Annotated in this window: 64 protein-coding genes, 1 tRNA gene and 2 pseudogenes; 51 read left to right on the forward strand and 16 right to left on the reverse strand. The window is 44.5% G+C overall.

Going from position 1 to position 56,537, the window contains the following annotated elements:
* Nucleotides 1-138 precede the first annotated feature (138 nt).
* Nucleotides 139-507 carry a hypothetical protein gene (locus A4U59_RS14575; protein WP_169823971.1) on the reverse strand — a complete coding sequence of 123 codons (369 nt, stop codon included), beginning with the start codon at nt 505-507 and terminating at the stop codon, nt 139-141.
* Nucleotides 508-864: 357 nt separating this feature from the next.
* On the opposite strand from A4U59_RS14575, the gene A4U59_RS21810 reads away from it, so the two are divergent.
* From A4U59_RS21810 to A4U59_RS14640, 14 genes are all read left to right on the forward strand, one after another.
* Nucleotides 865-1,008 (forward strand): hypothetical protein, encoded by a 144-nt coding sequence (locus A4U59_RS21810; protein ID WP_169823972.1) that lies wholly within the window; start codon nt 865-867, stop codon nt 1,006-1,008.
* 47 nt (nt 1,009-1,055) lie between these two features.
* Nucleotides 1,056-1,499 (forward strand): hypothetical protein, encoded by a 444-nt coding sequence (locus A4U59_RS14580; RefSeq protein ID WP_070121210.1) that lies wholly within the window; start codon nt 1,056-1,058, stop codon nt 1,497-1,499.
* 365 nt (nt 1,500-1,864) lie between these two features.
* Nucleotides 1,865-2,359, forward strand: coding sequence for a GNAT family N-acetyltransferase (locus tag A4U59_RS14590; RefSeq protein WP_070121212.1), 495 nt, complete (start codon nt 1,865-1,867; stop codon nt 2,357-2,359).
* Nucleotides 2,360-2,446: 87 nt separating this feature from the next.
* The gene (locus A4U59_RS14595) at nt 2,447-2,689 is read left to right on the forward strand and encodes a hypothetical protein (protein ID WP_070121213.1); all 243 of its coding nucleotides are present in this window, start codon (nt 2,447-2,449) and stop codon (nt 2,687-2,689) included.
* Nucleotides 2,690-2,848: 159 nt separating this feature from the next.
* A complete protein-coding gene (locus A4U59_RS14600) occupies nt 2,849-3,154 on the forward strand; it encodes a hypothetical protein (RefSeq protein WP_070121214.1) in 306 nt (101 codons plus the stop codon).
* 52 nt (nt 3,155-3,206) lie between these two features.
* Nucleotides 3,207-3,356, forward strand: coding sequence for a hypothetical protein (locus A4U59_RS21815; RefSeq protein WP_169823973.1), 150 nt, complete (start codon nt 3,207-3,209; stop codon nt 3,354-3,356).
* 25 nt (nt 3,357-3,381) lie between these two features.
* Nucleotides 3,382-3,642, forward strand: coding sequence for a hypothetical protein (locus A4U59_RS14605; protein ID WP_070121215.1), 261 nt, complete (start codon nt 3,382-3,384; stop codon nt 3,640-3,642).
* A gap of 514 nt (nt 3,643-4,156) precedes the next feature.
* The gene (locus A4U59_RS14610) at nt 4,157-4,642 is read left to right on the forward strand and encodes a hypothetical protein (RefSeq protein ID WP_157888198.1); all 486 of its coding nucleotides are present in this window, start codon (nt 4,157-4,159) and stop codon (nt 4,640-4,642) included.
* An 86-nt stretch (nt 4,643-4,728) separates the two neighbouring features.
* A complete protein-coding gene (locus A4U59_RS14615) occupies nt 4,729-5,760 on the forward strand; it encodes a serine hydrolase domain-containing protein (protein ID WP_070121217.1) in 1,032 nt (343 codons plus the stop codon).
* Between the two features lie 44 nt (nt 5,761-5,804).
* Nucleotides 5,805-6,080, forward strand: a complete 276-nt coding sequence (locus A4U59_RS14620; RefSeq protein WP_070121218.1) for a hypothetical protein — start codon at nt 5,805-5,807, stop codon at nt 6,078-6,080.
* 122 nt (nt 6,081-6,202) lie between these two features.
* The gene (locus A4U59_RS14625; protein WP_169823974.1) at nt 6,203-6,499 is read left to right on the forward strand and encodes a hypothetical protein; all 297 of its coding nucleotides are present in this window, start codon (nt 6,203-6,205) and stop codon (nt 6,497-6,499) included.
* A gap of 225 nt (nt 6,500-6,724) precedes the next feature.
* Nucleotides 6,725-7,201: a DUF2975 domain-containing protein gene (locus A4U59_RS14630; protein ID WP_070121220.1), complete on the forward strand. Its 477-nt coding sequence runs from the start codon at nt 6,725-6,727 to the stop codon at nt 7,199-7,201.
* Nucleotides 7,202-7,211: 10 nt separating this feature from the next.
* Nucleotides 7,212-7,433 carry a helix-turn-helix domain-containing protein gene (locus A4U59_RS14635; protein ID WP_070121221.1) on the forward strand — a complete coding sequence of 74 codons (222 nt, stop codon included), beginning with the start codon at nt 7,212-7,214 and terminating at the stop codon, nt 7,431-7,433.
* A 15-nt stretch (nt 7,434-7,448) separates the two neighbouring features.
* Nucleotides 7,449-8,228, forward strand: a complete 780-nt coding sequence (locus tag A4U59_RS14640) for a DUF817 domain-containing protein (protein WP_070121222.1) — start codon at nt 7,449-7,451, stop codon at nt 8,226-8,228.
* Between the two features lie 120 nt (nt 8,229-8,348).
* Here A4U59_RS14640 and A4U59_RS14645 read toward each other — a convergent pair whose 3' ends face one another.
* From A4U59_RS14645 to A4U59_RS14655, 3 genes are all read right to left on the reverse strand, one after another.
* Complete coding sequence (locus tag A4U59_RS14645) at nt 8,349-8,756, reverse strand: SMI1/KNR4 family protein (RefSeq protein WP_083270865.1); 408 nt, start codon at nt 8,754-8,756, stop codon at nt 8,349-8,351.
* Nucleotides 8,757-9,332: 576 nt separating this feature from the next.
* Nucleotides 9,333-10,997: an amidase gene (locus A4U59_RS14650; RefSeq protein WP_245680564.1), complete on the reverse strand. Its 1,665-nt coding sequence runs from the start codon at nt 10,995-10,997 to the stop codon at nt 9,333-9,335.
* A 542-nt stretch (nt 10,998-11,539) separates the two neighbouring features.
* Nucleotides 11,540-12,382 carry an alpha/beta fold hydrolase gene (locus A4U59_RS14655; protein ID WP_245680565.1) on the reverse strand — a complete coding sequence of 281 codons (843 nt, stop codon included), beginning with the start codon at nt 12,380-12,382 and terminating at the stop codon, nt 11,540-11,542.
* A 262-nt stretch (nt 12,383-12,644) separates the two neighbouring features.
* Here A4U59_RS14655 and A4U59_RS14660 point away from each other — a divergent pair, with 262 nt between their 5' ends.
* From A4U59_RS14660 to A4U59_RS14695, 7 genes are all read left to right on the forward strand, one after another.
* Nucleotides 12,645-13,721 (forward strand): DmpA family aminopeptidase, encoded by a 1,077-nt coding sequence (locus tag A4U59_RS14660; RefSeq protein WP_070121224.1) that lies wholly within the window; start codon nt 12,645-12,647, stop codon nt 13,719-13,721.
* A gap of 15 nt (nt 13,722-13,736) precedes the next feature.
* Nucleotides 13,737-14,576 carry a D-amino acid aminotransferase gene (locus tag A4U59_RS14665; protein ID WP_070121225.1) on the forward strand — a complete coding sequence of 280 codons (840 nt, stop codon included), beginning with the start codon at nt 13,737-13,739 and terminating at the stop codon, nt 14,574-14,576.
* 494 nt (nt 14,577-15,070) lie between these two features.
* A complete protein-coding gene (locus A4U59_RS14670) occupies nt 15,071-15,793 on the forward strand; it encodes a DUF421 domain-containing protein (protein ID WP_211274945.1) in 723 nt (240 codons plus the stop codon).
* 6 nt (nt 15,794-15,799) lie between these two features.
* Entirely contained in the window at nt 15,800-16,153 is a 354-nt protein-coding gene (locus A4U59_RS14675) for a DUF4363 family protein (RefSeq protein ID WP_070121226.1), read from the forward strand.
* An 887-nt stretch (nt 16,154-17,040) separates the two neighbouring features.
* Nucleotides 17,041-17,535: an Lrp/AsnC family transcriptional regulator gene (locus tag A4U59_RS14685; protein ID WP_106406348.1), complete on the forward strand. Its 495-nt coding sequence runs from the start codon at nt 17,041-17,043 to the stop codon at nt 17,533-17,535.
* Entirely contained in the window at nt 17,532-18,725 is a 1,194-nt protein-coding gene (locus A4U59_RS14690) for an aminotransferase (protein WP_070121229.1), read from the forward strand. The genes A4U59_RS14685 and A4U59_RS14690 overlap by 4 nt, the downstream gene beginning before the upstream one ends.
* Before the next feature lie 409 nt (nt 18,726-19,134).
* Nucleotides 19,135-19,539: a VOC family protein gene (locus A4U59_RS14695; RefSeq protein ID WP_070121230.1), complete on the forward strand. Its 405-nt coding sequence runs from the start codon at nt 19,135-19,137 to the stop codon at nt 19,537-19,539.
* Between the two features lie 730 nt (nt 19,540-20,269).
* Here A4U59_RS14695 and A4U59_RS14705 read toward each other — a convergent pair.
* The 4 genes and pseudogenes from A4U59_RS14705 to A4U59_RS14715 form a co-directional block, all read right to left on the reverse strand.
* Nucleotides 20,270-21,226 carry a methyl-accepting chemotaxis protein gene (locus tag A4U59_RS14705; protein WP_425388910.1) on the reverse strand — a complete coding sequence of 319 codons (957 nt, stop codon included), beginning with the start codon at nt 21,224-21,226 and terminating at the stop codon, nt 20,270-20,272.
* A pseudogene (locus tag A4U59_RS22600) lies at nt 21,227-21,547 on the reverse strand (hypothetical protein); the annotation flags it as partial.
* A gap of 158 nt (nt 21,548-21,705) precedes the next feature.
* Nucleotides 21,706-22,071 (reverse strand): helix-turn-helix domain-containing protein, encoded by a 366-nt coding sequence (locus A4U59_RS14710; RefSeq protein WP_070121233.1) that lies wholly within the window; start codon nt 22,069-22,071, stop codon nt 21,706-21,708.
* A 429-nt stretch (nt 22,072-22,500) separates the two neighbouring features.
* Nucleotides 22,501-23,847 carry a sodium-dependent transporter gene (locus A4U59_RS14715; RefSeq protein WP_070121234.1) on the reverse strand — a complete coding sequence of 449 codons (1,347 nt, stop codon included), beginning with the start codon at nt 23,845-23,847 and terminating at the stop codon, nt 22,501-22,503.
* A 230-nt stretch (nt 23,848-24,077) separates the two neighbouring features.
* Between A4U59_RS14715 and A4U59_RS14720 the strand changes: the two genes are divergently transcribed.
* From A4U59_RS14720 to yugI, 3 genes are all read left to right on the forward strand, one after another.
* Nucleotides 24,078-24,635: an RNA polymerase sigma factor gene (locus A4U59_RS14720; RefSeq protein WP_070121235.1), complete on the forward strand. Its 558-nt coding sequence runs from the start codon at nt 24,078-24,080 to the stop codon at nt 24,633-24,635.
* Nucleotides 24,628-26,388, forward strand: a complete 1,761-nt coding sequence (locus tag A4U59_RS14725) for a hypothetical protein (RefSeq protein ID WP_070121236.1) — start codon at nt 24,628-24,630, stop codon at nt 26,386-26,388. Before A4U59_RS14720 ends, A4U59_RS14725 begins: the two co-directional genes overlap by 8 nt.
* A 116-nt stretch (nt 26,389-26,504) precedes the next feature.
* Nucleotides 26,505-26,876: a S1 domain-containing post-transcriptional regulator GSP13 gene (yugI, locus tag A4U59_RS14730; RefSeq protein WP_070121237.1), complete on the forward strand. Its 372-nt coding sequence runs from the start codon at nt 26,505-26,507 to the stop codon at nt 26,874-26,876.
* A gap of 190 nt (nt 26,877-27,066) precedes the next feature.
* Here yugI and A4U59_RS14735 read toward each other — a convergent pair whose 3' ends face one another.
* Nucleotides 27,067-27,297: a DUF378 domain-containing protein gene (locus A4U59_RS14735; RefSeq protein WP_070121238.1), complete on the reverse strand. Its 231-nt coding sequence runs from the start codon at nt 27,295-27,297 to the stop codon at nt 27,067-27,069.
* A 211-nt stretch (nt 27,298-27,508) separates the two neighbouring features.
* Here A4U59_RS14735 and A4U59_RS14745 point away from each other — a divergent pair, with 211 nt between their 5' ends.
* The 14 genes from A4U59_RS14745 (at nt 27,509) to A4U59_RS14815 (ending at nt 41,637) form a co-directional block, all read left to right on the forward strand.
* Nucleotides 27,509-28,672: an iron-containing alcohol dehydrogenase gene (locus A4U59_RS14745; protein WP_070121240.1), complete on the forward strand. Its 1,164-nt coding sequence runs from the start codon at nt 27,509-27,511 to the stop codon at nt 28,670-28,672.
* Between the two features lie 471 nt (nt 28,673-29,143).
* On the forward strand, nt 29,144-29,482 hold the full coding sequence (locus tag A4U59_RS14755; protein WP_070121242.1) for a hypothetical protein: 339 nt from the start codon (nt 29,144-29,146) through the stop codon (nt 29,480-29,482).
* A 62-nt stretch (nt 29,483-29,544) separates the two neighbouring features.
* Nucleotides 29,545-29,769, forward strand: a complete 225-nt coding sequence (locus tag A4U59_RS14760; protein ID WP_070121243.1) for a hypothetical protein — start codon at nt 29,545-29,547, stop codon at nt 29,767-29,769.
* Nucleotides 29,717-30,091 (forward strand): GNAT family N-acetyltransferase, encoded by a 375-nt coding sequence (locus tag A4U59_RS14765; protein ID WP_281183755.1) that lies wholly within the window; start codon nt 29,717-29,719, stop codon nt 30,089-30,091. The genes A4U59_RS14760 and A4U59_RS14765 overlap by 53 nt, the downstream gene beginning before the upstream one ends.
* A gap of 174 nt (nt 30,092-30,265) precedes the next feature.
* Complete coding sequence (locus tag A4U59_RS14770) at nt 30,266-31,534, forward strand: GntP family permease (RefSeq protein WP_070121245.1); 1,269 nt, start codon at nt 30,266-30,268, stop codon at nt 31,532-31,534.
* A gap of 260 nt (nt 31,535-31,794) precedes the next feature.
* Nucleotides 31,795-32,943 carry a sugar diacid recognition domain-containing protein gene (locus A4U59_RS14775; protein ID WP_070121246.1) on the forward strand — a complete coding sequence of 383 codons (1,149 nt, stop codon included), beginning with the start codon at nt 31,795-31,797 and terminating at the stop codon, nt 32,941-32,943.
* A gap of 123 nt (nt 32,944-33,066) precedes the next feature.
* Nucleotides 33,067-34,335: a GntP family permease gene (locus A4U59_RS14780; RefSeq protein WP_070121247.1), complete on the forward strand. Its 1,269-nt coding sequence runs from the start codon at nt 33,067-33,069 to the stop codon at nt 34,333-34,335.
* 67 nt (nt 34,336-34,402) lie between these two features.
* Nucleotides 34,403-35,530 carry a glycerate kinase gene (locus A4U59_RS14785; RefSeq protein WP_070121248.1) on the forward strand — a complete coding sequence of 376 codons (1,128 nt, stop codon included), beginning with the start codon at nt 34,403-34,405 and terminating at the stop codon, nt 35,528-35,530.
* 140 nt (nt 35,531-35,670) lie between these two features.
* Nucleotides 35,671-36,138, forward strand: coding sequence for a hypothetical protein (locus tag A4U59_RS14790; protein ID WP_070121249.1), 468 nt, complete (start codon nt 35,671-35,673; stop codon nt 36,136-36,138).
* 186 nt (nt 36,139-36,324) lie between these two features.
* Nucleotides 36,325-37,674, forward strand: coding sequence for a glucose-6-phosphate isomerase (locus A4U59_RS14795; protein WP_070121250.1), 1,350 nt, complete (start codon nt 36,325-36,327; stop codon nt 37,672-37,674).
* A 375-nt stretch (nt 37,675-38,049) separates the two neighbouring features.
* Nucleotides 38,050-38,214 carry a hypothetical protein gene (locus A4U59_RS21425; protein ID WP_157888199.1) on the forward strand — a complete coding sequence of 55 codons (165 nt, stop codon included), beginning with the start codon at nt 38,050-38,052 and terminating at the stop codon, nt 38,212-38,214.
* A gap of 200 nt (nt 38,215-38,414) precedes the next feature.
* Complete coding sequence (locus A4U59_RS14800; RefSeq protein ID WP_070121251.1) at nt 38,415-39,563, forward strand: thiolase family protein; 1,149 nt, start codon at nt 38,415-38,417, stop codon at nt 39,561-39,563.
* 33 nt (nt 39,564-39,596) lie between these two features.
* Entirely contained in the window at nt 39,597-40,364 is a 768-nt protein-coding gene (locus A4U59_RS14805; RefSeq protein ID WP_070121252.1) for a 3-hydroxyacyl-CoA dehydrogenase, read from the forward strand.
* An 862-nt stretch (nt 40,365-41,226) separates the two neighbouring features.
* A complete protein-coding gene (locus tag A4U59_RS14815) occupies nt 41,227-41,637 on the forward strand; it encodes a YugN-like family protein (RefSeq protein ID WP_070121296.1) in 411 nt (136 codons plus the stop codon).
* On the opposite strand, the gene A4U59_RS14820 is transcribed toward A4U59_RS14815, so the two are convergent.
* Nucleotides 41,634-42,629: a potassium channel family protein gene (locus tag A4U59_RS14820; RefSeq protein WP_245680566.1), complete on the reverse strand. Its 996-nt coding sequence runs from the start codon at nt 42,627-42,629 to the stop codon at nt 41,634-41,636. The genes A4U59_RS14815 and A4U59_RS14820 overlap by 4 nt on opposite strands.
* Nucleotides 42,630-42,811: 182 nt before the next feature.
* Between A4U59_RS14820 and A4U59_RS14825 the strand changes: the two genes are divergently transcribed.
* The 5 genes from A4U59_RS14825 to A4U59_RS20965 all read left to right on the forward strand — a co-directional run bounded on the left by A4U59_RS14825 (nt 42,812) and on the right by A4U59_RS20965 (nt 44,468).
* Nucleotides 42,812-43,108 carry a YggT family protein gene (locus A4U59_RS14825; RefSeq protein WP_070121255.1) on the forward strand — a complete coding sequence of 99 codons (297 nt, stop codon included), beginning with the start codon at nt 42,812-42,814 and terminating at the stop codon, nt 43,106-43,108.
* A gap of 140 nt (nt 43,109-43,248) precedes the next feature.
* Entirely contained in the window at nt 43,249-43,713 is a 465-nt protein-coding gene (tsaA, locus tag A4U59_RS14830) for a tRNA (N6-threonylcarbamoyladenosine(37)-N6)-methyltransferase TrmO (RefSeq protein WP_070121256.1), read from the forward strand.
* 87 nt (nt 43,714-43,800) lie between these two features.
* Nucleotides 43,801-43,873, forward strand: a tRNA-Ala gene (locus A4U59_RS14835).
* Nucleotides 43,874-44,017: 144 nt separating this feature from the next.
* Nucleotides 44,018-44,197, forward strand: a complete 180-nt coding sequence (locus tag A4U59_RS14840; protein ID WP_070121257.1) for a DUF6954 family protein — start codon at nt 44,018-44,020, stop codon at nt 44,195-44,197.
* A 10-nt stretch (nt 44,198-44,207) separates the two neighbouring features.
* Entirely contained in the window at nt 44,208-44,468 is a 261-nt protein-coding gene (locus A4U59_RS20965; RefSeq protein ID WP_083270866.1) for a hypothetical protein, read from the forward strand.
* A gap of 185 nt (nt 44,469-44,653) precedes the next feature.
* Here A4U59_RS20965 and A4U59_RS14845 read toward each other — a convergent pair whose 3' ends face one another.
* On the reverse strand, nt 44,654-45,280 hold the full coding sequence (locus A4U59_RS14845) for a class I SAM-dependent DNA methyltransferase (RefSeq protein WP_245680567.1): 627 nt from the start codon (nt 45,278-45,280) through the stop codon (nt 44,654-44,656).
* A gap of 303 nt (nt 45,281-45,583) precedes the next feature.
* On the opposite strand from A4U59_RS14845, the gene A4U59_RS14850 reads away from it, so the two are divergent.
* Nucleotides 45,584-46,213, forward strand: a complete 630-nt coding sequence (locus A4U59_RS14850) for a flavodoxin family protein (RefSeq protein ID WP_070121259.1) — start codon at nt 45,584-45,586, stop codon at nt 46,211-46,213.
* 57 nt (nt 46,214-46,270) lie between these two features.
* Here A4U59_RS14850 and A4U59_RS14855 read toward each other — a convergent pair whose 3' ends face one another.
* From A4U59_RS14855 to A4U59_RS14870, 4 genes are read right to left on the reverse strand one after another with little or no spacing between them, the layout of a single operon-like run.
* Entirely contained in the window at nt 46,271-46,636 is a 366-nt protein-coding gene (locus A4U59_RS14855; RefSeq protein ID WP_070121260.1) for an MmcQ/YjbR family DNA-binding protein, read from the reverse strand.
* Between the two features lie 24 nt (nt 46,637-46,660).
* Complete coding sequence (locus tag A4U59_RS14860) at nt 46,661-47,092, reverse strand: VOC family protein (protein WP_070121261.1); 432 nt, start codon at nt 47,090-47,092, stop codon at nt 46,661-46,663.
* A gap of 49 nt (nt 47,093-47,141) precedes the next feature.
* A complete protein-coding gene (locus A4U59_RS14865; protein ID WP_070121262.1) occupies nt 47,142-47,972 on the reverse strand; it encodes a helix-turn-helix domain-containing protein in 831 nt (276 codons plus the stop codon).
* Between the two features lie 42 nt (nt 47,973-48,014).
* The gene (locus tag A4U59_RS14870; RefSeq protein ID WP_070121263.1) at nt 48,015-48,257 is read right to left on the reverse strand and encodes a hypothetical protein; all 243 of its coding nucleotides are present in this window, start codon (nt 48,255-48,257) and stop codon (nt 48,015-48,017) included.
* A gap of 181 nt (nt 48,258-48,438) precedes the next feature.
* Here A4U59_RS14870 and A4U59_RS14875 point away from each other — a divergent pair, with 181 nt between their 5' ends.
* The 3 genes from A4U59_RS14875 (at nt 48,439) to A4U59_RS14885 (ending at nt 51,551) form a co-directional block, all read left to right on the forward strand.
* Nucleotides 48,439-49,827, forward strand: a complete 1,389-nt coding sequence (locus A4U59_RS14875; protein WP_070121264.1) for a bifunctional metallophosphatase/5'-nucleotidase — start codon at nt 48,439-48,441, stop codon at nt 49,825-49,827.
* Nucleotides 49,828-50,224: 397 nt separating this feature from the next.
* Complete coding sequence (locus A4U59_RS14880; RefSeq protein ID WP_070121265.1) at nt 50,225-50,776, forward strand: sigma-70 family RNA polymerase sigma factor; 552 nt, start codon at nt 50,225-50,227, stop codon at nt 50,774-50,776.
* Entirely contained in the window at nt 50,766-51,551 is a 786-nt protein-coding gene (locus A4U59_RS14885; RefSeq protein ID WP_070121266.1) for a helix-turn-helix domain-containing protein, read from the forward strand. The genes A4U59_RS14880 and A4U59_RS14885 overlap by 11 nt, the downstream gene beginning before the upstream one ends.
* 381 nt (nt 51,552-51,932) lie before the next feature.
* Here the strand turns inward: A4U59_RS14885 and A4U59_RS14890 are convergent, their stop codons facing one another.
* On the reverse strand, nt 51,933-52,688 hold the full coding sequence (locus tag A4U59_RS14890; RefSeq protein ID WP_070121267.1) for a DUF6612 family protein: 756 nt from the start codon (nt 52,686-52,688) through the stop codon (nt 51,933-51,935).
* 142 nt (nt 52,689-52,830) lie between these two features.
* Here A4U59_RS14890 and A4U59_RS14895 point away from each other — a divergent pair, with 142 nt between their 5' ends.
* The 4 genes and pseudogenes from A4U59_RS14895 (at nt 52,831) to A4U59_RS21830 (ending at nt 55,900) form a co-directional block, all read left to right on the forward strand.
* On the forward strand, nt 52,831-54,201 hold the full coding sequence (locus A4U59_RS14895; protein ID WP_483771153.1) for a peptidoglycan-binding protein: 1,371 nt from the start codon (nt 52,831-52,833) through the stop codon (nt 54,199-54,201).
* A 20-nt stretch (nt 54,202-54,221) separates the two neighbouring features.
* Complete coding sequence (locus tag A4U59_RS14900; protein ID WP_070121269.1) at nt 54,222-54,620, forward strand: hypothetical protein; 399 nt, start codon at nt 54,222-54,224, stop codon at nt 54,618-54,620.
* A gap of 339 nt (nt 54,621-54,959) precedes the next feature.
* A pseudogene (locus tag A4U59_RS22605) lies at nt 54,960-55,055 on the forward strand (peptidoglycan-binding domain-containing protein); the annotation flags it as partial.
* A 440-nt stretch (nt 55,056-55,495) separates the two neighbouring features.
* Complete coding sequence (locus tag A4U59_RS21830) at nt 55,496-55,900, forward strand: hypothetical protein (protein ID WP_169823976.1); 405 nt, start codon at nt 55,496-55,498, stop codon at nt 55,898-55,900.
* The last annotated feature ends 637 nt before the right edge of the window (nt 55,901-56,537 follow it).

Raw genomic sequence — 56,537 nt, forward strand, 5'->3', positions numbered from 1 at the left:
GACCGCTTATCATGGATATCCAACCTTTTTTCACTGTGGGCCTCCTTGCTAATTTTTTAGCCTTTAGGATTTTTTACTAGCATACGCAAATTGAGAAGGTAAACCGTTCATAGGAAAATCCCTTTGTAGTAAAATCACTTACTTAATTACAATATCTTCGTTACTCAAGTTATGTATTCTTGCCTTTAAGATTTCTCCGTTTCTTATATCTACATATACTTCTGCATAAGAATTACTAGTTATATCAATGATGACAGCATACTGTTGGTCAAACATATTTTTCGGATTAACAAGTTCAACCTTAATTTGATCTTGATATAAGTGATTTTTTGTATAAGGGGCGACTGTTTTCTTGGCTTCAGCTATTGCTTCTTCTTGAGATACAAAAGGTATTGTTGTATGCTGATATCCCCCAAAAATAACAGATAAAGTAACGACAACATAGATTAACTTTTTGTTAAAGATTTGCTTTCTTAATATAAAAAGGAACAGTAAACCGATACTCATGAAAATAAAAAATAACACTAGTGGCACTTTTACACCTCATTTAGAGCAGTCTTCTTCAGGATGGATGGAAAATTATACAATTAAAGGATATCATATCTGTTAGACGATAAACATAATCAAAAAAACCTCCTCATATAAACGAGGGGGTAACCCCTTCATAAAAAGTTAAAATAAGATTCAATCCCTTGGCTTTTTAACCTTTATATTTGCTAATGAAGCACTTCTATGCCCTTTTATCAAAGTTATAAAAACATTATGGTAAAATATAGGTGAAAAAACCCCCATGATATATAGGAGGTGTATAAAACCCAATTTCATCTTTTACTAACAGAAAATAAAAAGGAAAGAAGGTAAAAAATGGACTTATTATTTGTGATTTTAATTTATGCTGGAATCTTTGCTGTCTATGACGCGTTAAGAAAGATTAACAATAACATCATGTATCAAACAGAAGAAATTACAAAGTTGCGTGAAAAACTGACTGAAAATAATAAAAAGTAGTTTTACTTCACAAACAGAAGTTTTAGATAAGTGCAGGTGTAGATAAAATGAGATTAAAAAAGTTCATCACCATGAATGGAAAGCCTTTGATTATCCATATACTGTTGGCGGTTTTTGGGACAGGTATTGTTGGGTTCAGTTGGAACAGTTCTGTTTTAAATGAGATGGTTGCTGCAGTTTTTATATTAACTATACTGCTCCATTATTTTGCCGGTGTTTTACTAATTAACTATGGTTCTCCACTCAAAAACTTATCAGCAGTATCTCTGGTATTTCTATTTGATTTCATGATTTTTTTATTGAGATTTGTAAGTGTTGATCACGATTCACTCATGAATTCAATTTCATTTGTTTTTAGCTTTCCATTCTTATATTTACTAGGGTGGAAGGGTGTTGATTATTCCCTGCTCACTGTTTTGATTCCATCGTTTCTCTTTTGGGCTGGATTGGAAAGTAAGGTAGCGATAGCCAGGTTAAGTGGGGGAAATTAAACATAGAACATTCCTTTGCAAGTATATAAGAGTGAAATCAGCTCAATTTCCATTGGAGAGTAATGGGGTATCTAAGTTGCTTGTATAACTAAGAAGATTAGCAGAATACGTCAAAAAAATTCAGCTTATAAGGAGAACAAAGGATGGTTAAAAATTTGCCTTTATTAATATCAATGCTGATAATTGGCAGCGGTACGATAACAATCACTTTGAATTCATCGTTGCCTCAGTTTCTGGAAATATCACTTTTACTGGCGGGAACAGTTTTGAATGTCTGGAGTATGGTCGCTTTGATTTTACATATAGGAATTGCAAATCGAAGTTAATTTTATCGGAAAAAATAATGAAGAAACAGAGGGAGAAAAATGGATACCCAAATTACTGGTGATGTCACTCTTGATTTTTATAAAAATGAATATAATCACAAGTTGAGCAACTATCAATTATCTGAAGACCAGCTCAAGTATGCTTCGTTACCATTGAAAGCGGTTAAATTGTGTGAAGAAGATGATACAAGATATCCTGTTGTCATTTTGTATCGGGGTGAACCGGCTGGCTTTTTTGTCCTTCAGGGCTGGGAAGGTGTCAAGGCATATAGTGACAACAAAGCTGCCATCCTAATCAGAGGCTACTCCGTTAACAATGCATTTCAAGGAAAGGGAATTGCGAAGGAATCGTTACTTATATTGGACTCATTTGTGAGGAATCATTTTCCGGATAAAAACGAAGTGATCCTGGCAGTTAACTATAGGAATACCATCGCCCAGCATGTGTATAAAAAAGGTGGATTTAGAGATAAAGGGATTCGAATAATGGGAAGAAAAGGGGAACTGTTAATTTTTCATAAAGACCTTGGATAAACCGATATCAAGTGAAAAGCGAAGGGGCGGCTTTAAAGTGAAACATTCCTCTCAACTCAATCGTAAACTACTTAAGGAGGCATGTTCATGAAAAAGGTTGTATTCTTTTTAATCAGTTTTATTATTCTGTTTGTGGCCTTGCAACTGGTGTCAGGGTTAATCCTTACAGCAATATACATTCCTGATATGGAAAACGTTTGGGTAATTAATACCGGCCTGGCAAATGAAGTCGTGATTGTTAAAGGTTCTATTCTCCCTACGTTACTAGTTGCTATATTAGCAGCTGCTATTGCATATTTTGTACCGAAGGCGTTTAAGAAGTCAGCATAGATTATTAAGAAATACTGATAAACAAGAGACAGAAACAGGTCTCTTGTTTTTTAAAATCCACCTTTTAAAAAGAGTTTATGGAATTATATGTTAAAATATAAAATAGGATGAAGGTATGGTTGTTACTTTATATGTCTTAGGTAAAAAGAGGTGTTGTGAGTGAAAAAGCACCTAATTGGTTTCTTAATTATCACACTGGGTTTTCTTTTAATCGGCTGCACTAACACACCACAATCACAAGAGGAAAAACAAACTCAAAGCAGCACAGAAATAGGAAAAAGACAATTCGGACAGAAAGTCATTATTATGGATTCTGTTAATGACCCATTACCGCCTGAAGCTGAAAACATTTATACGATGCCTGGAAAAAATGACCCGCAACAGCTTCCGAATGTGGATCTAAGTGACCCCATTGTCATCACAAAGATGCCTTATTCTGAAAAAAACGCACCGCCAATGAGGTGATAGGGTGTCGAATACTAAATAAATACTGGATCCAAAGAGGTCTATGACTTTAATGCGGAGATACCCTTATTGGAAAAAAGGGACGCACAGAAAGCAAGTTGACCTTTCCGGCAAAGTCAACTTGACGGAAGATGGAAAGATTAAGAGAATGATATATTACAATGCCAATGAGCTGCTCAGGGAAATGCAAACAAGTGATTAAGCTGACGTGTGAAAGGTGCGCCAATATGATCATTAAAGTGTTTTTAGTCATCCTTTTTATCATCCAATTTATTTTCCTGTTCGTTAAAGTTAAAGCGGTTTCACAAAAGAAATATTTCATCCCCGCTTTCCTGGTTAGTGCCATAACTGCCTGGTTCATCTATCAGAGTGTTTTTGCTGCTGGTTTTGCAGCCGTTAACCTGGCGATCCTTTCTTTTATTGGAATGTTTGCTTTGTTTGTCTTCACAAAACATCCGCCGTTTTTAAGAGAAGAGGGGGAACAGTGACTAATTCCGGACCAAAACAAATTAAAAAACAAAAACAGTAAACGTAGATGGGTGTATGATACATGGGGATTCCCCATTGCTGTACTGGTGTTGATTATATATGCTCTTTATCATTGGGTATTCAGCTAAATACATGTGAGGTGAAGAATCATGGGTGTTTCTTTAAATAGAGTAGAGAACCGTTGTTCACCTGCAACCCTATGTATGGAACTAGTAAATAGGAGTTTTCGTAGAAAGGGGTGCTTAGAATGGGATGGGTAATTATTATTGTAGCTGCATATGTTCCGATTTTTTACAGAATACATAAGCGTTTGGATTATCTGGAAAACGAAGTGAAAAGATTAAAGGGGGAACATGATCGGATTTAATCCTTTTTCCATCGTTACTTTTTTAAGTGATATTCTGTCAGTACCGATACAACTGGAGTCATTGAAACGGAGGATGATTCAATTTGTCGAGGGGAAGAAAATCCACTTTAATCCTGGTGGCACTAATCATATCGGGATACGCTGCAATGGCAGTCATTGAAACAATCACTTTGAGTTTTGATACTGTTGATGAAGCCTTTAGTGATTTCCTGGGTAAGGAGCACGGGGTTGACGAGAAAAGGATTGAAGGGAAAGCCTACTACCAGGTTGATAATCAAATCTATATACCTTATATGGTTAATAGCAATACTTCAATGGCACGTTTTAACAGAAAAAGGTTTGGGTGGCAATACAAGGGCGTTTCTCACTACACGAATGAAGCTGGACAGTCTTTTAGTTCAAGCAGGAATGAGTTGAATGGAGAAATTGTTGTCCATGGGCTTATTCCAAAAAAGATGATAGATGATATTGAAACGGTGAAGGTCGGCAATTTAGAAGCAGAGGTTATTCAAATTAGCGAAAAAACAGCGGTATGGCTGCTGATTACAGATAGCCGTCTACTGGATTCCATCGAAGAGATAACAGTGAGTTTTTTGGATATAAAAGGAGACGTACTTGGATCAATAAAATGATGGGAGAGCTGAAGTTTTTCGGTTCTCCGTCTTTTATTGGAAAATGAAGTTATTGATTCAGCCTATAATTTAGGGTGGTGGTTGACATGAACACACTTGATATCAACATTCATAAACTGATGGAAGCTTATAATGTTCCAGGACTAAGTATGGCGGCGATACATAATGGAACGATCACAAGTAAAGAAAGCGTTGGTTTACTAGAGGCAGAAACAGCTAAAAGCGTGGAACGTTGTTCTATCTTCAGCGCTTGCTCAATCAGTAAATTCCTGACCTCGATTTTAGTGCTGAAAATGACGGAGCAAGGCGTTTTAGATCTAGATGAAGATGTCAATGAGAAACTCACTTCATGGAAGGTTCCTCATAATGAATTTAATAAAAAAGTGACGTTGAGAAATTTACTTAGCCACCAATCCGGCCTTGTTGACCCGGAAGGAAGTTTCTCTGAGTTCAAGGCCACTTCAGGCATCCCAGCAATGGCAGAGCTATTGGAAGGAAGAACACCCTATTGTGACGCTCCTCTTGAAGTGAACTATGAGCCCGGGAGTGACTTTCACTATTCAGATGCAGGCTTTTCCGTTATACAGCTTATGATCGAAGATGTTACAGGAAAACCTTTTCAGGATGTGGTGCATGAACAAATTTTTCAGCCGTTAGGTATGAAAAACAGCACATATAATCTCCCTGTCACAGAAGAAACTTTGAAAAGTTTTTCCTGCGGCCATGACAAATTCGGAGAAGTGCTAACTGACAAACATCCCGTTTACCCATATCCAGCTGCTGCCGGCCTATGGACAACTCCTTCAGATTTGGCCCTTTTAGTCATTGAATTAATGAATAGCTTAAAAGGTGAAAGCAAACTTAAGATATCCAAAGCGAAAGCAGCTGAAATGATAACCCAACAGGGCTGCAGGGCGTGGACGGGACTGGGGGTTTTTCTCGAAGACAACGAAAAGGGTCTTGAAATGTCATCACTTGGCTGGGGTGTCGGTTTTCAATGCATGATGGCCGCATATCCTTATTTAGGGACGGGGTTAATCATAATGACAAATACAGACCCGGGTGTCCATCAATTAAAAGGAATGATCGGCGAGATTTATAATGTTTATCCTTTTTAAAATCAACGACCAATTGATCAAATATGATAATAGGGGGGGAAGAAATGGTTTATTTTCTAATTTATTATTTTCCAGTAATTCTCCTTGTCGTATCGGTAATTGGATTACTATGGGCTGTCTTAAATAAAAGATGGAAATATATCATTCCTTTTTTAATGTGCCTGGGTGGTCTCTGGGTCCATTATTATGGTTTAAAGATTGTTGGGAGATGGGAAGGCATGTCCATTTCAATATTTGGCGGCGGCGGACTTGTTGTATTGGGAATCGGAGCTTTGATAACTGTGTACGGATTAGAGGTAGCTGAAAGGAAAAGAAAGTGAAAGAAACCGCGTACGTCAGGAAAGAAAATGTTTAATCAGAGCAGATTTTTCAGTGGGCTTCCCTTTGTCAGAAAACAAAAAGGGGTGAAGGCTTGAACAAATATTTAAAGATCATCTTTAGCGTGTTAGGCGTTGTGCTAGCTGGAATTGCCGTTCTTGTCATTTTGTTTTCGATAGAAATGACTCCTGATGAGGATGAAGAAGAAAAAGTCATTGCCCGGGCGGAAGAATACTTGGAAACCAATGATGAGCATGCAAATTACGAAATTTACGATGTTCTATATGATAATATGGGGAACTATGGGAAGTTTGAGTACGCTGCAAAAGTCCGTGATGTAAACAGTGGGGTAGAATTCTTAGTGTTCTATAATGACGACACTGGAAAAATGGAGGATTCACTTACGTCAGAGTTATACTAAAAGTGATAAAAGTACGCCTGGACAGTTACGCAGAGCTCTTTGAAAAGAGCTCTGCGTTTTTTTATGTTGAAATGGATTGGAAAGTAAAATCAATTCTTCGGGATACATTCATTGGAGAGACATAAGCATAACGATAATTCCATATTATAAATAGATAAATATTTATTGATATTCAATAAATATAGTTCTATAATTATAAATACAAAAGTTAAGCGGGGTGTTTTTATGAATCTAAGTTCCACAAACTTTTTAAGGGCAGCTGTTTTTGTTATTGGAGTTACGGTCCTTTTGTTGTGTATCTTTTTGCTGCCATTCATAGCTAAGGATGCATCTGACTCAGAGTATGCGCCTTTGCTGTATCCTGTCTTAATAGGCATGTATGCGGCAGCACTCCCTTTTTTTGTTGCTCTGTATCAGGCTTTAAAGCTTTTAAGCCTTATTGACAGGAACGACGCTTTCTCGGAATCATCTGTAGGAGCTTTAAGGGTTATAAAGTTCTGTGCAGTCACGATAAGTGCTATCTATATGGGAATGATGCCGTTCTTCTATTTCATAGGAGAGAAAGACGATGCACCAGGTGTCATCGTGATCGGACTGGTCATTATATTCGCTTCCCTTGTGATTGCCGTTTTTACCGCAGTTCTTCAAAAGCTGCTGAAAAATGCCATTGATATAAAGTCAGAAAATGAGTTAACGGTTTGAGGTGGACAACATGGCGATTATTATCAATATTGATGTGATGCTGGCTAAACGAAAAATGAGCGTGACGGAGCTTTCGGAGAAGGTCGGCATAACGATGGCCAATCTCTCCATTTTGAAAAACGGCAAGGCAAAAGCTGTTCGATTTTCAACCCTGGAGGCAATCTGCGAAGCATTGGAGTGCCAGCCTGGTGATATTTTAGAATATAAAAATGATAAAGAAAATCAAGTTTAATCGTGGTGAGGAAAAATGAGAGCGCTTAATCAACTGGTCCGTTTCGGCTGGGAGCAAGTTCTGTCCTGTTTGTTTCCTGTTGTCATTTTTGCGTCTCTTGCAATTACCAGGATCGTGCCCTTTCTCTTCTTGCCGCGGTATGATTGGCTGCTTATCATCTTTCTGCTGATGCAGTGGTGGATGGTGCGTTCCGGACTTGAAACGCGGGATGAATTAAAGGCTATCACCTTGTTTCATCTAATCGGGCTTGCGCTGGAACTTTTTAAGGTGCATATGGGTTCCTGGTCTTATCCCGAAGAAGGGTATACGAAATTTTTCGGGGTCCCTTTGTACAGCGGATTCATGTACGCAAGTGTAGCGAGTTATCTTATTCAGGCGTGGAGGAGGTTGAAGGTTCAATTAGTGAAGTGGCCGCCATTTTGGATTGTTGTATCCCTTGCAGCTGCGATTTATTTAAATTTCTTCACACACCATTATTGGATTGATGTCCGGTGGTGGTTATCCGGGCTTGTATTGGTCGTCTTTTGGCAATCATGGGTCACATATGAGGTTAACGGAAGCCGTTATCAAATGCCTCTCGGGCTTTCATTTGTGCTTATCGGATTTTTTATATGGGTGGCCGAAAATATCGCAACATTTTTTGGGGCCTGGGAATATCCGAATCAAACAGAGGCATGGAGACTCGTACACCTGGGGAAAGTAAGTTCATGGCTCTTACTGGTGATTGTCAGTTTTCTTTTAGTGGCGGCATTAAAGCAAGTCAAGGGCAGGGTGAGTACCGGTTCATTTTTCTAAGTAGTTCAGTTTTGAAGTAGAAAAGTTTAATTAGCAACTGAAATAATTATGCAATTTTATTATAAGTCGCATAAGAAACCGCAAGGGATCCCTTGCGGTTTTAGTTGTTTTTAAACATCTTTAATACTTGTAAAGATATTCTATAAACTCCCAAAAGTTATCGGTATTAAAAAATGGTGATTCTATATCCAATCCTATAAAGTCCACTTCGACTAACATAGGTTTTCCGTTTCTGAAATCAAAACCATATGCAGTTCCGCCACCGTTTGAACCAACAATTATCAAGCCAGGTGCGAATTCTTCTACAGAATAATCTTCGTTGCTTTCAATTAATTCTTCTATCTTCCATAACCTTAAATAACTATTTTCTCCGATACAGCCTTCTCCACCGTTTGTTTTTAACATAAAGTGAAAATAATCGTCTGGAAATTTAATCCCTAATCTTTCTTCAACTTTTTCTATATCATTCTTTTGAATAGGGGAGTTAAAATCAAATCCCTCAAACAAATAATCGTGCCTTTCAAACATTACTTCCCCTCCAAATTATTCTATTTTATTATGGAATCATTAACTATAAATCGTAATTTAGAAAAATCAAAAGTAAGTATTTTATATCTACATTACAAGAAATTCAGCAACTAAAATAGCATCGAATTTAGCATATGTTTTAACAACGTGACAACAACTATTGTCACGTTTCCAATTGTTATGTTAATTTCAATGCGAATTTGCTTACTGATTTGCCAAAAAGGTTGATATATAAAGGAAAATTAAAAGTCCAATTCTTATGTGGATTGGACTTTTAATTGTGGTGTTATTTTAATATTTCTGCCTTGAAACTGAACTGCTTATAATTTTTCAGATATGCTATATTTTTAGCCGGATATCTCCCTGACACTTTTTTTTGCCTAAATAAAAGAAACGGGGACAAAAGCATTTTAGTCAAAGTAAAATCCGAACTAATGCGAAATTCTAAATGGCATTAGTCAGGATTTTTTCAATTTATTTTTTTCTTAACATGAACTGAATTCACCTATTGAGTTGGGCAGTTTAAATATGTTCCAGCCTCTTGCGTAAACCTTTTGATCAGATTTAAATAACCATTTATGGTTTGGCTGAATTTAACAACGGCACTTCACGATGCCGGGTAGCCTGCTCATAGTCATAAGCCATTCCGAGCAATTCCGGTTCACTCCACATCTCCCCGAAGAATGCAAGGGAGAAGGGGGTCCCGCTTTGATAATAGCCCGCAGGAACAGTCACTAGCGGCATTCCGCTGATATTGACTTCCGGTGAAGCAGTCGGCTGGTGTATGCCTCCCTTCAGACGGGGGATTTCCGCTGCCATCTGCGGGTAAACGAAGGCATCCAGGTCGTGTTCTTCCATGACTTCATCGACGATTTCCTGGTATCTGAGCCGTGTATTGAAAAAGTAGTTTAAATCCGGAACCTTATAAGGGTCTTTTAAATCTTCTTCCAATCCCCTAAAGCGCTGAAGGGGTTCGCCCGCTGTCCACGGAACGGTTTCCGTTTGGTCGAATAGCTCGGGCAGAGAAGGGATGGTGCCTGCCGGGTCCATCCGGTCCAGATAGGATTGAATGTCGCTTATCAGCGCATCATAGCCCCGATTTCCGCTCGCTTTTACAAAATCAGCGAACCCTGTTCCGGCGAAAGGGTCCTGGACCACTTCCGCGCCCTGTTCCTGGAGCTCATTGACAGCACGGGCATACAATTCCTTTGTTTCTGCGGATAATGGTTCCGCTCCCCAGCCAGGACCATGCAGTCCGATCCGTTTTCCTTCCAGGGAGGTTTCGCTTAGCTGTTCTGTGTAGCCGTCTGCCGGCAAATGCTCTTCAGCTCTTTCTGTTTTCGGGTCTTCGGGGTCGTAGCCGGCAATGACATCCAGCATGATTGCGGCATCATGAACCGTCCGCGCAGTAGGTCCCAGCACATCCCGTGTACCGGCTGCAAAAGGGGCGGCTCCTGTATTCGCTACAAGCCCGAATGTCGGCTTTATCCCGACTAGTGCCTGGGCAGCGGCAGGATTTTGGATGGAACCGCCTGTTTCGGCGGCAATGCCTGCCACCGCCATATTACCGGAGACAGCGGTTGCTGTTCCGGAACTGCTTCCTCCGGGGGCAAAGGCAGGATTGACGGCGTTTAAGGTGTCGCCGGCCCAGCTGGTGTTTGCCCTGGTGGCGGATATGCTGAAGGCAGGCATGTTCGTTTTGCCGAGAATGATTGCGCCTTCTTCTTTCAGCCTTTTGACAATCGGCGCATCGACTTGCGGCATAATCTCCACTCCGCCTGTTTCCTTATGGAAACCTTCCCAGCCGAATGTGGAAGGGAAGCCGGTTACGTCTACCGTTTCCTTTATGACGATCGGAACACCGGCCAATTTTCCCGGAGATTCCTTCTTGTCAATCCGGTCCTGTATAGCACTTGCCTCTTGCAGCGCCTGTTTGTTGATGAATGTAAAAGCGTTGTAGGTATCCTCATATTGCTCGATTCGCTCAAGATGTGCTTCAACTGCCTCTGTCACGGTAAAAGATCCGTTTTTATAGCCTTCGACCAGTTCAGCTATGGTGAATTCCTGTCCGTTTTCAAGACGTTTTGCCAGGTTGATATCGATTTTGGGATGTTTTTTATATTGGACGCCATTTGTATGTGTGGATACATCTTTCGGAGGGACGAGTGATGGGTTGCCCTCAATCAGAACAGCCGCAAGGGCTAAAAAAAATATTATAATGAGAGCATGCATTTTTTTCATAGTCGTCTACCACTCCCTATCTAGTTACCAAACGTAGGATAACATAGATACGTATACTTATAAATAATCCTTTTGAACAGGGAGTGAAAGATTTTGAGATTTCACTTGTCGGTGGAGAATTTCGGAGATCGCGTTTACGAGAATTTTAATGAAAGACCGGATTTTTTTTCGAAATGATGAAGAAGCAGGATACATTAAATAATCTTTTAAAAGTAACACTCTGTTAAATGCGGCTGTTGATACCCGCTGAATCGTCCATGTAAATACAATCTGGCCTGATTAAAGGAGCGAAACCGAATACCTTGTCTTAAAAACACTGCGAAATGGGTAAAAATCAAAACGATTCTTCACCATAGCTAAAATGATACCATTTAAAGTGGATAATGCTGTTCCGAGTACAAAATATCAAACTATGCACGGATTAACAGTTTTCAAATAAATTTGACAACGGTATGGGTAGTGAGGAAGGCCCCTGCAATTCAGGCTGATCACCAAAAAAACGGCCAGAAGGCGGCCGCTTTCTTATGACTACTATGCGTTTATCATTCGTTTATGCCGTCAGAAATAAAAGAAGAGAAGTCCCGGTGTATATAATCAGGCCTTTCCTCCGGGACAAGGTGGCCGGTCTTATCGTAGCCGACCAGCTTCGCAGCCGGCAAATCTTCCGCAAGCCGCTTGCCGATCGAGTAGGGCATCACTTTGTCCTGCTTTCCCCAGAGAAGGAGGCTCGGGGCCTTCACCTGTCCTAATTCCTCTTTTGACAAATCTCCTTCCCGGTGGCGGATCATCCTTGTCAGCGCCCGGAAAATATCATGTTGTAAAAAAGGTTCCAGGTAACCGTCAATCATCTCCTGGTCAATCATAGCGCGGTCATGGATGACATTCAGCAAATTTTGTTCCACACCCCGTTTTTCGAACCACTTTTTCAGATAAAGGTGGAAAAACGGCAAGTAAGATGAATAGGCAATCAGCTTTTTCTCCGGAGCCAGGTACCCGGAACTTCCGAGCAGAACGGTTTTATCCACGGTTTCATGATCGAGGAGGCTTGCCCTGAGAGCGACCTGGCCGCCCATTGAATGCCCGATCAAAATGATTTTTTTTAATTGAAGGTAGTCCGCAAGATTAAGCACAACAGAAGCGAAATTCTGATAGGAATAGACGAAACGATTTGATTTTCCGCTCCTTCCGAACGGCGGCAGATCCAGTGCGACAACCGGGTATTCGGGTGCTAAAAACGGCACCAGCCGCCGGTAACTGAAAGTTGAAGACAGAAAGCCGTGTATTAAGAAAAGCGCGGGCTTTTCCGGGTATGCATCCATATTGTACAACTCATAATAGATGGGCACCCCCTGGATGGTTACGGTATTGGTTGTAAACTGATGCAAGCGGGTCATCCTGGGTCGACACCTCTTTTCAATTGATTCGTTTAGAATATGGCTTTCCTTATCTTGCCGCAAAAGTTAAGAAAAAGTGCCATTTAAGATTTAGAAATAAGAAGATTTTTTTATTCTTCAAAAACTTACGGGAAATAATACCCCGTAAACAAAATTATTGTAAAATTTAATTTTTTTCGGATGCTTTTTCATGTTCTCATCATTTTATACCCATTATACTTATGATAAAGCATGAAAGCGGAGGGGGGAAGAGATGACCGGCAAGAAGAGAATCAGAGATTACGGGATTGAAATCGGCACGCTTAAGCGGGGCAGCCTGAATTCGATAACGGATATCGAGGGAGTCACGGTTGGGCATGCGACCATCCATGACGGGGATATCCATACAGGCGTAACGGCAATCAAACCGCACGGCGGCAACACTTTCCGGGAAAAAGTGCCTGCGGCTGCAGTTGTGCTGAACGGTTTTGGAAAAACGATGGGAACCATTCAAATTGAAGAGCTTGGAACAATCGAGACGCCGATTTTGCTGACAAACACACTCAGTATCGGGTTGTGTGCAGATGCATTGATCGATTATATGCTCGAACAGACAGAAGAAATCGGCCGGACCGAGGACGGGCCCGCTGTTCGTGTCGGTACGGTGAATCCGGTTGTCGGTGAGTGCAACGACATGTTCCTGAACGATATCCGGGCAAAGGCTGTAACGAAAAAAGACGTGTTTTCAGCGCTTGGCAATACGGGTAAAAAACCCGAAGAGGGTGCAGTCGGTGCTGGCGCAGGAATGGCCTGTTTCGGCTTGAAGGGCGGTGTCGGCACCTCATCCAGGATTGCGGAAATCGGCGGATCAGCTTATACGGTCGGCATTCTCGTCGTTTCCAACTTCGGCCTTCCCCAGGATTTGCGGCTGAACGGAAAGGGTGTCGGAGACAAGCTTGTTCCGATGCTTGAAAAAGAATATGGAAACGGTGCAGCACCTGGAGCAGAAAAGGACGATGGCTCGATCATGATCATTATGGCGACAGACCTGCCGCTCTCTTCACGCCAGTTGAAACGGCTCGGCCGCAGGGCCGGTGTCGGGCTGAGCCGGATCGGTTCCTACATCGGGCACGGCAGCGGTGACATTGTCCTCGCTTTTTCAACTGCAAGGGATGTCCTGCACCAGCCTCAATCCGGCATAAATGATCAGGACCTTGATCCGGCATTCAGGGCGGCAGCGGAAGCGGTTGAGGAGGCGATCCTGAATAGCATGATAACTGCTGAGACGGTCACAGGCCGCAACGGGAACAAGCTGTACTCGCTCAATGAGTTCATACATAGGCTTTTATAAAAAGGGGGGATAACGGTGGAAATTGGTTTTTACAATGGTGAATTCATCCCGATCAACAAACGTGTAGTCCCGATTCAGGAGCGGGGGCATCAGTTTGGCGACGGCGTCTATGAAGTCATCCGGGTGTATAACGGTGTGCCGTTTTTGATGGAGGAACATCTTGACCGGCTGGAAAAAAGCGCTTCGGCAATTCAACTTGAACTTCCATACCGCCGCTCACGGATTGAAGACATCATCCTTGACGGCCTGAAAAAATCGCAGCTGAAGGAAGCGGAAATCTACTTGCAAATCACAAGGGGAATCGCACCGCGCAGCCATCCGTTCCCGGACGTAAAAGCGGTGATGGCGATGACCGTGCGCAAGGTGCGGACAATTGACCAGGAGCTATACAATAGTGGCGCGAGCGTTCTTCTCCATGAAGATGAAAGATGGAAAAACTGCTACATCAAATCGCTGAACCTGCTTCCGAATATCATGGCCAAACAGGCGGCAATGCGGGAAGGATACGATGAGGCGGTTTTCATCAAGGGCGGTTTTATAACCGAAGGGTCAAGCACAAATGTGTTCATCGTCTCCGGCGGAATGGTCTTGACCACGCCTGCAACCCATCGGATTTTACACGGCATTACCCGGGAGATGGTCCTTGATATTTGCCATGATCTTGATATCCCGGTTAAAGAGACAGATTTCACCCCGGAAGAGATGATGAATGCCGACGAAGTCTTCCTTACCAGCACCACACTTGAAGTGATGCCGGTAAGCAGAATCGGTGACCTGCCGCTTCAGCATCCGGAAGAGTATGGCATTACGCAGAAGATTCACAGAGCTTATAAAGATCTATATCAATCAGAATAACGACTAATGAGGCACCGGCTGTTGAGTCGGTGTTTTTTGTGGTTAAGGAAATTATAAAATGTTTGCGTTGTGGATAAAAAGCCAGAAGGGAATCATCCAGCTCCAGGCGCCAGCGGCTACCGTCATAAGCGGTGATCCCCTCTGGGAGGAAAGACCGTCTCCCTGCAGGTGTCCCCGCTTATGCGTACGCTGCTAAGCGGGCGCCTTACGCTTTTGTTCTGTGGCCTGGCCTTGAGGGCGTGGTATGAAGTGAAGTTGAAGAATTGGACAGTAAAATGCAGGAACTCGTCAGTCAAAAAATGGGACAGTAACATCCAACAGCTCACCGTGATCTAATCTTGAAGGATATCCGGCGGATCGGAATTCTTCGCGGGTATAATACTGAAATTGCCAGCAACTTCATCCATTTGGCGGAATGAAACCTTCTTAATGAATAAAACCGTACCCATCACTGCAAATTAAGGAAAGGTAAGCAAAAATTGGAGGGAAGCCCAATGATGGAGGAAACCCTCGTGGCTGCTGTGCGTGCCGCCATTACGTTTTTCACACTATTGATCTTCACAAGGATGCTCGGCAAACAGCAGGTCGGCAATCTATCTTTCTTTGATTACATAAATGGAATCACAATCGGGTCCATGGCTGCTTCGCTCGCTACTGACCTTGGCACAAGGGCATGGCTGCATTTTGTCGGGCTCAGCACATTTGTCTTCATCGCCTTTCTCATGCAAATCATTACCATTAAAAGCAGGAAGCTGTCCAAAATCATTGATTCGGAACCGACGATCGTCATCGAGAAAGGCAAAATATTAGAAGAGAATCTGGCAAAAATGCGGGTGAAAAAGGATGAGTTGATGGTTTTGCTCCGCCAGAAAGGCTTTTTTGATATTACCCATGCTGAGTATGCGTTACTTGAACCAAATGGGCATCTATCCGTCATGCCGCGGGAGGATTTCCGGCCCCTTACTCCGCGTGACTACCGTTTCTTCACGAGAAAAATGGAGCTTACGACAGAAGTGGTGTTTGATGGCCGGCTTCTTAAGGAGAACTTGAAGGAACGAAATAAGGATGAGCAATGGCTTAATGAGCAGCTTCACCAGCTCGGAGTCGATGATGTGAAAGAAGTATCCTATGCTGCCCTTTTGCCAGACGGCACACTGTATATTGACCGTTATGAGGATGAACTGGACGGGCAATCTGACTATGATGGACGGGAGTGAGCGGAGATGTACAAGGTGATACCGATCATCGTTCTGATTGGCAGCGCCCTGTTCCTAGCAAGCGGCGGCTGGCTGAAGGAACCATTCGGAGAACATGACCGGGTGGAAGAGGCGGTCCGGCAAACCGAACTGGCAATTGAAAAGAAGGACTGGGAAGAAGCGTCCAGGAATTTGAAGAAAGCTGAAAAAGCATGGGATAAGGTTGCAAACCGGGTTCAGTTCAGTGTGGAAAGGCAGTACATGTATGACATTGGGGTCACATTGGCGCGCCTGAAAGGTAATATTAAAGCGGAGGACCGGGCGGGAGCACTGGCTGAAACGGAAACATTTTATTTGTTGTGGGAAGAGCTTGGGAAATGAGATCAAAATCCGATCTAGGAAATCGCGACTTCAGGAGTTCTTATGTGTTGCCGAGCGCTTGAATAAAGCCACTAATTTTTAGGGTCGTGATAGCTGCTCATTGGTTGGCTGTACTTTGATTATTTCGTTGATAATAGGCACGCATCCCCGCTTCCCATGCCTATAAATGAGGGGTGGGCAACAATATAGGCACGCCCCCCACTTCCCGTGCTTATAAATGATGGAATCCACTGATTATAGGCACGAGAACGATTCACGCGTGCCTGTATTAAGTGAGTCTACTGATTATAGGCACGAGACCGAGTTTCGCGTGCCTGTATTTAAGTGAGTCTACTGATTATAGGCACGAGACCGAGTTTCGCGTGCCTGTATTTAAGTGAGTCCACTGATTATAGGCACGAGACCGAGTTTCGCGTGCCTGTATTTAAGTGAGTCCACTGATTATAGGCACGAGAACGATTCACGCGTGCCTGTATATAAGTTAATCTACTGATTATAGGCACGAGACCGAATCTCGCGTGCCTGCACTTAGTTAATCCGCTGATTATAGACGCGGCTTCCTGCCATATAATCCTGCCCCCATTGATTTTACCCAGTGCGAAACATCTTTCTCTACAGAGTGTTAAAAAAGCTTCCTTGAAATGCTGGGCCCAAGCCTGGCGGTTCCGCGATGTTGACCGTCTTCCAGTTTAAAAGCAAAGATATTCCCCTGCCACCTCTCTCACCCGCCTGAAAGATTTCCCATTTATTGATGCCGGAACAGTTTGCATAGATATAGAGAAGGGAAGGGATGATGGAGGCAAACTTCAAAAATCTATACTTTTTTACAGCCAACATGATTTTATTTTGTTATAATAATGGGAAAATTCACGAGACGGAGGGGCACCATGAACGAAAAAGAACTTGAAGTCCTGCGTTGTCTGGATGACGATGCACGGCTATCGACCGAGACCATCGCAAAAATGATCGGGATTTCGCAAGAAGAAACTGAAGAAATTATTCAAAAACTGGAAAATGACAACGTGATTGCAGGATACAATACGGTCATCAACTGGCGCAATACCGGAATCGAGGAAGGTGTTACCGCCATGATCGATGTCAAAGTGACCCCTAAGCGCGAAGTGGGATTTGATGATATCGCCAAGCGGATTTACCGGTATCCTGAAGTGCAGTCTGTGTATCTCATGTCGGGAGCTTACGATCTTTCTGTCGTCGTTGCAGGGAAGTCAGTTTCCGAAGTGGGGCTGTTCGTATCAGAGAAGCTTTCCACTCTTGATTCAGTTATCTCGACAACCACTCACTTCATTTTGAAAAAATATAAGCATGACGGCACCATTTTTGACAGCAACGACAAAGACAGACGAATTGTGGTGTCCCCATGACAGCAGAACGTTTTTTATCGGACTATGTCCAGCGGCTGAAGCCGTCTGGCATCAGGAAGTTTTTTGACCTTGCTGCCAATATGGATGATGTCATTTCCCTGGGTGTCGGGGAACCGGACTTTGTCACCTCATGGAATGTCCGGGAAGCGAGCATCCTATCGCTTGAAGAAGGCTACACATCTTATACATCCAATGCCGGGCTGATGGAGCTGCGTGAAGAAATTGCCTCATATATGATGGGCCGATTCGGTGTCGGCTATAAACCGGACAAAGAAATTCTCGTAACGGTAGGTGCAAGCCAGGCCATCGATCTTGCCATGCGCGCTGCCGTAAACCCTGGTGAAGAAGTGATTGTCGTCGAACCGAGCTTCGTTGCATACTCTCCGCTCGTCGAACTTACAGGCGGCAAAGCGGTGCCGATTGCCACGGCGGCGAAGGACGACTTTAAACTGCAGCCGGAGCAGATCGAAAAGGTCGTCACCCCCAATACGAAAGCACTGCTGCTCTGTTCACCGAACAATCCGACCGGATCTGTGCTGTCAGCTGAAGAATTGGAAGCCATCGCGAAAATTGTGAAAAAGCACGATTTGCTCGTCATTTCCGATGAAATTTATGCCGAGCTCAGCTATGACGAACCGTATACCAGCTTTGCGGCAATTGATGGAATGAGAGAGCGGACAATTGTGATCAACGGCTTTTCAAAAGGATTTGCCATGACCGGGTGGCGGCTCGGGTACGCGGCAGCTCCGGAGCCGATTCTCCAGCAGATGCTGAAAATCCATCAATATGCGATGATGTGTGCCCCGACAATGGCGCAATATGGTGCGCTCGAGGCGCTCAAGAATGGCATGAAGGACGTTGAAAAAATGCGCACAAGCTATCGAAGACGCCGAAATTACTTTGTCCAATCGCTCAATGAAATCGGCCTTTCCTGCCATCATCCCGGGGGAGCGTTTTACGCATTCCCGTCCGTCAAGGCAACCGGCCTCAGCTCAGAAGAATTTGCCGAGCGGCTCTTGATGGAGGAAAAGGTTGCTGTTGTTCCCGGCAGTGTATTCGGTGCCGGAGGAGAGGGGCATATCCGCTGCTCTTATGCTTCGTCCATGGAAAATCTGCAGGAAGCCGTCAGACGGATGGAGCGTTTCATTAAAGCGAACCGGTTGATTGTGCCGAAAGCTTCTAATGGTTAACAGAACGATAAAAAGCCAGCCTGTATAGGGCTGGTTCTTTTATTGGCAAAAAAATTATAAAACTTTCTTGTTATATAAAAAGCCAGAAAGGAGTTATTCAGTTCCAGGCGCCAATGGCTATCGTCATAACCATTAATCACCTCGGAAAGGAAAAATCACCTTCAAGCGGGCCCCGCACTTATTTGTTCGCCGCTAAGCAGTCGCCTTGCGCTTTGGTTCCGGTATATGAAACCATAGATTGTGAGCATGAATATTGATAAGGGCCACCTCGACTTTGTAACCGCCTGAAGGCTTGCCAGTCGGCAAGGGGACAAATTGTAAGGGGACAACTAATACACGGCAGGAAGATAACTTCCAATTATCGAAGAAGGTATGACAGCCGATATGCAGTTGGGAAAGGAGAAAAAACATGAGTTTATTCACAGAAGTTCATCAAATCAATATATGGGTGAAAGACATCAAACGCTCCAGCAAGTGGTATGAGGAAATATTAGGAGTGGAGACTTTAAGCGATTACGGAAGCACAGTCATGCTGAACTTTCCTTCATCCGAGTCCACTGTTATCTGTTTGATTGAAGTACCGGGAGATCACCGTTTGCCTTATCCGGATCATTCATCAATAGGAACTCATCCAGTTTTCGCGATCACACCTGAGTACGCTGAAACGTGCAAAGAAACACTTGAGGAAAAGGAAGTCGAAATCGTAAAAGGCGGCGGCAAAGCCCATTTTAAATTTAAAGACCTGGATGGAAATGTGCTTGAAGCATACCTTCCCGGCCTCTATGAAAAAGAGGAATATGAGCATTTGAGGTGAAGGGAAACGACTTCAGAATTTAAGATAAAGGCTGCGTTAAAGCTCAATGTATTTTTTTACACTAGTTGATTGGAGTGGAAGATGAGAGACTCTTCGAAAATAAAAACCAATTTTCTTGGTGCGGAGTCTTTTCAAAGAAGCTCATTCAACGTCCTGCGGGACTAGCGGGACAGGTGAGACCCCGCAAGAGCGATAGCGAGGCTCACCGCCCGCCTCGCAGAAAAGAAGACACTGTGAGTGCGACCGAAAAGGGAAGCAGGAACAGATGTCGCCCTTGTGCCCCTGGGTGAAAGCGGGTGCCTGCAACGGAAATCAACTAGTGTTTAACAGAGCCTTCAGGAAAAAAAACAGTGCTCTGATGGTGGAGAAGGAATGCATTTTAAATAGGCAGCAATACAGTAGAAGGAAGAGAGATGATGTAGCGCCGGCGCTAAATATAGTACTCTTGCTGTTATTATCATTTTTAGTATACAGAGGAGTACAAAACGGAAGTATGAAATTTACCGTTAAGAAACTTGTACTGGGTCTACTTTTGACTATCGTAGCCATTAACGTGATTATGATTTTTATCATATAAAATGCAATTTATATATTACGGAGCGGTCGAAAAAAGCACAAAAAAAAAGGCAAAACCATTTCCAGGCCTGCCAGCAAATATAAAAAAAGGGGGGGATAATAGAAAGCTTCATCATCAGTATTACCTGTTTGCCCTGTAAGTAAACATGGAAACTCACTTTTTTTTGATTGTGAATTGTTTGATTCGCTGATCCATCTGCTCTGTCAGACTTTGCAGATGGCTAAATGCATTGAAAATATTTTCAATCCTTGTGTACTGGCGCTCGGATAGAAAAGAGATTGTCGTTGTATCATCAGCTGACTCTGCCGCAAATTCTTTCATTTGCATTAAAGAGCCTGAAATCTCCTCGGAAGCTGCCGCCATTTCTTCGGTGATCGCGGAAATTTCCTGTGCTTCCGCTGCTACACGTTCTGACGAATGAAGGATCTCGGCTAATGACCTGCTTGTCTGTCTGACTTTTTCCATGCCGTCCTCAACTTGATGGTGGACTTCTTCCATTTTTGAAACAGCGCTTCCTGAGTCATCTTTGATCTGTCCGATTAGTTCGCTTATCTCCTCGGCAGCTTTACTGGATTGGTCGGCAAGTTTCCTCACTTCCTGGGCGACAACAGCGAAGCCTAATCCGGACTCACCGGCCCGTGCGGCCTCGATTTGGGCATTTAAAGCAAGCAAATTCGTTTGCGAAGCAATGTCAAAAATGGATTTGACCATTGTATCGATCTTAAGAGAGTGTTCAGCCAGCATCTTTAGGAGAGTGCGTGTTTCATCAGCAGACAGATGGATCTCGTTCATTTGAGATACTACCTGTTCCATGGAACTGCTGCCATCAAGGGCGATTCTGTTGCTGGTGATGGAATTCTCCGCCAGTGATCCGGCGCTGTCGGCCATCCTCTGGACGCCTGCGCTTAATTGCTGGATCGCTGCTGAGCTTTCGTTTGCCTGGACTTGCTGGAACTTGGCGCCTTCAGTAATCTGGTTAATGATTTCGTTGATTTGTCCAGTGAACGACTTTGCGTCGTCAACTTCTTTCAAAAAGGAATTGAATGAGGATGTCAGTTCCCAGGAAAGCTCCTGGTTTTTTGCAATCATGGAGCTGAATGAATCGGTCATTGAATTGAGCGAAATGGCGATTTGGCTGGTTTCATCCTTTGTGTGGACCGAGAACCCTTCTCTAAGATCTCCGGATGCCATTTTTTTCGTGCCTGTTTCAATTTTACCGACGGTCTCCAAAATGGAAAAATAGAAGCCGACCGCCGCATATGCAAGTATGACAACTAAAATAAGGGCGGTACCCCACAATAACGGATGGTTGAACCAAGCGGCCCCCGCCAAAATAGGCGATAAAAAGACGATTGCCATTCCTGCAATTTTTACTTTGAAGGAAAACTGATTCAAAATGTTAATGACAGGAGAGCAAAGTTTCTGCATCATTGACTCCAAGGCAGTTAACTCCTTTTAAGTGGAATGGTTGGCTGATCTCAGGAGTTGGACAAGTGCATTGCTGGTCTTCATGGTGGAGGCTTATCCTCATCTTAAAACAGGGCGGGGTATCCGCCTGCCCAAAAAAAAGCCTATAGAAAGGCGAAAGGCTATGCTTTATGATTCGTATATTTAATTTCATAAAGCATTTGCATAACATGCAGTAAATCTTCTTCTGAAAATTCGGTGGCCTTGCGCAGCAACAATTTTGCCCGTTTCGTGCCAAGGGATTTTACGAGTTGTACGATTTCCGGATCGATATCCGCATTTTCCTGAGGTTCTTCCTTTTCTAAAAGTTCGCTTGCCGGTACATCAAGCACAGTTGAGATTTTTAAAATCGTTTGAAGATCCGGGAGCTGTTCCCCGGATTCGTATTTTTCAATTGTTCTGCAGCCAAGGCGTGTTTTAAGCGCAAGCTCTTCGACCGACATCTTGCAGTTCTCGCGGTTCAGTCTGATGTTGGCACCTACACTCATGTGTGATCCTCCCTTTCATATGATTCAAAGCTGTCTACACTATTTACTATATCATGTTAAGTGCTTCACATGCTTATTCCTTTTTGAACAATTTTTGAGTATCGTTGTTCCAATAAAAGGGAAGATGCCACCCGCCCGGCGGCAAGGAAGCCACCGTGAATGCGACCGGAGGGGAGCAGGAACGGATTGCGACATTGTGCCCCTTGGTGAAAGCGAGTACCTGCAACGGAAATCAACACTAACGTTTAACAGAGCCATTCAATAAAAAAGAGCTTCCGTTATTTCCATAACCTTTCTCGTTCCCCTTTTATATCAATAAAAATAAGCAGCCCAATAGTATTGCGAATTGGACTGCTATTTGGTGTGCTGTTTATTATTTTGTACTCGAGAATCGAACCAGTTACATTTTTTCTTTATCTAAAATATCCGCTAAAAAACACCCAATACATTCAGGAAAATAAGAACGATGGCAGCCGGGACGACAAAACGGATGAGCATATACCAGACAGTGAATGTCCAGTCCATTGGCCTGGCGTTTCCGGCATGGAATTCCTGCTCCAACACAGGTTTTTTCATCTTAAATGCAATGAAAAGGGCAATAAGCAGTCCGCCGGTCGGGAGTAAGATATTGGAGGTAATATAATCAATCAGGTCAAAAACGGTTTTGCCGAAAATCATCACATCAGCAAGGACCCCGTTTGACAGATTGGAAGGAATGCCTGCAATGAAGACGATCAGGCCGCCAAGCCATGCCCACTTTTTCCGTTTTGCCCTGTCATTTTTTGCAACAGCCGATACGAGGATTTCCAGAATCGAAAATGCGGAAGTCAATGTCGCGAACAAAAGCAAAACGAGAAACAGCAGGAAAAAGATGTTTCCAAAAGCCAGTTCGTTGAAAACAGCCGGCAGAACGACAAATACGAGTCCCGGTCCTTCACCCGGTTCGAATCCGAATGTAAAAACAGCTGGGAAGATAACAAGACCCGCCAGCAGCGAAATTAAAATATTCATGCTGACAACCGAGGTAACTGACCGGGTCAGGGATTCGTTTTTGCCCAGATAAGAGCTGTACGTGACCATTACCGAAACGCCGACACTGAGGGCGAAAAATGCCTGCCCGAGCGCCATGATAGCCGTTTCGCCGCTGACGTCATTCCAGTCAGGCATAAGGAAAAAGTTCAATCCTTCGGCAGCACCGTCAAGTGTAAGGGAACGGACAGCGAGGATGATGAACAGGATGAAAAGGGACGGCATCATCAGTTTGCTTGCCTTTTCGATGCCGTCTTTTATTCCGCCCGCAACAACAAATACAGTCAATGCCAGAAAAATGAACTGCGCGGTGAGTGACTCCGCTGGATTTGAAATGATGGTGCCGAACAGGGCATCATACTCACTGCTCGTGAGTCCAGCCGTGCTGCCGGTCAACGCCCGAATCAGATAAGATAAAATCCAGCCGCCCGCCACGCTGTAGAACGAAAGAATCAATAGGGACGTTAAGATGCCGATATATCCGATATAGTGCCATTTGCCGTCCGGATCAATGCTTCGGTAGGAAGAAACGGCATCCTTTTGGGTGTTTCTGCCGATGATGAACTCCGCCAGCAGCATCGGCGCTCCGATTAACACGGTAAAAAGAAGAAACAACAGTAAAAAAGCGCCGCCCCCATTCGCTCCGGTCATATATGGGAATTTCCAAATCGCACCAAGACCGATGGCAGACCCGGCTGCCGCCAGTATAAATCCTAGTTTAGATGTCCATTGTTCGTGTTTTTTCATAATAGCCTCCAAATCATAAGTAAGCGTCTGATTTTTCTTACTATATAGTGCGTGCCAATGCATGTCAATAGTATGATGGAAAGAGGGATATGGCATAAGATGGGTTAAGAAAATAATGGGAAAATTGGTGTGCTGATTAGAGTGCCCGAATTATTTTGCAAGAAAAGTTTTTTGCAACATTCTTTTTTCTGGCTGCGTTATATAAGTGAAAAAAGGGGGGCAGGCGCGCTATGGAAGAAATGGAATTAATCGAGAAAGCGAAGAATCAGGATATGAATGCGTTTCGCGAGCTGGTTGATCTTTATTTGCCGGTAGTCGAGCGGTTTGCCTATCAGCTCGGCAACCGTCCGGGAGAGGTGGAGGATGTCACCCAGGAGGTGTTTCTGCGTGTGTACCGCTTCCTGGATCAATATCACAGCGCCAAGTTCACGACCTGGCTGTACAAAATCACGTTAAATGTGACGCGCGATGCTGCCCGCAAGCGCTCGTCAGACACACGGAAAGTGATCAAGCTCAAGCAGGAGCGGCAGGAAACCTATGCGCCGACTGAACATCAGGTTCTTCAGCATGAAGAAGACCATATCTTGCATATTTGCATTCAAAAGCTGGATGAAAAATATCGGATACCACTGGTGCTGTATTACTTTCACGATAAAAAATATGATGAAATCGCGGAAATAATGGAACTCACGTTATCGACCGTAAAGACGAGGCTTCTGCGGGCGAAAAAACTGTTGAAGGCCGCATTTGAAGAAGAAGAGCGGAAGGAGGGCGGCTACCATGGGTGAAGAATATTTGGAAAAGCGCCTTGAAAGGCTGAAGAAATCATACAGGAGCATGCCATCTGTGACATCATCAGACAGCATTATGGATCATATCAAGGAAAAGGAAAAACCGCCAAAACCGAAACGGAACTGGTCAGCGTGGACTGCTGCGGCAAGCTTTATCGGCGTCCTGTTGATAGCCGGCGTTCTGGCCGCGCAAATGCTCAGCGGGGGCATGGATGAGCGGGCTGAAAACGCGCCGGAAAGCAACATGCCGCAGGAAAGCAAAGTTGAAAACAATCCCTCCGCAGATGGGGAAACAAATAGGGACGGGGAGTACAGCCTGACAGGCGATTCGTCTGCCGTCACAGAGGAAGACAAGGAAGAAGCGCTCGAAAGGCTGGAAACACTGTATGAAAGAGAACTTACGAATCTGGCTGAACAATTGGATACCGATGTCATGCTGGAACAATTTGTTTTTGTGCAAAAGGCCAAATCGGAACTGACGTATTTTTCCGAGACCGGCTTTAAGACGAAGGAAGATATGGCAGCGGCGTTCAATGCGGCGGCTGACCGGATCAGCTGGCAGTTGAGCACGCCGGCGCAAGCGCTGAATGAGCTTAAAGAAAAGCAAGGCAGCATGTCGCAGGGCGAGTTTGAAGCGTCGTTCGCCGACTTACTGAGTAAGCAGGAGGAATTGCAGAAACTCACGCTTGAGCGATTTAAGGAAAAGAGCAAGCTAAAGGTATTAAGCAAGGCGGTTGTTGATTCACTGAATCGAGGGGTCCACCCTGAGAATAAGGCAGCTGGAGCCGAAGCGCAGTTTGTTCTGGATAATGGATACCGTTTCGTGATGGATTCAGAAGGTATGCTGCAGCTTGAAATTGATTATCCAAAGCATATTAAACTGTTCGGTGACAGGCTGCCGGAAGCGCTGAACGCGTATATTGATCTGCAGCCTGCGCTGGAGTGGGCGAGTGATGCGTATGTTCTCGGCGGCTGGGATAAGTTGAGCGAACGAATTACCGAAACGGAACTGTTCTTGCTGCAACACCCGAATTTTGACAAGTCGGTTGAGATTTATCAAGAATACAAGTATATGGTGAACGCCTACCTGTTTGGAATCGACAACAGTCCCGCTTTTAATGAGGAAGGCTTTTTGAAACACGATGTAAAAGCGAGCTTCGAGCGGTTTATGAAGGTGCATCGGGATACGGAAACCTATCCGATTGTGAAGAGTTATTATGAGCTGTTGAAGAAACACGACTTCAAACGGACCGATGCAGTTGCTGGTTACACCGTCAACTGGCCTGAGCTGGTGAACGGGAAGGACAGTTCAACAGACTTTTACGGAAAGAAACCGCTCCAGTTATCAGGGGAGCTTCCGTCAATCTACGATGGACTGAAGGGGGCGGAAAGTGCCGAACAGGTGAACGGACTGCTTAAAGATCTTTCGCCTTATGATGTGATGAAACTTTATATTGAAGCCGGGCAAAACAGCGATGCTGATACGCAATATAAGCTGCTGCTGCAGGATGATGGGACACCTTCACAAGAGGTTTTCATGGAGGAACTGGAAGCGGCGGAAGACTACAGAAAGCTAATCAGCGAAATTCACACGGTCAGGGCTGAGAAAAGCGATGAAAAGACCATGGTCTTTACCTTTGAGGGCCAGTACGCTGATGTGAAAAGAGTATTCACCACCGTGCGAAATGAACAGGGGGTATGGCGGATTCCGTATCAGCCGATGGAGGTTATTAACGTCGGGAGCCCGTGATTGGAAATCCGGCTGGCCAGAAGCGGCCAGCCGGTTTGTTGATTTTCTTTTGAAAATGGAAGCATTATGTGGTATAATTCCTAAATGCGCGAAAAAGTATAGTCGGGAGTGTTTCCATGTCTGAAAAATTTAATGTCGGAAGTATTGTTGAAGGTAAAGTAACCGGAATTCAACCATATGGTGCCTTTGTCGCACTTGACGGAAATACACAGGGATTGGTCCATATTTCAGAAATCACGCACGGATTCGTGAAAGATGTAAACGAACATCTTTCCGTTGGTGATACTGTCACGGTCAAGATCATTTCTGTGGATGAAGCATCCGGAAAAATCGGGCTTTCCATCCGGGCGACCGAGGAACCGCCAAAAGAAGACAAAAAACCTGAACGCAAAATTCCGAAACAGCAAACAGAAGAAGCCCCTAAAGGCTTCAACACTCTGAAAGACAAGCTTGAAGAGTGGATCGAACAATCCGATATGAAGAAGTGAAAAAACAGCCTCTGCGAAAGCAGCAGGCTGTTTTTTTGCATGAAGTCACAACACACAAACAAACCGGCGGCAATTAGCACGGTGTCTGATTGTGCAAATGGACGAACTTTGTGGATCTGAAAGAAATAAGCGAGAAAAAAGTGCCTGGCAATTGCGAGGCAATTGCCAGGCACTGCCGAAGGCACTGCTGTTACGCTTTGTTCGGTTCGGCGCCGGTTTCCACTTCTTCAGATGGTTTGAATAGAAGGGAGAGCGCACCCAGTCCGGCAAGTCCTACAAGGCTGTAGACGATCCGTGCCAGTCCGGAATCCTGGCCGCCGAATAAAGAGGCGACAAGGTCAAATTGAAAAAAGCCGATAAGTCCCCAGTTAATTGCACCGATGATAACAAGAGTAAGTGCTATGCGTTGCCAAGTACTCATGATATTTCCTCCTTTGTTTCTTGTCCGATTTTTAATAAAGCTGTCCAAAAAGAAGCAGAAACTGCCTGTAACATCCTTTCCTTTTGAACATGCATTTATAGATTGCCGACAAACTGTAAATATTATGCATGATGCATACGAAATTCTTTATTTTTTTCCGAAAGTCATCCATACTATGGATTGAAAATGGAAGAGAGAGGAGTCAAAACGTATGAATAATTTCACGTTTTATAACCCTGTTAAGCTTATTTTCGGGAAAGGCCAGGTTGAGGAGCTTAAAACCGAAGTCCCGAACTACGGCAAAAAAGTCTTGCTTGTATACGGCGGCGGGAGCATCAAGCGAAACGGGATTTACGATAATGTCATGGACATGCTGAATGAAATCGGCGCGGAAGTACATGAACTTCCAGGCGTTGAGCCGAACCCCCGTCTTACAACGGTTCAAAAAGGCGTGGAAATCTGCAAAAATGAACAAATTGAATTTTTACTTGCAGTCGGCGGCGGAAGTACGATTGACGCAACAAAGGCAATTGCGGCCGGCGCCAAATATGACGGCGACGTTTGGGATCTTGTCACCAAAAAGGCGCCTGCAAATGAGGCACTTCCATTCGGCACAGTTCTTACACTGGCTGCGACCGGTTCCGAAATGAACGCCGGTTCTGTCATCACCAACTGGGAGACTCAGGAAAAGTACGGATGGGGAAGCCCTGTCACCTTCCCGCAATTCTCCATTCTTGATCCTGAAAATACATTTACGGTACCAAAAGACCAGACGATCTACGGTATCGTCGATATGATGACACATATCATGGAGCAGTATTTCCATAATGTGAAAAACACGCCGCTTCAGGACCGGCTTTGTGAATCAACACTCAAGACAGTCATCGAAACAGCGCCCAAGCTGCTTCATAACCTCGAGAGTTATGAGCACCGGGAAACAATTATGTACTCCGGCACAATCGCCCTTAATGGCATGCTGCAAATGGGCTACCGCGGCGACTGGGCCAGTCATAACATTGAACATGCTGTCTCTGCGGTGTATGATATTCCTCATGCCGGCGGCCTGGCCATCCTGTTCCCGAACTGGATGATTCATGCGCTCGATACGAATGTGGAACGCTTCAAGCAGTTTGCCATACGTGTATTCAATGTCCATCCGGCCGGAAAAGACGATCGCGAAATCGCCGTTGAAGGCATTGAGAAACTGCGCGTTTTCTGGACGAGCATCGGTGCACCGGAGACCCTTGCCGATTACGAAATCGGGGATGAGAAGCTTAATGTCATTGCGGAAAAGGCAATGGCAAACGGCGAATTCGGCAATTTTAAAAAGCTTAACAAAGATGATGTGATGGAGATTTTGAAGAGCTCTCTATAAAAATAACAGTGCGGCAGGCCTTTTGTGGGCCTGCCGATTTTTATATGTGAAGAGGAGCTGATGCGGCGGGGCATATCCGACATGAAGGCCGCCTGTTTGGCGCGAAATACCAGTTATATGGCGTGAAAGCATGGGTTCGGCGTGAAAAGAGTCAATTCTGGCGTGAAAAAGCCGATACTCCGCGTGAAAAGTCAGCTGATCCGCTTGAAACATAGCCAGTTCGGCGTGAAAGCAGTACACTTCGTAAGTTTTAGCATTGGTTGGCGTGAATTGCCGGGTGTTGTGCGTGAGTAAGGGCAGGTATGGAGTGAAAGCAGGGCAATGTTTTTAATTTAAAGAAAGTAGAAGCTGGTTTTGTTACAAAAATGATTCTCAACTCATTTTCTTGAATCATTTTCCCTCCGCAAACGTATTAAACAGCAAGAAACAAAGTGAATATATACCATTTTTACGTAAGGAGGGCCAAAAAGCATGGCTGAACTTCTGGCTGTTGTGCTAGATCTGCTTGCAGCTGTAATGGAATTTGCCGCATACGCTATCTTTGGGAAACCAACAACGAAACGAATCGAGAAAAATGCGGACAAGTTAAGGCAGCTAGACTGGTTCAAGGAACTGTATTCAAATGAGAAATATCGGCGTCTCATTCAAATTGACAAAAACATCAGGCGGGAAATCGGCAAGGCATCGATCAAAAAAATCCTGAATGACCGGTACGCGGAGGACAAGTTCAGGATTAGACTTACAGAGATGCTCGAAAGGCAGGCGGCAGGTGTAGACATAAACAAGGAAGAGCTGGCACATGAAAAATAAGTAAGTAATTCTTTTCGGATACTGGTGCGGAAGCCATTTTTTTAAGATGCAGGGGGGAGAAGATGGAACTGCTGGCCACTTATTGGGAAACAGAACGATTGTTAATCCGCGATGCGATATTGGAAGAAGACCTGGAGAAGCTGCAGACACTCTGGGAAAGCACGGCTTATATCGGCGAATATGATGGTCATCATGAGAGAGAAAAAAATGAAATGTACAAGGATCTGACTGAGGGTGATCTGCCGCCTGGAGGAACAAAAGAATTTTTCAAGATACAGCCCATTTAAAGAGACTTCGGAAATGATCGGTTACATCATCACTTATCACGGTTACCCGGATGAAAAGGCCGTATGGAATACATTTTTTTATGTAGTTAAAAGTGAGCAAGGAAAAGGTTATGGCCGCGAAGTGATAAATGCTTTTACTGTCCAAGCGGAAAAAGCAGGCTTTCAGCGAATCGGGCTGGCTGTTGCACTGAAAAATTGGGGAGCTATCCGGTTTTGGACGAAAGCAGGGTTTGATAAAATTATTGGCCTTCACGGTGACAAGGTGTATGGAAACAGCTCATATGCCAGCCTGTCACTCGAAAAGGAAATGATAAACGGATAAAGCCGCAGTGCTATTTATACAAATGCCCAGATTTCCGGGCGTTTTTTATTTGCTCATTTCTGATTGATATTGCCTGGCAATTGCCAGGCAATTCCCTCGTACTTCACTACAGTTATTCTGTTAGAATAGCAATATGGAAAATCAACAGTGATGTTTACATAGGGGGAAAATCATTTGGATATTCAGGTAACTGCTCTGGGGGCGTTTGCGGGGCTTGTTATTGCAATTGGCCTCATTTTGAAAAAAGTTTCACCTGCATACGGGATGATTGCCGGGGCGCTGCTTGGCGGTTTGCTTGGCGGTGCAGGCCTTGCCGGAACGGTGGAAATCATGATGGAGGGTGCGAAGGGAATCATTCCAGCTGTGATTCGGATTTTGACAGCCGGCGTCCTCGTCGGTGTCTTACTTGAGTCTGGTGCAGCAGGGGTGATCGCCGAAACGATTGTAAAGAAACTCGGTGAGAAGAGGGCACTGCTGGCCCTTGCCCTCGCTGCGATGATTTTGACGGCAATCGGTGTATTTATAACCGTTGCCGTCATAACAACTGCACCTATCGCCCTGGCTATTGCCCATCGTGCCAACCTTTCCAAACCGGGTATTTTGGTTGCGATGGTGGGAGGCGGCAAAGCGGGGAACTTGATTTCGCCTAACCCGAACACCATTGCCGCAGCGAATGCTTTTGATGTGCCGCTCACTTCAGTGATGGCAGCCGGAATCATTCCGGCGGTTTTCGGCATATTGGCCGCCTATCTTGTTGCAGGCCGGCTTGCCGGAAGAGGGTCGTTTGTGCGCATACAGGAAGTCAAATCGGGAAAGAATCATGAACAGCCCGGGTTCACTGCGGCCATTGCCGCTCCGCTTGTTACAATTTTTCTGCTGGCTCTCCGGCCGCTTTTCGGGTTTGAAATCGATCCGCTTATCGCCCTTCCTGCCGGCGGCATTGCCGGTGCTGTTTTGATGGGGAAAGCAAGGCATATAAATGAATATGCGACATCCGGGTTAGCTAAAATGTCAGGAGTGGCAATCATGCTGCTTGGAACGGGAGCGCTTGCCGGTGTGATCGGGAACTCGGCGGTGAAAGACGTCGTCATTGCTGCTCTTACTGCCTCAGGGATGCCAGCCTACGTGCTTGCCCCTGTATCGGGCGCATTTATGTCGATGGCAACAGCCTCCACCGCGGCGGCTACTGTTGTCGCCGGCAATGTGTTCAGTACGACGCTGCTTGATTTAGGTGTTTCCGCACTTGCAGGGGCCGCCATGATTCATGCAGGAGCAACAGTTTTTGATCACTTGCCCCACGGCGGGTTCTTCCACGCATCAGCAGGAAGCGTCCATATGGATATAAAGGAGAGGCTCAAGCTGCTTCCTTATGAATCGCTGATAGGGCTTGTGCTTGCGGCCGTGTCCATGTTGATTTATGGAGTCTTCGGATTTTTTGGTTGAGTTGGATGTCGGTTCTTACCTGGAAAGCATCGAACCGTATACGCTGGAACATGTGGAAGCTTTCAATCCAAGTCAGAATGGTCACGGGATCAATAAGGAATAATATGAAGACAGATCTAAAATTCTTTCAATTGCCTGGCAAATGCCAGGCAATTTTAATGATGATTTTGTGCAAATGTTAAAATAGCAAATAGGATTGACTGATTAAATGCCAGGCAATTGCCAGGCAATTCCCCGGCATTTCGATAAGGAGAAAACATATGGTTCTGAACAAGGAGATTGCGCAGGAAATTGTAGAACGGACGATGGCGATTATCGGGAAGAATATTAATGTGATGAACGAAGAGGGGATTATAATCGGTTCCGGCCAAAAGGACCGGATTGGAAAGATACACGATGGTGCTTTGCTTGTGGTGCAGGAAAATAGAAAAGTGGAAATCACAAGCCGTGAAGCTGCAAAGTTGAAAGGCTCAAAAGCAGGCGTCAACCTGCCGATTGTTCACGAGAAACAAATCGTCGGGGTTGTCGGTATTACCGGTGATCCTAAGGAAGTTTATCAATATGGGGAACTCGTAAAGATGGCAGCCGAAGTCACGCTCCAGCAGGCCTTTTTGACAGAGCAGCTGCAGTGGGACGAACGGCTGCGTGAAGAGGTTGTTTTGCAAATCATCCATGATGAAACGGATTCTCTGTTTTATGACCGAGCGGATCGGCTCGGCATCAATCTGGAAACCCCGCGCATTGCTGTTGTAATCAAGACAGATACGGGTTCAGCAGATGAAAAAGGCATGCTTGAATTGAAGAGGAAAATTACATCTTCACTGCACAATTTAATAGAAGAGCAAGATTTGATCACTTCTACTTCAGCCAACACATTTGTCTTGCTGAAAGCTGTTAAACAGACGAGCGGGAAGTTGAACTTCGCCTACTTCCGTGAGGAACTGAAAATACTTGAGCAGCATTTGAGCCGCATCCAGGCTGGTCTTGATGTTAAAGCTGCAGCGGGCATTCCTTTTGAAAATATCCATGATGCTAAAAAGTCCTATGAATATGCGAGAAAAACGTTGAAAACGGCTAGCAGGATAGAACAGGAAGAAAAACTGTTTTTCTATAACGATTTTATTGTTCGGGTTCTGATCATGGAGTTAAGTGAAGCGGAACCGGAGCTGCTGAAGGCTTACGATCTCTTACTTAAGAAAGATAAAAAGGGAGAATTGGCCGAAACGCTCGAAGTGTTCATTGAAGAAAACGGTGAGCTGAATGAAACAGCCAGGCGGCTGTTCATTCATCGGAACACGCTCCGTTACCGGCTGAATCGGATTGAAGAAGTGACAGGCAAGGATCCGAAAAAGATAAAGGATCTGTTGGAACTGTATATCGCAAGGCTTTCATATTTGTTACACACCTAGAAACTGTGCATTTGCACAAAAACCTGTTCTGTAAAAGGCAGGTTTTTTGTTTTGCCGCCTAATGTAACCGTTTTATTAAGCGCTTACAATAAGGGTACTAACAATCATTGGGGGTCACATCTCATGGACATTCAAGTAACAGCCTTCGGTGCGGTAGCCGCACTTGTCATTGCAATATTTCTTATTTTAAAAAGAGTCCCGCCTGCATACGGCATGATAGCTGGTGCCCTGATCGGTGGTTTAATAGGCGGTGCAGGTTTGACCGATACCGTAACGTTGATGATGGAAGGCGCCAAGGGAATCATACCGGCGGTGCTCCGAATTATGGCAGCCGGTGTCCTTGCAGGGGTACTGATTGAGTCCGGTGCTGCTTCTGTCATTGCCGAGACGATTATTAAAAAGCTTGGGGAAACAAAGGCGCTTCTGGCACTGGCGCTTGCTACGATGATATTGACAGCTGTCGGCGTATTTGTCGATGTTGCTGTCATCACAACTGCCCCGATAGCCTTAGCTGTCGCCAACCGTGCCGGCCTGTCTAAAACAGGAATCTTGATCGCGATGATCGGCGGCGGTAAAGCAGGTAACATCATGTCTCCGAACCCGAACGCAATCGCTGCTGCGGATGCCTTCGACCTGCCGCTTACAACCGTGATGGCTGCAGGCATCATCCCGGCGATCTTCGGTGTAACGGCCACATACTTTATTGCAAAACGGCTTTCAACAAAAGGAACGTTTGTCACAGCTGAGGAACTTACAACAACAAAGCATGATAAACTGCCGGTCTTTTTGGGAGCGATTACAGCGCCGCTTGTCGCAATTGTGCTGCTGGCTCTCAGGCCGCTATTCGATATCGTTGTTGATCCGATGATCGCGCTTCCGGCCGGGGGCCTTATCGGTGCACTTGTCATGGGGCATGGCAAAAGGGTCAATGACTATGCCATCGTCGGGCTGTCAAAGATGTCTGGTGTTGCAATCATGCTTCTTGGAACCGGTACGCTTGCAGGCATCATCGCCAACTCAGGTTTAAAAGATGTTGTCATTAACGCGCTAAGCGCTTCAGGGCTTCCTGCTTATGTGCTTGCGCCTGTATCCGGTGCGTTCATGTCAATGGCAACTGCTTCAACAACCGCAGGAACTGTTGTAGCAAGTAATGTCTTCAGCTCAACGATTCTAGAATTGGGCGTTTCAGGACTTGCCGGTGCTGCCTTGATCCATGCGGGTGCCACAGTATTCGATCACCTGCCGCACGGAAGCTTCTTCCACGCAACAGGCGGAAGTGTATTCATGCAGCTGAAAGAACGCCTCAAGCTGATTCCGTACGAATCACTTGTCGGTTTTACACTGGCTGTCATTTCAACTCTTCTTTACGGCGTCTTTGGCTTCTTCGGTTAACCGTATCCCGTGCCAGGCAATTGCCTGGCACCTCCCTGCCACCATAATAAAATTGGAGTGAAGTTTGATGAAAATTGTGATTGCACCCGATTCATTCAAGGAAAGCATGACGGCGCTGGAGGCGGCCGATGCCATTGAAAGAGGCTGGAAGCAGGTGCTGCCTGATGGTGAATTCATTAAAGTGCCGATGGCTGACGGCGGCGAAGGGACCGTCCAATCTCTCGTTGATGCGACGAGTGGTTCGATCCGGACACGGTCAGTCACCGGGCCGCTTGGTTCACCGGTTGATGCTTTTTATGGCATTTTAGGTGACGGTAAAACGGCTGTCATTGAAATGGCGGCTGCTTCAGGCCTTCATCTAGTGTCTGCTGATCAAAGAAACCCGCTGATCACAACAACGAAAGGTACAGGTGAACTCATTCTTGCCGCAGTTGAAGAAGGGGCGGAAAACATTATCATCGGAATCGGCGGCAGTGCCACAAATGACGGCGGTGCCGGCATGGCGCAGGCACTTGGGGCCAAACTGCTGGATGAAAAAGATGATGAGCTGCAGCCGGGCGGCGGTGCACTCGAGTATTTAGAGCGTATCGATATCAGTCAAGTGGACGCGAGATTGCAAAACGTTTCTTTCATGATCGCCTGTGACGTAAACAATCCGCTTACAGGCGAAAAAGGGGCTTCTGCTGTATTCGGCCCGCAAAAAGGGGCAACACCTGAAATGGTCCAGACTCTTGATCGAAACCTGGGCCACTACGCTGGAATCATCCAGAGGGATCTCGGCAAAGACATTGAAGCAACACCGGGAGCAGGTGCAGCTGGCGGGCTTGGAGCAGGGCTCCTTGCTTTTTTGTCAGCGGAATTGAGACCCGGCATCGAGATTGTCATCGAAGCATCCGGCCTTGAAGCAAAAGTGAGCGGTGCGGACCTTATCATTACAGGCGAAGGTAAAATCGACAGCCAGACCATCTACGGCAAAACGCCGATCGGAGTTGCGGCTGTTGCAAAGAGATCCGGCATCCCGGTGATTGCACTTGCTGGTTTTGCAGGCCCCGATGCTGACGTCGTGTTTGATCATGGAATTGATGCGTTGTTCACAATCGTACCCGGACCTGTATCCCTGGCGGAAGCATTTGAAAATGCTGAAATCAACACAGAAAGAGTTTCACGAAACATTGCAAAAGTTTGGGCCAGATAACTCCCATACGGGGCATGCTATCTGAAAAATTCAACTTTTATCTAAAAAGAAGGGGTGGAAACCTCTTCTTTTTTTGTATATATAGGCGATAATAGAGGAAGGGAGCTACAATTGAGGAATCACATGGGAGGGATTTGGCCATGATATTAGCCTACGGAATAACTGGGGGGTATAAATACCCTGGCGAGCCTGAACGCCCGCAAACTGACAAAAATGCTTTCATTGAAGAATGCAAGTCGGTTGCTGATGAAATGGGAATAGAAGCTCAAGAATATAAAAAAGTGTGGGGCAATTTTTATGCCGTCGAATTTAAGATGGATGAAAAATCGATTTTTGCCGTACTGAATGCGTGCCATCCGGTTATGGCTTTTGCGGATTACGATTCATTTGGTCAGCTCGGTTCAGGCTACCGGTTGAATTTTATTGACGAGTCCGAACTCAGCCGGGCATTTTGCCATGATTATCTTGTATTGAGCAAGGAGGATCTTGAGGAACCTTTCGTACTGAAAAACCAGCCGCAGCTCCGCGATATTGAGTCTGTCAAGGAAAAAGTGAAGTACTACAATCCAAAAACAATCGGAGACGTCATCTTTAACTGCTGGGATTAATGAACGCTAAAAATACATTTATTCGTCCTCCTTATGCTGATTAACCCCCAATTTCGTTACAAAAAAATGAACCCGGAGCTGCATGATAAAATGTGTACGCTTACAAGTTGGGGTGTTTCTTGATTTAGGCAAGTTGTTCCGCTAAAGTGAAAAGTGACATCCAAAAATGATTGGAGGACGCAATAAATGAAACGAGTATCATTCGATTATTCAAAAGCTTTGCCTTTTTTTGGTGAGCATGAAGTTACATATTTGGAGGACATGGTAAAGGTTGCCCATCATGCCATCCATGAAAAAACCGGGGCAGGAAATGACTATCTCGGCTGGGTCGATTTGCCGGTTGATTACGATAAAGAAGAATTTTCCCGAATCCAGAAGTCTGCGGAAAAAATCAAGTCCGATTCTGATGTGCTGGTTGTTATCGGCATTGGCGGATCTTATCTGGGCGCCCGTGCTGCCATCGAGTTTTTGAATCATTCTTTTTACAATATAATTGACAGCGATAAGCGTAAAACGCCGCAAGTCCTGTTTGTCGGCAACCACATCAGCTCGACTTATGTGAAAGACCTGTTTGATGTTCTTGAAGGAAAAAATGTATCTGTAAACGTCATTTCAAAATCCGGTACGACAACTGAACCGGCGATTGCGTTCCGTATTTTCCGCAAGTTCCTGGAAGAAAAATACGGCCAGGAAGAGGCCCGCAAGCGCATTTATGCAACAACCGACAAAGAACGCGGTGCGTTAAAGCAGCTTGCTGATGAAGAAGGATATGAATCATTTGTCATTCCGGATGATGTCGGCGGGCGTTATTCTGTCTTGACGGCTGTCGGCCTATTGCCAATCGCTGTCAGCGGAGCAAACATTCAAGAAATGATGAAAGGTGCCGCAGATGCCCGCGGCGATTTGAGCGCATCCGAACTTAAGGACAACCCTGCCTATCAGTATGCGGCAGTTCGCAATGTCCTTTATAACAAAGGGAAAACGGTTGAAATGCTGATCAATTATGAACCGTCCCTGCAATACTTCTCCGAGTGGTGGAAACAGCTTTTCGGCGAAAGTGAAGGAAAGGATTTCAAAGGGATCTATCCGTCTTCCGCGAACTTCTCGACCGATCTTCATTCACTTGGCCAGTATGTCCAGGAAGGTCGCCGGATCCTATTTGAAACGGTCTTGAATGTCGGTGAAGTGCGTGAAGAAGTCATCATCGAGGAAGATGAGCAAAACCTTGACGGCCTGAACTATCTTGCCGGCAAGTCCATGGATTTCGTCAACAAAAAAGCGTTCCAGGGAACGATGCTTGCCCATACCGATGGCGAAGTGCCGAACTTGATCGTCAACGTCCCTGAACAAAATGAATACCATTTCGGCTATCTCGTTTACTTCTTCGAAAAAGCCTGCGCCATGAGCGGCTACCTCCTCGGCGTCAACCCATTCGATCAGCCGGGAGTCGAAGCCTACAAGAAAAACATGTTCGCCCTCCTCGGCAAACCTGGCTTCGAAGAAGAAAAAGCAAAACTTGAAGAACGGCTGAAGTAAACCCTACCAAAAAAGCGGACCGCTGCTGCGGTCCGTTTTTTTGTGCGTTTGAAAAAGTTGCCTGGCAATTGCCTCGCAATTGCCAGGCAATCATAGGTATATTTACCCAAAAAACCTGCACCTTTATGAAGGAATTGCAGTATAAAAAAGAAAGGTTCAAGAAGAATTCGGGCTTTTTATCCTGCTATATATTTTTTTGATAAAATGGTTATGAGACCATTTGCCCCCAGAGAGACTCCTCTGACGATCTCCTCACTATATTACTATTTTGTTTCAATCGTTCCCATCATGGACATGTTAGTTTGGATTTGGCCGAAGGCTTTGGTGCGCACTAGCGTGAAATGCTTTTTAATAAGCGTATTGGAGGTGGAGATAATGATGCAGGTGCTTTTGTGGACATGCGGACTTATTTTGTTTTTTTCCACTTATTTGCTTTTCCAGACGCTGCTCTTGAATATGACTGAGAAAGTGATAAAAGTACAACAAGACCCTTTACATGAAACAGACGACGAACAAATAGAAAAACAACCTGACTTTTAGACGAAAAAACCGGGCGCAAAAACAGTGCCCGGTTTTTGCATGAATCGTAAGTCTGCTGCAATACATAGCTGTCAAGTCTACTATCTGAAAATTAAGAAAACAAGTTGCTGTTTCCGCATAGCTTTGATAAAATTTAGGAGACGCTGAATGAATGTGTATTCATTTTTTGATTACGGTTTTACAGAAGGGGAGGAAGTTCAGTGAGGGAAGCGGTTATTGTAGAAGCAGTGAGGACACCGGTAGGACGCCGTAAAGGCAAATTGGCCAATTATCGTCCGGATGACCTGGCAGCTGAAGCACTGAAAGAAGTCGTAAAGAGAGCTGGAATTTCTGCAGAAGAAGTAGAAGACGTCATAATGGGGTGTGTCTCCCAGGTAGGGGAACAAGCGGCGGATATCGGAAGGGTCGCAGCGTTGATTGCCGGATTCCCGATTGAAGTTCCCGGGACAACAATAGACCGCCAGTGCGGGTCAAGCCAGCAAGCCGTCCATTTTGCTTCCCAGGCAATCATCAGCGGGGATATGGATGTCGTCATCGCCGCTGGAGTCGAAAACATGACGAGGGTGCCGATGTTTTCAAATATGGGTGAGGCCAAGTTCAGCGACAGGCTGACATCAAAATATGAAATGATCAATCAAGGATTATCTGCAGAGCGGATCGCCGAAAAGTGGGGATTCAGCCGTGAGGAAATGGATGCCTTTGCTGTAAAAAGCCATGAGAAGGCATTGAAAGCCAGGGAAGAAGGCCGATTCGAACGGGAAATCGTTCCGCTTGAGGTCACCCTTGATGACGGTTCTACGGTGACAATGACGGATGATGAAGGACCTCGGAACAGCACGCCTGAGAAACTTGCCGAACTTAAGCCTGCTTTCAAGGAAGACGGGCGTGTCACAGCAGGCAATGCGAGCCAGATCAGTGACGGTGCAGCGGCCATTCTTATCATGTCGCGGGAAAAGGCGGAAGCACTCGGCTTGAAACCGCGTTTCCGTATCGTGGCACGCACAGTCGTAGGTTCGGATCCGACGCTGATGCTGACGGGACCAATCCCGGCTACGGAAAAAGCGCTGAAAAAAGCCGATCTCACGATTGATGATATCGACCATTTTGAAGTCAATGAAGCATTCGCTTCCGTTCCGCTCGCCTGGCTGAAGGAAACAGGAGCCGACCCTGAAAAATTGAATCCGAACGGAGGCGCCATTGCCCTCGGCCATCCACTTGGTGCAAGCGGTGCGAGGCTCATGATAACTATGATATATGAGATGGAGCGGACGGGGGCCAGGTACGGGCTCCAAACGATGTGTGAAGGCCACGGCATGGCGAATGCGACGATCATTGAGCGGCTTGATTAAAAATCCGGAAACGAAAAGGGGGAGAGACGCCAGGTGAAACTTGCAGAAACAATCGCAGTGGTTACAGGCGGAGCATCAGGCCTCGGGGAAGCGGCAGTAAGGGAAATCGTCTCTAATGGAGGAAAAGCGGTCATCCTGGACTTGCAGGAAGAAAAAGGAAATCAGCTTGTAACTGATCTCGGCGAGCAGGTGCTGTTCATTAAAACTGACGTCACAGATGAAGCCAGTGTCAGCGGCGCCTTTGAGCAGGGAGCGGTGAAATTCGGTAAAGTCAACGCTGCGATAAACTGTGCCGGCATCGCAATAGCGGAAAAAACGATGGGGAAACGCGGGCCGCACAGCCTGGACAATTTTAATAAAGTGATCCAGGTCAATCTCGTCGGAACCTTTAATGTCATACGCCTGGCCGCTGAAAAAATGGCCGGCAATGAACCGAATGAAGCAGGCGAACGCGGAGTCATCATCAATACCGCCTCGGTAGCGGCATTTGACGGCCAAATTGGCCAGGCAGCTTACAGTGCCGCAAAGGGCGGGATTGTAGGCATGACACTGCCGATTGCAAGGGACCTTTCTTCGCTTGGCATTCGGGTGATGACGATTGCCCCCGGCTTGTTCAATACACCGTTATTTGCCACTCTTCCAGAAGAGGCAAAAGCAGCACTCGGTGCCATGACACCATTTCCAAAGCGGCTCGGTGAACCTTCCGAGTACGGACAGCTTGCCCGAAGCATCATTGAAAACCCGATGCTGAACGGTGAGACAATCCGCCTTGATGGCGCGATCCGCATGCAGCCGAAATAGATGAACAACTTTTAAGCCAGCCGGGCAGTTACATGTTCCGGCTTTTTTATTGTTAAGGAAGTTATAAACTTTCTGTCTGATGGATAAAGAGCCAGAAGGAGTCTTCCGGAAGCAGGCACCCGCTGCTATCGTCATAAACGGTGATCCCACCGGAAGGAAAGATCACCTTCTGGCCGATACCCCCGCTTATGCGTACGCAGCTAAGCGGGCGCCCTGTGCATTTATAGATGTCCGGCTGCGGGACAGGGTCTGTCCCCATGCATAAAAAAAGGAGTTCTGGCGTGAAAGCCGGGCTGAACGGCGCGAAACAGCTGCTCCGGCGTGAAAATTGGACTCTGCGGCATGAAATATGGGAGATTACGCGTGAAACAGTGAGAGTTTGGCGTGAAAGATAGCGGATACCGAGCGAAAGTAACACCCTCTGATTGCGATTGTCCGCATACGGCGTGAAAAGCCGGGGATATGGCGCGAAGAAACAGTCATCTGGCGGGAAATACGAAGTAAAGGAATCGTTTTTTTATAAAATGAGACAAATCCGGCAGGTTACCGGGACTAAATGGTGGGAGTGGTCCTGTATATCAGTATATAGCCCGGCTTGCTTGGTGGAAGAATGTGCAAATTTCCATGCCCCGGGCACTCAGGGCTGTGCTGGTTTGGCATCGTATTGGGATGCGGATCAGCCGCTCGCCGCCGGGAGGGAATGCTGATACCCCCGATTAAGCGTACGTCGCTAAGCGGGCGCCTTGCGGCAGTTTTTATTTGCAAGCATATCCGCCAGCTCCACAAACTTATCTTCTCAAAACCGTGTAAAAATTCCGCTTCCGGAAAAGCTAAGCAAAAGCCTTTCGGAAGGAGTGTCAGCATGATTACGATCGATTCCAAAATAGAAAACACGACAAAACCATTATATGAACTCGAAACATTGATTAAGCCGCTTGGCTATGAGATCGGCGGGAATTGGGACTATGACCACGGCTACTTTGATTACAAAATTGATGGCGAGGTCGGCTATCAGTTTCTGCGTGTCCCTTTTACTGCAGTAAAAGGGACGCTGGATGCACGCGGCGCGATTGTGCAGCTTGGGAAACCGCTTGTCCTTTCCCACAAATATCAGCGCGGCCTTGATGATCATGTCCACAATGGAAACTTCAAGGCTTCTTTTGACCAGTTTTCCGAACCGCAGGATCCGGATGCTTCTGTCGATGAAGAAACAGTCGAAACAGGAAAGCGGCTCGTTGCAGAGCTGGAAAAGGTTCTCGGCTTTGCGGATTAGCTGCTGATGACAAGGAGCTCATCGTTTTCATGAAGCATATAAGACGGCTCAGGGTTGATGAGCGTCACGCCTTCCCGCCGAACGCCGATCAACAGCATGCGATCGTTGAATAATAACTGGCTGCAGTTTGAGAAAGTGCCGTTAATGCATCCGGGCGGCACTTTCATATAGGTGAACTTATTCCCTTTCAAATGATCAAGCAGCGTATTTACTGCCTCAGTCATTCCATTTGATACAAGGCTGTTGATCATAACATAGCTTGTGATCTGGTTCGTTTGGATAATTTCGTCCGCCCCTGCCCGCAAGGCATTATTCACCTGTTCACCTGTCAGGAGTTCAATGACGCAATATGCCTCGGGATTCAATCCTTTTACAGCAAGGAGCGCAAGAATGGACTGCATATCGGCTTCGATTTCTGTCCGATGCTGATCAGCTGTGATCAGCACCAATTTTGCCTCATGGACACGCGCGTCCCGCAGGGTATTGTCATCTATCGTATTCCCCCGGACGAAATGGATCTGTTTCCCTGTCAAAGGATTCTTCTTCAGCGAGTTGTCAATCAACACAATTTCGAGTTCACCCTCAACTTTCTGCAATTGCTCAATCGTTTGCCTTGCGCGTTCATTCCAGCCGATTACAACAAGATGGCGGCTACCCCTGTACGCTGTTTTTCCTTCAATAAAAGCGTTTTGCCGTTCAATTACATAACTTGAAATGTTCGCAAAATAGTAAGTCACAAAACTTGCTCCCGCCAGGATGAGAAAAATGGCAACAATGCGCCCTGTAACCGTATGTGGGGAAAAGTCCCCATAGCCGACAGTCGAAGCCGTGACAATAACCCACCAGATCCCGTCAAAGATAGACGGAAAGTTTTCCGGTTCGATATAGTGGATGGCAATTCCGAACAGCAGTATGATAAATATGATGATAATCAGTAAGCGGGCCAGCATCGATGACCGTAAATATGCGGTCGTTACAGGATTATATCTCAAAAGAAATTCCCCCATTTATGTTCTTTTAGCAGTATATCCTTAATAAAAAGAGTGTATAAGAAGAGGATGGAAATGAAGCTTGAAAATCGTTATTTCAGTCTCTCCCGTGAACAGGTCACCAAATATTACAAGTTTTAAACGTTATAGCAGAGGAAAATCACATGACAAGGAGGCTTATTAACATGAGAGATTCAGCTTCCATTGCAAGTACGTTCATTAATTTCATTTTTGGCGTTGCGGAAGCGATTCTTGGTTTCCGGCTCATCCTCAAATTTTTCGGGGCCAATGAGGGGACGCCTTTTGTCCAATGGGTTTACCGGTTAAGCGAGCCGTTATTAACGCCGTTCCAAAATATCTTTCCGCCGCTGGAGCTTAATGAACGATTTGTCGTGGATTTAACAGCTTTATTTGCAATCATTGTATACAGTGTCATTGCCCGATTGCTTACAGAGTTGATTGTGAGATTGGGCAGGACGTAATACATTAAATTATCAAGGTGGGAATGGGATGCTCTTACTCACGGGCAATCTCATTCCCTTTCTTTTTTCTGGATATATAGGGAAAAACTATTCTACAGCGAATCTATGGAATAGAACAGAAGATACAGGAGGAGATAACCGTGTTCACGATCAAGCCAATCGGTTATGTGAAAAGCAGCCGAAAAGAAGTTACTGATGATGAATGGGGAAATATCACGGCAGAAATTGAGCTCACAGACGAATTTACCGGTGAAAGCCTGCAGGGCATCGAGGATTTCAGCCATGCGGAAATTGTGTTTTACTTTCACCTGGTTCAAGACGGAAAAGTGGAATACATAGCAAGGCACCCGCGAAATAATCCAGCATGGCCGAAGACAGGTGTTTTCGCCCAGCGCGGCAAAAACCGCCCAAACCGTTTAGGAATAACGATCGTCCAGATCATAAAAAAGGAAGGTGCAAAATTAATTGTAAAAGGTCTTGATGCCGTTGATGGAACTCCGGTGATCGACATCAAACCGGCCATGAAGGAGCTGTATCCGTGCGGCCTCATTAAGCAGCCTGAGTGGGCTGATGAGTTGATGGTCAATTACTGGGAGAAAATATAATGTCTAATTAAAACAAAAATAAAAAGAGCGCTTGCCTTCATAATTTGTTTCATGCTATAATTCTTTTTGTCGAGAAAATTATATCATGGGGCATTAGCTCAGCTGGGAGAGCGCTTCGCTGGCAGCGAAGAGGTCAGCGGTTCGAGCCCGCTATGCTCCATACCCATGAAAAAAGCCGTTTCCTAAAGAGGGAACGGCTTTTTTTGTACAGTTAAAGCAGTCTGATAAACCAGCGTGTATCCCCGGCTTTTTAACATATATTATAAGGTATAGCGTTAAAAAATACGAAGGCAGGATGATTAACATGAAATTGCTGATGAATGCCTTATTTATTATTTTATTATTAGGAGTGACTTTTTTCGGACTGGGTCCCGTGTTGATGGCAGACGGGTCACCACTCGAAAGAATGATTACTCTTGCTGTAGTATTGCTGGCCTATCTGATCGTGGTTGCAGGTTTTCTTTTCTTAAAGGGAAGAAAGTGAAAATCATGATATTAATCCAGCAGACACAAGAATCCGCCCGGGCTTTGGATTCCGTCCCTTCGGTTTTGGGCGTCCGTTTGGATTCGGCCGTCCATTCGGTTATGGGTTCGGCCGCCCGTTTGGATATGGATTCGGCTTCCCGTTTTTGACCGGGCTGGCGGCAGGGGCATTGTTGTCTCCGGGGGTTGGTTACCATTATTATGGATATCCTTATTATCCATATGCTTATCCGTACCCGTACCCGTACCCGTGTCCTTATCCTTGCTGCTGAAAATTTGTCTTATGGTAAGAAACTCCGAAACGTTGGGGGAAAGTGAAATAGCAGCAGTAAGTGCAAGATAAAAACCTTTCAATGAACAAAAAAAAACGCTTGGTTTTCAATGACCTGCCCCCTGCCTGTCTTTTATACAGGGAGCAGGTCATCAATCCATGCGTTTTTCATTTATGCATAGGTTTTTAGGCAGAGATAACGATGACACCGCCACAATGAGAAAGCGGATGAAATTCGCACTTGTATTCATTCTTTAGCGAGGACTTCATCTCATCATACACGAAATAAAACTCATCATTGTCCCAGCGGCTTACATTATCCTGCCGGCAACGATTCAGTTTCTCCCGTGTCTCAAAAGCAATATCACCAATGAATAGTTGTCCGTCTTCCTTAAGAAGGGGTAACAACTTAACGATAAATGATATTTTTTCTGTGTCGGTTAAATGGTGCAATGTATAGGTGCTTACAATAAAGTCGTATTTTTTCTCCAAGAATTCAGGAGGCAGTCCATTAAAAATATCCCACTCTACTAAATTTGCTCGGGGCATTTTAGATTTGGCGATTGAAATCATATTTGATGAAAAATCAAAGCCATCTATTCGATGTCCATTTTCATACAGTTTATTTGTCAGTACCCCTGTTCCAAATCCTATATCCAAAACGTTAGAGCGTTTCTTTTGCATGACGGCATTAAAAATAGTGTTTAGAATTTGTTTATATCCTGCAAAAGGATAAAGATTATTTTCTTCACTTACTTGTACAGTTTTATCATAATCATCTGCCCATAAATCAAACCCTTGTTTATCTAACACGAATGCTCCTCCTATATACCTTGAAATTTTTACGAGCATTCATTAAATCAATTGAATTACTCGTATCTAGCCCCAATAAAGTTATTCTTTAAACGATTAGCAATGATCATTTCCATTCCATATCCCACCTTTCACTTCAATATCTAAATAGTAGCATAAACACTAATGCTTACCATTCTATTCTTTTGTACCAGAGCTTTCTTTGAACATAATTCTCAAGATATTTTTAAAAGGGAATTTGATTAACGGAAAATTGCAGGGGAAATACATAAAGGAGGCGATATTCCATAAGGAGGTATGGCATTGAATGTAAAAGCGGTATTTCTGAACTGCACGCTGAAAAAAAGTCCTGAAACGTCAAATACAGACGCATTGATTGATCAGGCAGCAAGCTATTTTGAAGAAGAAAATGTAACTTCAGAGATTATCAGGCTGGCAGATTACAATATTGCTTACGGCATTTCAGCGGATGAAGGTGAAGGGGATCAGTGGCCTGAGGTTTTTGAAAAAGTTTTAGATGCGGACATCCTGGTAATCGGGACACCGATATGGTTAGGCGAAAAAAGCAGCATTGCTGCAAAAGCGATTGAACGGTTATACGGCGCAAGCGGTATGACAAATGACAAAGGCCAATACATTTATTACAACAAAGTTGGCGGAGCGGTTATCACCGGTAATGAAGATGGAGCGAAGAACAGTGCAAGTTCCATCTTGTATGGACTATCTCATATTGGTTTCACGATTCCGCCGAATGTGGATACGTATTGGGTCGGGGAAGCAGGCCCCGGTCCATCGTTTATTAAGGCAAACGGTGAAGAAAATGAGTTCACGCAGCAGCATGCAAAAATCATGGCCTATAATCTCCTGCATTTTGCCCGTTATTTGAAAGAACACCCGATACCGGCTGAAGGCAATGTGATCAAAGAAAAGTGAATTTTTATCTTTGATTCTATAAGAGCCGCTCCCTTAAAAAGAGCGGCTCTTAAGCTTTTATACCGGTTCCGTTTCCAGCACCTGCTTCTGCATCTTCTTTGTCAGCTTATTAAAAACAAGCGTATACGAATGCGAAATCAATTCTTCCAGCAAGCCGTCCGGCAGATTTGCATCAAGATAAATCGAGTTCCAATGGGTCTTGTTCATGTAGTAGCCAGGGAAAATCCCTTCGTAAGTGTCTCTCAAAATTTCTGTCCGTTCAGGGTCGCACTTCAGCGAAACGATCGGTGTACCTTCCGCATCGCCGCCCATCATCGCGTACATTTTTCCGCCGATGTGATAGCGGTCTGCACTCCATTCGGGTTTGTAGTCATGTGTCGTGCCTTTTAATCCCAGGCAATACTGATGGATTCGCTCTTTCATTTCATCACCTCTTTTGAAATCTTTTTACAGCGACAGCATCGCGCCTCTTTCATCGAAGACTGCATCCGGATTCCACGCCACTTCCCACAGGTTATTTTCAACATCCGCAAAGTAAGAGGTCCGCCCGCCCCAGAAGGCGTCACCAGGTTCCCGTACAATTTTGCCCCCATTACGGCGGACGTGCTCGATCACCGTGTCGACCTCTTCCCGGGTGTTCACATGGATTGCAAGTGTGATTGCGCTGAAAAAGTTTGGATCTTTATGCAGTTCCACACCTGCGTCTTTTTCCAACTCACCCAGCGGAAACAAGGAAAGCAGAACACCGGCCGTCTTGAATACAGCATAAGTATCCGAACTGATTTCGGGTTCTTCCCAGCACAGTCCCTGATAAAAAGCCCGCAATGCAGGCAGGTCAACTGCTCCGATCGTCACTAAAGAAACACGCTGGGGTACCATGCATCTCACTCCCTGTCATTATGGTTAACTAAAGTATAACTCAACCAACTCAACCCTTCTTGTAAAAATCGGACACCGTCAATTGTGAAGGGGTTTTGCCGGTATGTTTCACTAATTCATGATACAAGTGGGATTCATCATAGAAGGATAACGCCGTATCACAGTCAATCAATGAGGAGGGCCGTTTCCTGGTAAAATCGGACAGCAGCAGCTGGAAACGGATGACCTGGCTGAATTTTTTGGGGCTGAGGCCGACCCTTTCATCGAAAAGCCGCTGGAGTGTACGGGTTGACAGCTGATGAGCCCTGCTGATTTCTTTTACTGATAACCTGCCGCCGGTTTGAACGATATGGTGTAAGATCGTTTCGATCCGTTCATCCTGTAAGGATAAAACAGGCTGTTTCTGTATCTTTTTTAAAAAGAAGTCATTCAGTTTTTGTATCAATGTCTTTGTATCGCTGCTGCTTGTGAAGATCTTCAACAATTCCCTGGCTAAAAGTGGATCGATATCTTCCATTGCATACATTTGATTGGTGAAATGACGGGCGGATTCCCGAATGAAAAGCCGGGAAACACCGGGGAGAAACCGGATGCCGAAGGTTACGTTTGATGAACAGGCCGGTACCGGGACCGCAAAGTGGTGCCCGAAAATTCCGCAATACGTAAGATGGAAGCTGTTTTTCGAGGCGTCATAATCAAATAGGATATCGGAGCAGCCATCAGGAATGACGAGCGATTCCCCTGCTGAGCCTGAGGTTTGGAGGGGCCGGGATTCCCAATAGCAGGCAATATAAGCCTTTAAGCGTTTGTGGGGCTCAAACTCCCGGTATTCTGTTGAAGCGGATGTCATAACGACCGGGGACAATGGTGTTTCTGCCATCACATTTAACTCCTTTACGGCTGGTACACTGGCCTATTTTTTCTACTTCACCAGCAACAGGATATATAAGATGGAACCGAATGTTAATAAAACATGCAGTGCTATTAATTTTATCATACGCTTCTTTGTGTTGCCGTTCATCATAATGATCCCGATTACGACAGGAGTCATTATTCCAAACGTTTCAAAATCGCCTAAAAACGCAAAGACATGGAATTTCTCGGTCAAATAGATGTAGGCTGTTATAAAAACAATGAAAACTACGGTTTCCTGAATAGAGTTCAAAAAAACTTCAACCTTTCCCGATATGGATATATATTCCTATAGAACTTCAATAAACAGAAATAAAACCCTTCATCAATCGAAAGCTATTCAAAAAATTGGCAGAAATCAACAGGACTTTTTTATAACGTATTGAATTACTAAAAGCGGTGGAGTTAGGGACCACCAGCAAAAGGGGGATACGATGAAACTGAAAATCATACATACAAATGACATTCACAGCAATTTCGAAAACTTTTCCAGAGCCGTGACGCTCATCAGGCAGCATGCAGATGAAAATACGATTGTTCTCGAAGCAGGCGATTTTGCGGATTTTAAAAGCATCGAATTGCAGGGCACCAGAGGGGGAGCGGCGGTCGAACTGCTTGAGTATGCAGGTTATGATGCGCTCACGATCGGTAATAATGAAATGTTCAACAGTGTGGAGACGCTTGAATACATGGCAGAAAGCAGCCCGGCACCTTTTATCAGCAATAATCTATCAAAAGCCGATCGAACGCCGGTGAGCGGTATTGTATCAAGTGCCATTCTTGAAAAGAACGGGCTGCGGATTTTGGTTACCGGTTCCTCGCCTGATATGGGAGAATTTAATGACGGCCTGAATATCCATATAAAAGATTATAAGCAGGCACTGGCTGAAGAAATGAGTCGAAATGCCGGCAACTATGACCTGTGCATCGTGTTGAATCATATCGGCACCGCCGACGATGAAGAATTGGCAAAAGAGATGGACGGGATTGATATCATCATCTCCGCCCATGATCATCAATTATATGATCAAGCTAAAGTCGTGAACGGCACCATTATGAACAGTGCCGGGTTCTATGGGCAGCACATCGGCATCCTGGAAGTGGAGTTCACGGACACCAGCCTGCACCTCATAAAGTCTATGAACCTGCCGACAGAAAAATCAACAGAAGATGATGGGGTCCGTTCGATTTTAAAACGTAACAAAGAAAAGGCGATTGAGTCGTTAAGCGCACCGCTTTACAGCCTCAATCATGGATTGTGGCATGATGTCATCGAAGAAAACCCGCTGACGAACTTGATTGCCGACGGCCTGCACGATTTACTGGATTGCGATCTCGGCCTGATCAACAGCGGAATCGTTAACGCAGGTTTATTCGATTATGTATCAGAAAAGAAATTGATTGAAATTAGCCCGTCCCCATTAAATCCCACCACTTTTGAAATCCAGGGGAAGGATTTGAAACAGGCGCTTGAAGATTCCCTTGACCCGCAGGTGTGCTTGGCCGATGGCAGAGGACCCGGTTTCAGAGGGAAATATGCGGGCAGGCTGCATGTCTCCGGGGCAAGCATTCAGCATGACGGCAAGCGGATCAAGGAGTTAATGATAGCGGGCCAGCCAGTTGAAGACGAACGCTGGTATACGGTCGCCACATCCGATTATCTTCACCGCGGGTCCGGCTACAGGACGCTTGCCAATAACAGAAATGAGAAATATCGGCCGGAATATATTCGTGATGTGATCAGAATGTATGCGAGAGATGAAGAGTTTATCAAAGAGGCTTTTGCGAATAGGTGGAGAGAAGCTGAGAGGGTTAAGGTCTAGGTCCTTCACTATAAGAATGTTTAAGAACTTCCGGTTGGCGGGGTTCTTTGTTTTTTTAAAAGGCTGTGTTAAAGCTCAATGTTGATTTTTACACTAGTTGATTGTAATGGAAGGTGCGAGACTCCGGCGGGACTAGCGGGACAGGTAAGACCCCGCAAGAGCGATAGCGATGAGGAGGGTCACCGCCCGCCCCGCGACAAAGAAGACACTGTGAGTGCGACCGAAGGGAAGCAGGAACAGATGTCGCACTTGTGCCCTTGCGTGAAAGCGAGTACCTGCAACGGAAATCAACACTAGCGTTTAACAGAGCCACAATTAAAATTAGCAACTAAAACTTTTCCTGTATCACTGTCGTCTATATTTTAAAAGACATATTCACAAGAAACGAGGGAGGGTTATGGAGCGGACTAATTATGCGATTGAGACCATGTCAAAGGACGAATTGCTGGAATATGCAATGAATGAATTTGGCAATGATGTGCTGTATCTCGCTTATTCTTATGTTAATGACTATAGAATTGCGGAAGATCTCGCCCAGGAAGCCTTTGTGAAGTTTTATAAGCGAATCGATACATTCAAATGGGAATCTTCACTTAAAACATGGCTGCTGAAAATTACAGCCAACCATTGCAAGGATTATAAAAAAAGCTGGTACAACCGGATGGTTTCTGCAGGCGGTCAATTTAACAGACTGTTAAAAGGTAAAGATCTCGGTCCTGAACAGACGATATTAAAAAGAAGTGATCAGGCCGAACTGTCTGATCGTGTGTTGTCACTGCCGATTAAATACAGGGAAGTGATCTATCTTTTTTATTTTGAAGATATGTCCTTAAAGGAAGTGGCCGACTGCCTAATCTTGAATCTTAATACGGTAAAGACCCGGATGGCACGTGCAAAGGAACTCCTGAAGAAAACATACGAAGAAGGGGGTGCCGGCTGTGGAGAATAAGCTGAAAAAACTACGCAGCAGTATGGAGAAATCCGTTTTTGACGAGTATTCGTTTGACAGCCGCAATAAAAGGGCTGTCCGGGATAAGATTTCGGGTGGAAAACAGACACAGGCAGTTAAAGTTAAGCCCTTTCTCAGTTTAGCATTTCTCTTCGGGCTTGCCGTTGTCATTTTTGCTATTGCAGGATATGGATCGGGATTGCTGCCGCTTGAAAACAGAAGTGCCGGTCCAGGAAAGGAAGTTATTCGCAATGTTGAACTGCAATTGGTTGATGTAAACGTCGAGCTGACAAATGCAGAAAACAAAATCGGCGGCATCGGTATTCAATCCGGTCCTAAAAAAGGGAAAGTGATAAGGCCGATCACTTTGTATTATACATTCACCATTAAAAACACGGGAAGTACTCCACTTGGTAAAGTTACGCAAACTGAAGATTTTTCAAATCCGAAGGGAGTCGCGGTAAAAATCGATCCATCCAATGAATTAGTTGCCGTAATTGAAGAAGCGGTTGGATTCAATGTCTATCAAACCAAAGAATACAGTGAAACAAGAATGGGGCACGGACAGCAATTCACCCCTGTTCTAAAGCCAGGCCAGGCAGGTGAATTTGTTCTGATTTATGAATTGGGTGCTCTGGAAGACAATCCGGAAATACCGCTTGCGCCTTCTGAAGAACAGTTGAACAGGATTGAAGAGCATGCCCGTCAGGCTGATCTTGTCGTTACGGTGGATAAAAATGAAATTGAACGGTTTGATTTGAGGAACCGTAAATAAACTTGGTTAAAAAGAGGCTGGGACATAACGAGTCATGCATAGAGACGAACAATAGATTTTCACGACATACTGTTTACGAATCGTCAGTTAAGCTGAAGAAACAAGTTCGTTCCATTGCGCTGCAGACACTCGCTTTCCACGGGGAGGAAGCTGAGCCTCCTCGGCTTCGCCTGCGGGGTCTCAGCCTTTCCTCTATTTCCCGTCGGAGTCGAGTGTCTTCCGCTTCATTCCACTTAGTTTTTAAAAAAAGTATGCAAAATAAAAAAATATTGAAGAGAGTAAATAAAGACCCGAACGATCAGGTAAAAGATTCGTTGAAATCTTTACCTTATCGTTCGGGTTTATCATTAGCTGAAATACTTATGTCCAGCCTCTTTCCTTTCACTGCATCTCAACAGCATTATCTGTCACTTCAGCAGGGATTGCTATGTTTTCCACCTGATTCACGTTTTTGTATGTTGCTGTTGCATCCGTCACGATTTGTGCGGTTTCACCTGCAATTTTGACATCCACATCAGCTCTCGTCACGATCGACTTCAACATCTTGTCTTCACTGATTGTCAGTTTGTAGTCAAAGCTGTTAACTTGCAGATCCTCTACTTCTGAATTCTGTGTCGCTTCTTTCAGCACATCTTGAACCAATTCTATTTCTTGTTTGTTTTTCGAGTCTTCAGTGAGATTGACAGTTAATACATAGTCGTTTCCTGACTGGGTCATTTCAAATAACTCCACGAATTTTTTCAATCTGTTCAATTCATCTTTCATGGACTCGCCGCTCGCAAGTTCTGCAAAGTCCGGATTGCTGTTTGTCGGAGTTTTGATCCACTGGCTTTCGCCAGGGACGAGAGCATAACTTGTTTCCTCATCCATATACAATTCAATGTTACCGTCGACCGTGCTCATTTTGATGTGAGTGTTGAATGGCTCTTTCACATACTCCATAGTCATATCCAGCGATTGATTCATTTTCTGGCCGTTGGCGTTTACATCGATTCCCATTTTCATATCCGCTTCGAAGCTGCTGATATCGTTATCCAATGCCCCGTTGACCAATTCCTCTTTTGTGACACCTGTGCCGCAAGCACCTAAGAAAAGCAATGATGCGAGCGAAACCAATAAAAAGTGCAGTTTCTTCATTGTTCATCCCCCTGTTCTGGTATAAAAAAGCTAAAACAAATGCATGCCCCTTTACTATATCGACTGATTAGTATATAAGTTTAGCTAAATTTGAGTGGGGTGATGACTGCTGAAAAGAAGCGGGAAAAGCATCGGAAATATCATTGACATCACGGAACGCACTGGCGAGAAAGTGATGAGCTGCCAGTATGATGCGTTCGGGAACCTGTTCACCCAAATGGCGGCGCCTTACAACGCCAATGGATTCACCGGCAAAGCTTATGATGCCAAAGCAGGATTGATGGATTACGGTGCAAGATGGTACAGCCCGAATACCGCGCGCTTCATGAGTCCCGATACATTCTCAGGCTGGCAGGACCAGCCGTTGAGCCTGAACCGGTATAGTTACACATACAACAACCCTGTGAACTTCATTGACCCAACCGGGCGGATGGTCGAACACCCTGGCGGGGGCAGCAGCGGCTGGACAGGCCAGACACTTGAAAGAGGAGATTCGGGTCCATATGTGGAAGACCTGCAAGCGATGCTTCAGGGAGCAGGCTTTTCTCCAGGAGGTATTGATGGCATTTTCGGCCAAAAAACAGAAAATGCAGTAATAAACTTCCAGCAGGCCGCCGATATAGCGGTTGACGGCATTGCAGGTCCTCAAACCTATAATGCCCTGCTCACCTACGGAAAGAGTTCCGGCGGATCAAACGGCGGTGGCTCCGGCGGCAATGAAAAAATCGGCACATGGATGGGTGAATTGCTGCGAAAAGGCGACAGGGGATCGATGGTAGAAGACCTGCAGAGGATGCTGAGCGATGCCGGATTCAGTTATATCAGCATTGATGGTGTGTTTGGAAACGAGACGGAATCTGTCGTGAAACAGTTTCAGAGAAGCAAAGGCCTAAAGAAAGATGGGCTGGCAGGTATTCAAACCTATTCAGCCCTGAAAGGGAATAATTGGAGCAGGCCGAAAGAAAAAGAAAAATCCACATCATCTACCATTCGGATGGGGCCACATGGTGTTGATTTTCCATACTATGAAAAAATAGCGAGTGAACAAGGTATTGATCAAGTTCCCCATGAAATCAGAGATGTTATTCAGTCTGAAATGACCGGAAACGCAAAAGAAGACCTGGTTGGTGAGATGATTCTTGCCATTCCTGGAGGAGGTGTAGGGGGTGTTATAGCCAGGGGCGGTATAAAAATTGGGGGAAGAATAGGTTCAAAAGTACTTAGAGGTCTTGGTAAAAAGGGTACTAGTAAAACTGTAGATGATTTAATTAAAAATGCAACACCTGGGAGAGCGACTAAGGGAAGAACTTCTCAATATGACTTATCTGGAGGGTTTGATAAAGCAGTAAAAGACTTTGAGTCATTGCAACCAAATATCACAAAAAATACTCCAGATTTAAGAGTTGGTAAATTACCAGATGGAAGAACAGTAATAGTAAGAAAGAAAAGTAGTGATGGTCGCCCAACAATTGAAATTCAAGACGGAAAAAAGAAAATTAAGTTTCGCTATTAATTGTAATAGGAGGAAGAGTATTGGAACATTGGGAAAGATGGATACCGATAAAAGGATTACCCTCAAGATTATACAATGATACTTTTATTGATAATAAAGAAGGTATAATATTAGAGTTCAGCGATGAAAATGATAAAAAGAAAATTTTAGTTAAGTTTGATGAGGGTGTATTATCCTATAGAAATACAGATGAAGGCTCATTATTGAAAAAACTAAATTATTTAGACCAACAATACGGTACAGATTTTTATAGCGAGTGGACTTTATTTAAAGTCAAAAACTCTGAATATATAAAATGGTTTCTTGAAGAGAGTTCAGGTATTTATGAGCCCAATCAACTAGAACATTATGTGTTTTTAACACCAAATGATGTAATCGAAATACTAACAACATACACTCCAAGTATCGTAATAAAGTAACATATAAAATTAATATAAATGATTGTCCCCCTTTAATAAATCTAGGGGGGCTTTTATGTGGGGAGGGAGTGCTGAATAACTCTCTCTTTAATAGTTGTATGGCGGTAACCCTTATAAGCCCTATATAGTATTTTGTCGAATTATTAAGACGTACAACAACTGTAAAATATATGCTCTATTAATGAAATGTACCTTCTCAAAATAATCACACAATCATCAGTTACTACCATTTCTTTTCCCCAAACATCTACCTTCGCTTTCTCCCTGCCTTTTTTAAAATTTTTACGTACAGGACGAAGCCCTCTCATTCGTGCCTAATCACATTCACCCAGAAAATCTTTTGAAAAAAAGACACAAAAAAAGGTAATAAGCTTCCAGCAGGCCGCCGATATAACGGTTGACGGCATTGCACTCCTCAAACCTTTAATGCCCTGATCACCTACGGAAAGAGTTCCAGCGGATTACATTTCGACTTAGGATTATGCTATCAAAATATGGGAGAAGATAAAAAGGCATTAAAGTCTTTTAAGAGATCGTTAAGAATAATTCCTCAACTAAAATTTAATGAAGGAATAAAAGAAGAAAAAGAAAAACAACTTTTAATGTATATACAAAATTTGAGTAAAGGTGTTTAAAGTGAGGTATAAAAATCGCCCATGAATAACAAGAAATATAATATTTTTATTTTCCTTTTTGTGTGTAGTATCTATATAACTATTCCATTCATTCTCTTAAACTATTATATAATTTCCAAACCATTGCTCCTGATCTTGTATATAGTCTATTTTCTTCTTTCATTGATAACAATTATTGCGATATACAATAAAAAATATGTAAAATTCAACATGATCGTTTTACCCATTATGATATTCGGAATGTATTTTTTAGTGAATCAACCTTTATTAGTACCGATCCTATTTACAGTTCCTCTTTTATTCACAAGTCTATATCAAGTTGCTTTTCGAGTGTTTTATGGGATATTGTTGATCATTTTAGTGTTCATTAACTTGGTTTTTCTCCCAATTTCCAATTTTGGCGAGCATACTACGGTAGATCAAGAAATGGCACCGAATAATCAATATCGCCTTGTCGAAAAACAAATTGATCAAGGTTTATTGGGTGGGGATAAGCAAGTGATTTTAGAAAAAGTAACTTTTGGCGTGATCAGCAAACCGATAAAAGTTGTTTATAAAGGTGAGTGGACAGAAAATATCACAATTCAGTGGGTTGATGACAGCAGCTATAATGTTAATGGAAAAGTAAAATCTGTGTTTGATTAAACGAAGGAATAAGAATTGTGGGTACCAAAGATTTTCACTCCTGAGGTCAATAGGGTATTCCATACCTCCAAACCTTTATCAAGTCCAAATGGTTTTTGGGAGCAAGAAATTACCTTTGATGGCCGAGAACCAAAACTGCTGTTTATAAGTAAGCATATTAAGTAAGTTGGCTCTTCCTATAGGTCTGTACAGTAAAGGGGATATTTAAATGAAGACCAAGAAAATGATAAAGTACTTTTTTTTAATATTTTCCATAAGTGGTCTACTCGTTACATTATCTTCCACCCTTTTTGGAAACAATGATTATGTTTTAGAACAAAAATTAACGTTAACGATCATTTTTTTACTGTTTTTTACTTTAGGCCCTTTATTTCTATATAAATTACTAACTTTTAGAATGAAATAGATTTTGATTTAATTCCAATCCTTCTGAGTTTCTTAGAAAATTCACCAGGAGGATTGGCCCTGTTTATTTCCAGAGATGGTATTTTGATAAATTTCACCACTTAGTTATTTTTGCGCTATTCTTCATAAGTTATCGTGTTATATTCACCAGCTTCGTTGCTGCTGTCCCTGAACCTGTATAAAGTACAAAATAAAAAGCGTCCTCTTCTGTCGGCCGGATGGAGCAGGACGC

Origin of the sequence: Bacillus marinisedimentorum (genome assembly GCF_001644195.2) — a bacterium.
Classification (GTDB): domain Bacteria; phylum Bacillota; class Bacilli; order Bacillales; family Bacillaceae_O; genus Bacillus_BL; species Bacillus_BL marinisedimentorum.

Bases quoted from the DNA above. Each gene is read 5' to 3' on its own strand.
- A4U59_RS14575 (WP_169823971.1), bottom strand. From the start codon at position 507: ATGAGTATCGGTTTACTGTTCCTTTTTATATTAAGAAAGCAAATCTTT.
- A4U59_RS21810 (WP_169823972.1), top strand. From the start codon at position 865: ATGGACTTATTATTTGTGATTTTAATTTATGCTGGAATCTTTGCTGTC.
- A4U59_RS14580 (WP_070121210.1), top strand. From the start codon at position 1,056: ATGAGATTAAAAAAGTTCATCACCATGAATGGAAAGCCTTTGATTATC.
- A4U59_RS14590 (WP_070121212.1), top strand. From the start codon at position 1,865: ATGGATACCCAAATTACTGGTGATGTCACTCTTGATTTTTATAAAAAT.
- A4U59_RS14595 (WP_070121213.1), top strand. From the start codon at position 2,447: ATGAAAAAGGTTGTATTCTTTTTAATCAGTTTTATTATTCTGTTTGTG.
- A4U59_RS21815 (WP_169823973.1), top strand. From the start codon at position 3,207: ATGCGGAGATACCCTTATTGGAAAAAAGGGACGCACAGAAAGCAAGTT.
- A4U59_RS14605 (WP_070121215.1), top strand. From the start codon at position 3,382: ATGATCATTAAAGTGTTTTTAGTCATCCTTTTTATCATCCAATTTATT.
- A4U59_RS14610 (WP_157888198.1), top strand. From the start codon at position 4,157: ATGGCAGTCATTGAAACAATCACTTTGAGTTTTGATACTGTTGATGAA.
- A4U59_RS14615 (WP_070121217.1), top strand. From the start codon at position 4,729: ATGAACACACTTGATATCAACATTCATAAACTGATGGAAGCTTATAAT.
- A4U59_RS14620 (WP_070121218.1), top strand. From the start codon at position 5,805: ATGGTTTATTTTCTAATTTATTATTTTCCAGTAATTCTCCTTGTCGTA.
- A4U59_RS14630 (WP_070121220.1), top strand. From the start codon at position 6,725: ATGAATCTAAGTTCCACAAACTTTTTAAGGGCAGCTGTTTTTGTTATT.
- A4U59_RS14635 (WP_070121221.1), top strand. From the start codon at position 7,212: ATGGCGATTATTATCAATATTGATGTGATGCTGGCTAAACGAAAAATG.
- A4U59_RS14640 (WP_070121222.1), top strand. From the start codon at position 7,449: ATGAGAGCGCTTAATCAACTGGTCCGTTTCGGCTGGGAGCAAGTTCTG.
- A4U59_RS14645 (WP_083270865.1), bottom strand. From the start codon at position 8,756: ATGTTTGAAAGGCACGATTATTTGTTTGAGGGATTTGATTTTAACTCC.
- A4U59_RS14650 (WP_245680564.1), bottom strand. From the start codon at position 10,997: ATGAAAAAAATGCATGCTCTCATTATAATATTTTTTTTAGCCCTTGCG.
- A4U59_RS14660 (WP_070121224.1), top strand. From the start codon at position 12,645: ATGACCGGCAAGAAGAGAATCAGAGATTACGGGATTGAAATCGGCACG.
- A4U59_RS14670 (WP_211274945.1), top strand. From the start codon at position 15,071: ATGATGGAGGAAACCCTCGTGGCTGCTGTGCGTGCCGCCATTACGTTT.
- A4U59_RS14675 (WP_070121226.1), top strand. From the start codon at position 15,800: ATGTACAAGGTGATACCGATCATCGTTCTGATTGGCAGCGCCCTGTTC.
- A4U59_RS14685 (WP_106406348.1), top strand. From the start codon at position 17,041: ATGAACGAAAAAGAACTTGAAGTCCTGCGTTGTCTGGATGACGATGCA.
- A4U59_RS14690 (WP_070121229.1), top strand. From the start codon at position 17,532: ATGACAGCAGAACGTTTTTTATCGGACTATGTCCAGCGGCTGAAGCCG.
- A4U59_RS14695 (WP_070121230.1), top strand. From the start codon at position 19,135: ATGAGTTTATTCACAGAAGTTCATCAAATCAATATATGGGTGAAAGAC.
- A4U59_RS14705 (WP_425388910.1), bottom strand. From the start codon at position 21,226: ATGACCGATTCATTCAGCTCCATGATTGCAAAAAACCAGGAGCTTTCC.
- A4U59_RS14710 (WP_070121233.1), bottom strand. From the start codon at position 22,071: ATGAGTGTAGGTGCCAACATCAGACTGAACCGCGAGAACTGCAAGATG.
- A4U59_RS14715 (WP_070121234.1), bottom strand. From the start codon at position 23,847: ATGAAAAAACACGAACAATGGACATCTAAACTAGGATTTATACTGGCG.
- A4U59_RS14720 (WP_070121235.1), top strand. From the start codon at position 24,078: ATGGAAGAAATGGAATTAATCGAGAAAGCGAAGAATCAGGATATGAAT.
- A4U59_RS14725 (WP_070121236.1), top strand. From the start codon at position 24,628: ATGGGTGAAGAATATTTGGAAAAGCGCCTTGAAAGGCTGAAGAAATCA.
- yugI (WP_070121237.1), top strand. From the start codon at position 26,505: ATGTCTGAAAAATTTAATGTCGGAAGTATTGTTGAAGGTAAAGTAACC.
- A4U59_RS14735 (WP_070121238.1), bottom strand. From the start codon at position 27,297: ATGAGTACTTGGCAACGCATAGCACTTACTCTTGTTATCATCGGTGCA.
- A4U59_RS14745 (WP_070121240.1), top strand. From the start codon at position 27,509: ATGAATAATTTCACGTTTTATAACCCTGTTAAGCTTATTTTCGGGAAA.
- A4U59_RS14755 (WP_070121242.1), top strand. From the start codon at position 29,144: ATGGCTGAACTTCTGGCTGTTGTGCTAGATCTGCTTGCAGCTGTAATG.
- A4U59_RS14760 (WP_070121243.1), top strand. From the start codon at position 29,545: ATGGAACTGCTGGCCACTTATTGGGAAACAGAACGATTGTTAATCCGC.
- A4U59_RS14775 (WP_070121246.1), top strand. From the start codon at position 31,795: ATGGTTCTGAACAAGGAGATTGCGCAGGAAATTGTAGAACGGACGATG.
- A4U59_RS14780 (WP_070121247.1), top strand. From the start codon at position 33,067: ATGGACATTCAAGTAACAGCCTTCGGTGCGGTAGCCGCACTTGTCATT.
- A4U59_RS14785 (WP_070121248.1), top strand. From the start codon at position 34,403: ATGAAAATTGTGATTGCACCCGATTCATTCAAGGAAAGCATGACGGCG.
- A4U59_RS14790 (WP_070121249.1), top strand. From the start codon at position 35,671: ATGATATTAGCCTACGGAATAACTGGGGGGTATAAATACCCTGGCGAG.
- A4U59_RS14795 (WP_070121250.1), top strand. From the start codon at position 36,325: ATGAAACGAGTATCATTCGATTATTCAAAAGCTTTGCCTTTTTTTGGT.
- A4U59_RS21425 (WP_157888199.1), top strand. From the start codon at position 38,050: ATGATGCAGGTGCTTTTGTGGACATGCGGACTTATTTTGTTTTTTTCC.
- A4U59_RS14815 (WP_070121296.1), top strand. From the start codon at position 41,227: ATGATTACGATCGATTCCAAAATAGAAAACACGACAAAACCATTATAT.
- A4U59_RS14825 (WP_070121255.1), top strand. From the start codon at position 42,812: ATGAGAGATTCAGCTTCCATTGCAAGTACGTTCATTAATTTCATTTTT.
- A4U59_RS14840 (WP_070121257.1), top strand. From the start codon at position 44,018: ATGAAATTGCTGATGAATGCCTTATTTATTATTTTATTATTAGGAGTG.
- A4U59_RS14855 (WP_070121260.1), bottom strand. From the start codon at position 46,636: ATGAAAGAGCGAATCCATCAGTATTGCCTGGGATTAAAAGGCACGACA.
- A4U59_RS14860 (WP_070121261.1), bottom strand. From the start codon at position 47,092: ATGGTACCCCAGCGTGTTTCTTTAGTGACGATCGGAGCAGTTGACCTG.
- A4U59_RS14865 (WP_070121262.1), bottom strand. From the start codon at position 47,972: ATGGCAGAAACACCATTGTCCCCGGTCGTTATGACATCCGCTTCAACA.
- A4U59_RS14875 (WP_070121264.1), top strand. From the start codon at position 48,439: ATGAAACTGAAAATCATACATACAAATGACATTCACAGCAATTTCGAA.
- A4U59_RS14880 (WP_070121265.1), top strand. From the start codon at position 50,225: ATGGAGCGGACTAATTATGCGATTGAGACCATGTCAAAGGACGAATTG.
- A4U59_RS14890 (WP_070121267.1), bottom strand. From the start codon at position 52,688: ATGAAGAAACTGCACTTTTTATTGGTTTCGCTCGCATCATTGCTTTTC.
- A4U59_RS21830 (WP_169823976.1), top strand. From the start codon at position 55,496: ATGTATTTTTTAGTGAATCAACCTTTATTAGTACCGATCCTATTTACA.